This window comes from bacterium Scap17 (assembly GCA_013376735.1).
In the GTDB taxonomy this organism is placed as follows: Bacteria; Pseudomonadota; Gammaproteobacteria; order Pseudomonadales; family Halomonadaceae; genus Cobetia.
On sequence record VINJ01000001.1, the window covers coordinates 1,781,580 to 1,838,282 of the forward strand.

A 56,703-nucleotide genomic window follows, 5' to 3' on the forward strand; every position below is an offset into this window, starting at 1 on the left:
TGCGGTGCTACCGGCCTACGCGCAGACGCCTGCGATCAAGGCGCTGCATGAACCGCTCAAAACCGCCGCTTCCGCGACTGACCGCGAGGGCATCGCCTTTCTGGTGCTTTCCGGGCGCTATCTCGGCTATCTGCCCACCCACTATGCCGAGCGCTGGGTGCGCGATGGCCAGATGCAGGCGCTCAGTCCGGTGGCCAATTCCTATGTCACTTATTACAGCGCCATCACGCGCAAGAGCCGCCCACCCAATCTGGTGCTGGAACGTTATCTGACGGAGCTGGATGCCCTGCGCCAGGCGAAACCAGCCCGAAGAGTGTAGTCGGCGAGGGAGAGTAAGCTACGAACAATTCCAAGCGTGTCGGGGTCAGAGAAGTCGCCCAGCTGGCGGGTGGAAGCAGCTATACGCTCTTAAGGAGACGGTGGCTAGTGTAGGATGCCGGGTGATGAAAGCCCCCCGCAGCCTTTGGTTGCGGGGGGCTTTTGCGTTTCTGGCTATTGCGGATGCGACAGTGATTCGCTGAAGGTCTCGACCAGATGCTGGGCAAACGCCTGCACACGACGCGGTTGGGCGCGCGCCGGCGGAAACAGTAGCTGCAGCGGTGAGGGCGGTGCGGCATGTTCCGGCAGAAGTTCGATCAGGCGACCCGCGTGGAGATCCTCCTTCACATCGACTTCCGATTTCAGGGCGATGCCCAATCCTTCCAGGCACCACTGGCGTACCAGTTCGCCGTCATTGGCGATCCGGTTGCCACTGACGGTGACGATCTGCGGCACCTTGTGACTACCGAAGCGCCATTCGTTGTCGAGGCTCTTGCCGAAGCGCATTACCAGGCAGTTGTGGTGCTTGAGGTCCACCGGCGTCAGCGGAGCAGGATGCTGCGCCAGATAGGCGGGGGAGGCGCATAGCAGGCGGCGTTTCTGGCCCAGATGCCGCACGCGCAGCGTACTGTCCATGATGGTGCCGAAGCGCAGGGCAAGATCGATCCCCTGGCCGACGATATCCACGTAGCTGTCCGACAGAAGCAGTTCTATCTCGATGTTAGGGTGCTGTCGCTGGAATTCGGTGATGGCGCGAGACAGGGCATTGCGGCCCAGGTCGCTCGGTGCACTGACACGAATGCGCCCGGTGAGGGTCTGGGCGCCCAGGCGGATGCGGGTCTCGAGTTCTGACACGCTATCAAGCAGGCCGCGAGCTTCTTCCATCAGTGTCCGGCCTTCTTCGGTCAGGCTGATGGCGCGCGTGGTGCGGTTTAGAAGTACGACCCCATAATGAGCTTCCAGCGCGGCGAGGCGTTCGGACACGGTGGTGGGCGACAGGCCCGTCTCGCGTCCTGCAGCGGTCAGGCTGCCTTTCTCGATGATGGTCAGAAACAGGGCAATATTATCCAACAACATTGTACGGGTTTTCCGAATTATATTTGCGCAAGTTGTACGTTTATACGGTTGAGGCTTGTGGCTAGGATGATCACATTGCTTGCGCAACTCAAGTTTCCCGATCACGCCACGGAGTCCCTTTCATGACTCAGCTGACCATCATCGCCAATATCCATGCCAAGCCGGACCAGATCGAGCAGGTCAAGGCAGCACTTCTGGCATTGGTACCCATCACTCGTGCCGAAAAAGGCTGCCTTGGATACACCCTGCACCAGAACAACGACAACCCGGCGCATTTCACCTTTTATGAGAATTGGGCCTCGCGGGAACTCTGGCAGCAGCACATGCAGGCGCCGCACCTGGAAGACTACATGGCAGCGACGGAAGGCGCGGTCAGCGAATTCACCCTGCATGAAATGACCGCCTTTGACTGAGGGCGGGCCTGGGTCCTGGATATGGGCTCTGGCTTTCCTGGGCGGCCATGCAGGCCTGCTCGCTTTCTTTCTTCTTCAATGACCCACTCGAGGCAGTCATGACAGACCCCATCCGTATCGGCCATATCGCGTTGTCCTTCCATGAGGCCAGCGCTCTGGAAGTGGCACGTGTGCTGGAGAGCCACGGCCATGAGGTGACCTTCGCTTCTGCTCCCCATGAAGAGGCCTTCGCGATGCTGGGGCGAGGGGAGGTCGACATTCTGGCCTCCGCCTGGTTGCCCTCGAGTCATGAGGCCTACCTGGCCCCCATGCTGGATGACGTCGACAAGATCGCCGTCATCTATGAGCCGTATTGCATCTGGGGAGTGCCGGATTACGTGCCACAAAGTGCGGTGGCAAGCGTCACGGACCTGCTGCGGGAACCGGCGCTCAGCAAGATGGAGCCCATCATTCAGGGCATCAATCCGGGGGCCGGCATCAGTCGCTTCTCGGCCGAGATGATCAAGCAATATGGTCTGGATGCCGCCGGGTATGTCTTCCGCACCGGCAGCGAAGCGGACTGCTTCGATCGTTACGAAGCGGCGGTGGCGCAGGGGCGTTGGGTCGTGGTGCCGCTGTGGCATCCGCAGTTCCTGCATCACCGCTACCGAATTCGCGCCCTCAAGGAACCCAAGGGGCTTCTAGGTACCCAGGATGAGGCCACGCTGGTGGTGCGCAAGGAGGCTCGCCAGCACATCGGCGCCGCGGCCCTCAAGGACCTCTCTCAGCTCTACATCGGCAATCCTCGCTTGAGCGAACTGGAAGACGACCTGCGTCGTCGCGCCTGATGCGTCGCACCTGATTTATCTCGCCTGAATCTCGACAAATCCCGGGCGATGGCCACGCCACCGCCCAGTCTCTTCATCTCATCATCATCGACCCTGCCGGTGCAGCGCATAGCGCCAACCGGCGGGCAAGGAGTCCCCATGCCATTTTCTCGCCTCAAGACTGCCATCCTCATCGCCTCGCTGGGCGTTGCCACCGTCGCCGGCGCCACTCAGGCGGCCGCTGACAGCACGGCCGTGAACCCCCAGAATGCGCAAGCCGCCTCCCTGCGCGACGGCACGCTGACCACCGTCGCCGAATATTCGGACACCCGCCCCGGCAACATCACCTTCACGCCGGATGGCCGCTTGATCATGTCCCAGCAGCCACTTGATGCACCGGCGCTGCGCGTGGTCGAGATCACCCAGGACGGCAAGCGTGTGCCGTTCCCGACCCTGGACTGGGCCGATGGCCCGGAAAAGGGCGAGGTCGGCATCGCCTCGATCATCGGCGTGCACTCCGACAGTCAGGGCGTGGTGTGGATGCTTGACATGGGCAGCCAGGACAGTGCGCCCAAGCTGGTGGGCTGGGATACCCGCAGTGATTCGCTCAAGAAGGTGATTTCGCTTGCCGGTGACAGCGTGCTGCCGATCTCCTTCCTGCAGGATTTCGTCATTGATGAGCAGCGCGGCAAGATCTATATCGCTGACATGACCTTTACCGCGCCGGCCTCCAGCATGAAACCGGCTTTCGTGGTGGTGGATATCGCCAGCGGCAAGACGCGTCGCGTGCTGCAGAGCGATGAAAGGCTGATGCCGGTGGAACACGACATGGTCATCAATGGCCATCTGATGGCGGCCAAGGGCGACAAGAATGGTGAGCCAAAGCCCTGGTACCTGGGCTTGAATGCCATCGCCTTCGATCCGGCGGATGACGTCGTCTATTTCGGTGGCGTGAACGGCAGTGAGATCTATCGCTTGCCGGCGGCTGAGCTGGCCGATGATACTGCCACGGCGGCGGAACTGGCTCGCGCCATCACGCCTTACGCCTCCAAGCGTCCCAATGATGGCTTCATCTTCGATACCAAGCGCGGTGGCATCATCGCCGGTGACGCGGAGCACAACGCACTGACCTTCTCATCGCCGGAAGGTATGTCGGTGATCGCCCAGGATGACGAGCGTCTGCGCTGGCCGGATGGCTTCGCCTTCGCGCCGGATGGCAGCCTCTACCTGACCACCAACCAGCTGAACGCCCATCCGGCACTCAACCAGGGCGTGGATGGCAGTGACAAGCATTACTACCTGCTCAAGCTGACACCCGCCAACTGACCCTTGCTCTCTTGGGCCTTGGGCAACACATTGCCTTGGCGCCATGGCTTTCTCGTTAGCCTGTGATCTGCGCAGGACGTGTCTCACGACCGTCCTGCGTTGTCGTTTTTGTGTCTGGCCGGCGTATCTCGCGTCGCAAGCTGATCATCCGTCGGCGTCTCCTTGCACGCAACACGCAAACTCGTCATACATTATCCGCTTTATCCGGATTAACTTTGCGGTCATGGGTTGTTTTTACGCCAAGTCCAGAGAGTTAACATGCTGTCATCGCGTCACGGCAAGGCCCTCAGCGCTGCCGTGACTGACCTGATCTTTAGGAGAAACTCTGATGAAAGCCATTGGTTACTACGCTGCCGGTTCCATTGATCGTGACGACGCCCTGGTCGATATCGAACTCGAGACACCGGTCGCCACCGGTCACGACCTGCTGGTCAAGGTTGCTGCGGTTTCTGTGAATCCGGTGGATTACAAGATTCGTGAGAGCCGCGAGCCGGCCGCCGGCGAAGCTGCCGTCATCGGCTGGGACGCCGTGGGCGAGGTCATCGCCATCGGTGACCAGGTCACGGCCTTCGCCCCGGGCGACAAGGTCTGGTATGCCGGTGATATCACCCGCGCTGGCACCAACAGCGAACTCCATCTGGTGGATGAACGTATCGTCGGCCAAGCGCCCAAGTCCGTGCCGGTTCATGAGGCGGCTGCGCTGCCGCTGACCACGCTGACCGGCTTCGAGATGCTGTTCGATCGCCTGCGTGTCACCGAGCCGGTGCCGGGTGCTGCACGTGCCATTCTGATCATCGGTGGGGCCGGTGGCGTGGGCTCCATCACCATCCAGCTGCTGCGTGAGCTGACCGATCTGACCATCATCGCCACGGCGTCACGCCCCCAGACTCGCGAGTGGGTGAAGTCACTGGGCGCGCATCACGTCATCGACCACAGCCAGCCGCTGCCGGCCCAGATCGAGGCGCTGGGCATTGGTGCCCCGGCCTTCGTGTTCTCGACCAACTTCTCCGAGCACTACGCGCCGCAGGTCGCCGAATTGATCGCGCCGCAGGGTCGTTTCGGCATGATCGATGACCCACAGACCCTCGATGTGGTGCCGTTCAAGCCCAAGGCCGTTTCCATCCATTGGGAGCTGATGTTCACTCGTTCACTGTTCACCACCGCCGATATCACGCGTCAGGGTGAGATCCTAACCAAGGTGGCGGGTCTGCTGGATACTGGCAGAATCACCTCCACCGCGACGGAAACCTTCGGCACCATCAACGCCGAAAACCTCAAGCGCGCGCATGCCTTGCTGGAAAGCGGCAAGGCCAAGGGCAAGATCGTCCTCGAAGGCTTCTGATCGAAGCCACTGTTGAGGCGGTGACATGAAAGGAGTGCGGCCGGGTAACCGGTCGCACTCCTTTTCGTAAAGACACTCTCACTGCCACCCAGCCCTCGCAAGCTGCTTTGTCTGCTGGTGTGTGCCGGGTGGCTGATACAATGATGGAACCCTGTCATGGGCATACAGCGTCTTGATCATGTAAACCTGCGAACCGGACAGCTGAGTGCCATGCTCCAGTGGTATGGCGATGTACTGGGGCTGCACAGCGGGCCGCGACCCGATTTCTCCTTTGCCGGTGCCTGGCTTTACGCCGGGGAGGTGGCGGTCATCCATCTCATCGACATCGGTTGCCTGCCAGCGATCAGCAGTGATGCCAGTCTCCGGCTTGAGCATTTCTCGCTTGCCGCCACGGATATCGAGGCATTCGAGGCGCGCCTGGCGGCTTCCCGTACGCACTATCAGCGGATCGCGCTCGCGGGTGGCGGGCTCGTGCAACTGCACACGCGAGACCCGGACGGCAATCATCTGCATCTCGATTTTGCCACCGCAACCTGCCGCGCCGTGGCCTGAAATGGCTCTAGGAGGTCATATCTGGCGTCAAGTGGCTGCCAGACTTGAGGAAAGCGTGTAGATCGCGCGTTATCCAACCGCAAATTGCGCCGCTGACGCGATAAGCTGATGGTAGGGAATGGCGATCTGGAACGCAGAGTGTCCAGCCGTCAGCAAGATGGCCTGAGCTGGACTCAGCACATCGCACGCATACGCAATCAGCCGAGGAGGCCAACATGGCGAAGCGGTCATTTGCGGTACTGACCCTGATGGTGTCGTTGCTGGGTGCTGGCCTCGTGCAGGCTGACTCCGCGGGTGAGGGCAATGATGACAAGGACGAGGAGCGTCTGCGCCAGAAGCATCATGATCTGGAAGGTCAGGTAAAGGCGCAGCGCGTTCAGGCGCAACAGATGCGGGAATTGAAGAAGATCCAGCACCAGGAAAAGCTGGCTGAGAAGAAAGCGGTGGCAGAGGCTTCGCCGGCACATGTCTGGAAGCGGGGCGGCAAGGTGCCAGACACTGTCGCCCGGGATGATGGTCTTCGGGTCGAGAATTGGCAGCAGCACAAGCTCTCGGAACCGGGCGCCAACCAGCGCTGGCTGCAGCTCAAGAATGCCTTCGTGCTGATGAATACCGAAAACCAAGTCATCGATGAGATCGTGCTCGAGCAGTGATACCGCGGGTAGCGATGATATTACCTATCACCGATGCAAGCTGTCCTCATCTGGCGACGCTCTGATGGGGCACCCACCCCCTTGCGACCATGCAATGCGCAGGTACCAATGCTTGCCACGCGCCATGGCGTGCCATATCAGTCATTACGAATATCTGCTTCTCGATGTCGTCATTGCGCAACAAGGATGCGTCAACTGGCGACAAGTCGTTGCGAATTGTGCGCAAAAGTGGAGGTTGGCGCGCTGGCTTGCCGTGGCGAACACGAGGCGATAGTGTTCTCTCATACCGTTTATTAACACTGTTTCATAACTCTGTCTCATGACTCCGTTTCATGACCCTGATTCACAGCCTCGGCATTCCTTGTTGCCGAGTACGACGAGGAGGCCAGACATGCGCAATCGCACCCTGACCGTAATGATGATGATCTTCACCCTGATGACCGCGTCGCTGGCGCAGGCATCGCCCAACGACCGCGATGATCGTGGCGGTCAACACCACAGCCAAGGCAACCAGCACAACAGCCACGGCAATGGCCATCAGAAGAAAAAGCAGCAGACGCGTCACGACCAGTCTCAGCGTCATCATCAGCAAAAGCATCAGGCGCAGGCCAGGCATCAAGGTCAGAAGTCACACAACTGGCGTCGCGGTGACCATGTGCCGCGCAGCTACTACGCCAACAAGCGTTACTGGGTGAGTGACTGGCGTGCTCACAAGCTGTCTGCGCCGCCGCAGGGGCATCGCTGGTTGAACATCGATGGTCGCTATGTGCTGGCGGCCGTGGCGGGCGGTGCCATTACCGCGATCATTCTCAATCATTGAGGACAGTCAGACTGTCCGCGTCATGAAAAAGGGGCCTCCATCTGGAGGCCCCTTTTGCGTTTTGTGCTCGGCCGCTGCTGAGCTAAGCCGTTGCTGTGGCAGCCATTGCTGCGGTCAGTCGTTGCTGCGCTAAGCCGGCACAGCACTATTGCGCGAGCAGTGTCTCCAGCGCCTGGGCGACGCGCAGCAGCGCCACATCCTGCCCCTGAGGGCGCGACAGCATCAGGCCCAGCGGTTCCTCGTTCTGTGGTGCCGGCGCCGGAATCGAGATCGAGCTGGCATCCAGGTAGTTGAAGACGCTGGTGTTGCGCAGCGCGCGCTTGTTGAGCTGGGCGAAGAGCGCGCCATCCTGCTCCAGCAGGTCACGACGTGGGGCACGCATGGCAACGGTCGGCATCAGCACCGCATCGACATCCTGCACCTGCTGAGCAAAGCGTTGCTGGATGGCAGTGCGCGGCCACAGGCGCGCCAGATATTCGCTGGAGGTGATGTCGCGCCCACCATTCAGGCGTTCGGCGATCAGCGGATCATACTGGGCTTCGTGGGCGGCCAGCAGTTCGTGATGCACGGCGGCCGCTTCCGGAATGACCAGGCCGCCGCGCTGGTTGATGGCGTAAGCGGCCTCGATGGCCTCGATCGGCGCACGCTGGAGGCGAACTCCCAGCCCTTCGAGCCGTTCCAGCAGGGCGGCGAAGTCGGCGGCCACATCGGCGTCCACTTCACTGACCAGCTCGCTCTCCGGCACCAGCAGCGTCAGCGGGCGAGTGAGCGGCGTCGGGTCAGCGACCTCACCGCTCAGGACTTCCCACAGGAGGCGACAGCAGGCGACGCTGGGCGCGATGGGGCCGATGCAGTCCAGGCTGGGTGACAGCGGGAAGGCGCCATCTCCCGGCACGCTGGCCTGTGACGGCTTGAAGCCCGTCAGGCCACAGAAGGCCGCCGGAATCCGCAGCGAGCCGCCGGTATCGCTGCCCAGGGTCGCAGCTGCCAGCCCGAAGGCGACGGAGGCGGCGCCGCCGGAGGTCGAGCCGCCGGTGATGCGCTCGCCATCGAAGGGGTTGGGCGGCGTGCCGACATGCGGGTTCAGGCCCAGGCCAGAGAACGCGAACTCGCTCATGCTGGTGCGGCCGGCATGCAGGATACCGGCGGCTTTCAGGCGGCTCAGCGCCACAGCGTCCTGATCGGCTGGTTGGCTTGCTGCCAGTGCCCGCGAGCCTGCCAGCGTCGTCATGTCGGTCTCGTCGAAGAGGTCCTTGATCGAGACCGGAACACCCCCCAGCGGCAACGACGTCGCCGCCGCCTTGAGTTGCTGCTGAGCGGCGGCCTGCACACTCATGCCAGCATCATCGCGGCTGATGATGCTGTGGCTGGCGCTCTCGCCCAGGGCCTGATGGCGCTCGGCAAGCACCGTGGCGGTCTGCTCGGGGCCGAAACTGCCTGTCTGATAGGCGGCCAGCAACTGCGTCAACGTGCGCTGGCGGGGCGAGCGCGCCCAGAATTCACGCGCCTGCTCAAGGCGCTTGTGCTCATCACTCATGCCACCACCTCAAGTTCTTCCACCTCATAACGGTGCTCGATGCGACGACCGGTCTGCGGGTCGATCAGGCGCATGGTAAAGCTCGGGCTGGGGCGGATGCCACCGATCGCCGGCACGGTGCCGCACAGCAGCACGCTGTTGGGGGCCAGGCTGCCGTCCTTGGCGATACCGGCCGGCAGGCGCTCCATCAGGGTGGCGACCGGCAGCAGCTCAGCGAGAGTGCCCTGCTGATAGCGCACGGTCTTGCCGGCGTCTTCGATCTCGCTTTCGATCTCGAGGCTGTCCCAGTGGTCGATGACCTCACTGAGCTTCCAGGCGTGGCGGGCAATCGGCTTGGCGCACAGCTGCTTGGATTCGGCGACGCCGACGGCTTCGAGCTTGCGGTCGGTGTGGTCCGAGGCGATCGTCACCCACAGGGTGCCCTCGGCGTCGCTGACCAGACAGGTCTCGACCTCACCGGAGCCTTCGCCGCCGAGCATCGCGACCTGTGAGGCCTGGGTCAGGGTCTCGCGGGTCACGCGGTAGAACAGCGGGGTCTGGGAGGGCGGCGCCACGCCCAGCAGCTTGAGCTCGTCGATATGGTGCTGCACGCCCGCCTGGTCGCGTCCGGCCCAGCCGGCAATCGCGACGCGCTGGACATCAAGGGTGAATTCGCCGTTGTCATGGGTAAAGGTCAGCATGGGAATCGCTCCGTTATCGGGGGTTGTCGTTGTTCTGTGCAGGAAGTCTTGAGTGAACGGTGTTGCGCCAATGACACCTGCCGGCTTGCCAGCAGGTGCCTCGCAAAAGTGGATTTACAGCGCCGAAGGCAGCCACAGCGCGATCTGCGGGAAGGCCACCAGCAGCGCGGCCATCACCAGCATCGCGCCCAGATACGGCAGGGTGCCGATGATGACGTCGGCGAAGGCTTCGCCACGCCGTGAGGCCTGCACGATGTAGAGGTTCAGGCCGACTGGCGGGGTGATCAGTGCCAGCTCGACGAACAGGATCATCACGATGCCGAACCACACTTTGTCGTAACCGGCCGCCGCGATCAGCGGAGTGACGATGGGGATGGTGATGACCATCAGCGACAGGGTCTCGATGAAGAAACCGAGCACGATGAACAGTGCGATCACCGCCATCAGCAGCGCGAAGGGCCCCAGGTCATAGGCCTCGAGCAGGCCGGTGACCTGCTGGACCATGCCGGAGGAGGCCAGCGCGAAGTTGAGGAAGGAGGCCGCCATGATGATGAACAGGATCATCGAGGTGGTCTTGACGGTGCCATCCAGCGCGCGGCTGATCATCGACAGATTCAGCGAGCGGTTGATGGCGGCGAGGCCCAGCGAGGCCAGCACGCCGATGGCGGCGGCTTCGGTCGGCGTCGCCCAGCCCAGATAGATGGAGCCGACGATGACGATGAACAGCACCAGCAACGGCAGCAGGAATGACAGGCTCTTGATGCGTGTGCTCCAGCTGGCGCTCTGACGCGGGCCGCCCAGTGACGGCTTCCAGACACATAGCAGCAGCGAGGCCAGCATGAACAGCGCCGCCAGGCCGAGGCCCGGCACCAGGCCGGCCATGAACAGCTTCGGGATGGAGGTCTCGGTCAGGAAGCCATAGACGATCAGGTTGATCGACGGCGGAATCAGGATGCCCAGGGTGCCGCCCGCGGCGATGCTGCCGCAGAACAGCTTGGCGTCATAACCGAGCTTCTTGCCCTGGGGAAGTGCCACGGTCGAGACCGTGGCCGCCGTGGCCACCGAGGAGCCGGAGGTCGCCGAGAACAGCGCCGAGGTGGTGATGTTGGCGTGCAGCAGGCCGCCTGGCAGCCACGACAGCCAGTGGTCCATGGCGCGGTAGGCCTTCTCGGCGATGCCGGCGCGCACGATGATCTCGCCCATCAGCACGAACAGCGGAATCGCGATCAGCAGGAAGGAGTCCGCGGCAGACCACAGGTTCTGGCCCAGCGCCTTGGTCAGCGGGAAGAAGGAATAGAACTGGTCGATCCCGAAGGCGAGCAGAAAGAGAGTGACCGCAACCGGAATGCCGGCCAGCAGCAGGGTGAGGATACCCACCGAAAGAAAGCCCAACATCAGCGTGTCTCCTTGGTCGTGGAGGCCGCCTGGGCCAGAGCCCCTTCGCTTTCTCCGTGATCGGGGCCGGCCAGTGTCTCCAGCGTGGTGGTATCACGCAGACAGGCGGCAACGAGAACGCGCAGTCCCAGCACGCTGGTGGTGATCGCGAACCAGGCATAACCGGACAACCACAGCAGCTGCGGAATCCACAGCGGCGTCGCCAGCGGGGTGTTGGCGGTGGAACCGTTGCTCAGCGACTTGCCGAGCACCGGCCAGGCATTGATCAGAATCACCCAGGCCACCAGGTTCAGCGCCAGCATCGCGAGGATGTCCAGGGTGTGACGCGAGAAGGCCGGCAGCTTGCCGTGCACGACATCGATACGGATGTGGGCGCGCTCCATCAGGGTATGTGACAGACCCCACGCCGAGAGCATCGCCAGCACATAGCCGGCATATTCATGCACGCCGGGCAGCGGATGATTGAACAGTTGGCGCATGAGGATTTCCGCGCCGATGAAGACCACGACGGCCAGTAACAACAGGCCCATCAGGCGTGCGGCGTGGCGCGATATCGCGCGTGTCAGGGACACGAGGACATCGAGTGCGTGAAGGAAGGAATTCATGAGTCGGGTCCTGCTGGGGCGCTGAACGACGCTGATCCGTGCCAATCAGGCGAGGTGCAGGCGTTCAGCGCCGTGTCTCTGGGGAGCATGTCTGCCGTATCCGGGCAGGGCGGGGCTATCGGCACCTGCTCGCGAACAGGCTTCGGTGAGCAGGTGCCGCTGGATCACTCCGCGCTAGCGGTCAGGCCGACGACCTTGCCGACGCTCTCGTTCCAGGTCTTGCGCGTCTCGGCATCGACACGCGTCGCCCAGGCAGGCAGGACGGTGTCTTCGAGCGCCGCACGTGCGCGCTTGGCGTCGTCATCGCTGAAGTCGACCAGCGTCATGTCGGCGCTCTTGCCCAGCGGGCAATCGCCTTCGCCGGTCAGGCAGGCCACGCCACGTGCGGTCTCGCCACGCGCGTTTTCCCACACCGGCGCGGTGAACTCGCTATCCACCTGTTGCTGGATCAGGGTCTGGGTCTCGGCACCCAGGCCCTGCCACTTGTCCTGATTGATGGCGGTGATCACGTAATCCCAGCCACCCAGCGGCAGTGGCATCAGGTGGCTGGACACTTCATGCCAGCCGGCGCTGTAGCCGGAGAGCGAACCGGTGACGGCGCAGTCGATGACGCCACGCTCTAGGGAGCCGGGCACCTCGTTGAAGGCGATGTTGAGGCTCTGTGCGCCCAGCGCCTCGATGAACTCACCGGTGGAGCGGCCGCTGGCACGCACCTTCTTGTCCTGCAGGTCATCGAGCCCTTCGATCGGGGTATTGCAGAACAGCACCTGGGCCGGATACGGCACGATCGCCAGCACGTGGCTGTTGAAGCGCTTGTTCATGGTGGACTCCGCCAGGGGGCGGAAGGCCTCGGCGACCTTCTGCGCTTTCTCGGCAGTGGGGGCCATCATCGGCAGGTCCAGCCCCTCGAGTTCCGGCGCATCGGACACGGTGTAGTCGGCCACGGTCATGCCGACATCGAAGACACCATCGCCCAGATAGCGATAGACGTCAGAGCCGGGGATGCCCATCTGATCGAAGGTGGTCACCTGGGTGCTGAGTTCACCGCTGCTGGCGGCCGGGAGGGTCTCGCTCCAGAACGGCTTCTCGAACTGACGGTTGAGCTCCAGGCTGCTCCAGCTGCCTACCACGTTGAGGGTATCGGCAGCATTGGCGCTACCGGCGGCGGCGAGTGCGAGACCAAGGGCGGAGAGGGCAAAACGTGTCTTCATGGGAATCACCATTGTTGTTGTGCATCTGGTGTTATCGAAAGAATCTGGCGGTCTTGTCTGTTGCGGAGCAGGTCCGTGGCTCCCACAAGCGGTCATCCGTATTTGAGGCGATGATTGGGGATATCGGTAATCAGCATGTGGCCCGGGCTATGCGCGATCGCCAATGGCAGTCGGGCATTCTCCAGCGCCAGTTGTGGCGTGACGCCACAGGCCCAGAACACCGGCATGTCACCTGTCTCAAGCGTAGGCGCATCGCCGAAGTCGGGACTTTCGATATCGGAAATACCGATCAAGGCGGGGTCGCCCAGATGGACGGGGGCACCGTGCACACGAGGCATGTCGGTGGTGATCTGGATCGCGCGAATGGCGTGCGCCGCCGACATCGGGCGCAGGGATACCACCAGGTTGCCGTGGAAGCGCCCGGCACTGATCAGCGGGATATTGGTGCGATACATCGGCACGTTGCGCTTGAGGCGCGTATGGCGAACCTCGACACCCTCGTTGAGCAGCGCCTCTTCGAACGAGAACGAGCAGCCGATGGAAAACGCCACGAAATCGTTCTGCCACAGGGCGGCGATATCCTCGCGCGTTTCCTCAAGCTTGCCGTGACGGTAGATGTGATAGGCCGGCAGGTCGTGGCGCAGGTCGATGTTATCACCGAGCCCTGTCGGGGCGGGAGAACCGATGGCCGTGACATCCAGCAACGGGCAGGCCTTGGGGTTGGCTTGGCAGAATTGCAGAAATTCGCCGGCAGCCTCGGCTGGCAGGATGATCAGGTTGGTCTGAGCGTAGCCGGCAGCGATACCGCTGGTGTGGCTGGCCCAATGACCGCTGCGGATCTGCTCGCGCGCCTCGCGGGGGGACGACGCGGCACTGAGAAGTGTCTGGAGCATCGTGGGGGCTTCTTGTGAAGTTGTTGTTGTCTGTCTTCACCATAAGAAGCGCACCCGGATAAATCCAATCGATTTTTGTCGAGTCAAGGCATCGGAAATTCCTTTCATGTGGTGTGTGAAATGGCCCGTCGCAGGCCCGCGAGACGTGAGCGAGACAGGAAAAGTGGGAGCAGGAACATGGGGAATGCGAGAGCGTCGTTGGCAGATAGCGAAGCTCAGGACAGACGTGAATGCGCCTCCTGATCCTGGCGGGCTATCTCGATGGCAAGCTCGCAGACCCCTTCGGCGAGGGCGCTTTCCATATGGGTCGGCCAGGAGGCGGTGAAGGTCAGTTCTGGCAGGTCGCAGGGCAGGCTGAGCAGGGTGCCCTGGCGGATTTCCTCGGCGACGATGCGCGGCGGGATGGCGCCGACGCCGAGGCCATCCAGCGTCATGCGCACGATGGTCCATAGCGAGCTTGAACAATGCAGCTTCACGTCATCGAGTCCCATCTGGTGCAGCATGGAGCCAAGTTCATGGTGGGGTCGACTGTTGCGGGCAAACGAGATCAGCGGCAGAGAATTCAGGCGCCGCAACGAGAAGTTGTCTTCGGTGAAGCCCAGCGCGGGACTGATCACGAAGCCCATCGTGTAGTTGCAGAGAAAACGATTGAGCACGCTCTCTGCCGTCACCGGCCCCATCAGAAAGGCGAGGTCGATATCGCCGGCGGTGAGCATGGCGGCAAGCCCCGGGGAGCTGTCGACCTCGAGTTCCAGCGTGAGGTCCGGATAGCGGCGCGCCAGTTCGGCCAGAAACCCGGGCAGCCAGCTATGCGCGACGGTCTCGACGACGCCCAGTCGCAGCACGCCCTGGAAGGGCGTATTCAACTCCATCATGGACAGCGCTTTCTGGCGCGCCTCCAGCAACGCCTCGGCGTGGCGATAGAATTCGCGCCCCTTGAGCGTCGGCTGTACCGGTCGGCGAGTGCGCTCCAGCAGGCGGGTCTCCAGCGTGGTTTCCAGCTTGTTGATGCGTTCGGAAATCGAGGGCTGGGTTAGATGCAGGTGCTGAGCGGCCAGCCGGAACGACCCCAGGCGCGTGATCCACACGAAGGCTTCCACTTCCTTGAAATCGAACATGGCCAGATCCTGTCTCAATGGATGATGCAACCCTGGGCCTACACTACCATTCGTTGAGAAATTGCGTTCCCTGCTGCTTGTGTTCCGGTACGATGTGAGGCATCAAGAGATGGTTGATTTTCATGAAAAAGGAATGATGATGAAGTCTAGCGTGCGAGTTGTCAGCCTGGTGATGCTGAGTGCCCTTTTCGTGGCAGGGTGCAGTTATACACCGGCGCGGATCGATGCCGAGCCAATCATCGAGATCGGTGATGGACACCATGACCACAAGCGGGGAGGCGGTGACTTCTGCCCGCCGGGGCAGGCCAAGAAAGGTAACTGCTGATCACGTTGAACCAGAAGGAGCCGCTCATGCGGCTCCTTTTTCGTTGTCGATCGCTTCCCGATATGGGCCTCTGGAGTCGCTCGGTCTGCAAGGATATCCTGCGTGATCCGAGTCTTGCCTCTTCCTCCACTGCTGCTGGCGGGTACTGTCTCCATGCTCAATCCCAAGGCGCTGACGGCGCTGAATGAAATCATCCGCCGGGGCTCACTGCGGCGCGCGGCGAGGCATCTGAATCTTGACCCTTCGGCGGTGAGCCGCCAGATCAAGCAGCTGGAAGAAGAGGTAGGTGTCGCGTTGTGCGAGCGCAGCGAGACGGGCATGCGCGCCACCCAGGCCGGGGTGTTGTTGCTTGATCACTTTCATCGCCAGCAGGCGGCGGAGGCGGCAGCGCTCTCGCAGCTGAGCGCCTTGCAGGGCCTGCGCAGTGGTGAGGTGAGAATCGCGGTGGGCGAAGGCTTCATTGCCGATCTGATCTCGCTGCCGTTGCAGAGCTTCATGGCACGTCATCCCGGCATCGAGGTCGTGGTGCGCATGGCGGGGGTGAATGAGGCGACTGAGCTGTTGCGCGACTTCGAGGTGGATATCGCGCTGCTCTACGCCCCGCCTGTCGATCCGATTCTTTGCTGTCATGTGGAGACCTGCCAGCCGTTGGATCTGATCGTGCCGGCGGAGCATCCGCTACTCGAGATCGCAGAGCCGTTGACGCTTTCGCAGGTGGCGCAATGGCCGCTGGCGCTGATCGATGAATGTACCGGCATGCGTCAGATGGTCAATCAGGCGGCGCAGCAGGAGCGGGTCTCGCTGCGCGCGCAGTTGCGCACCAATTCTGTGTCGGTGCTCAAGAATTTCGTGCGTTCGGGGATCGGCGTGACCTTCATGCCGGAGTTGAGCGTGGTGGAGGAGCTGCGGCGCGGCGATATCTGCCTGCTGCCGATGCAGCACCCCGCGCTGGCGACGACCCGTGCGCAGATGTGTACGCGGCGTGGGCGCGAGATGACCGTCGCCGTCGAGGCCTGCATCACCCATCTTCAGCAGGGCCTGCGATTCTTTACCGCGGATGCGCCACGCCTGCTGGGCAAGTGACGTTCGACAAGTGCCATTCGCCACGTGACATTCAAGCAGCATCGCTCTACGCACAGGCCAGGGTATCGGTGCTGACGGGTGCTTGTTCAGCTCTATCTCCTCACACAACTATCCCATTGCACAGGCCATTCTCTCGCTCAGTGCAGCATGTCACAGAACGTCCCGACTGCCCCGTACAGCCCATGTTGGCGGGGCAGTTGTCGTCAGGCAGCGCACTATTCAGGCGCTTTTTCAGGTGTGGACGAAAAAACAACACACTGGCGATTGATTAGTCTACAGCGGCAACGCTACTTTCGATGTGTGAAGGCGAAAGTCCCTCACCTTGACTGGCCGCAGGGCCACACTGACAAAGGCGGCGTCACTCCCGCCGCATACAACGAATATTTACAACAACAAAAGGGAATCCACATGTCCTTGTCCAAGACATCTCTGCTGCGCAAGACGCTCACCGGTTCCACTCTGGCGCTCAGCCTGCTGGCGGCCAGCGTGCAGGCCCAGACCATCAACCTCAGCTACAACGGTGCGCCGGATGCCGACAAGAATGCGGTGCATGTCTTCGCCAGCAATCTGAAGACCCTGGTGGAAGAGAAGACCGACGGCGAGCTGGAACTCAAGCTCTATCCCAACAGCATGCTGGGCGAGGAGCAGGAGCGCATGGAGCAGGTGATCAGCGCCCCGAACCTGAACATCGCCTCCTTCGCGGGCATGGCCCCCATCGTGCCAGAAGTCTATGTCAGCGCGACGCCGTTCATGTTCGACGGCTTTGATGAGGCGCGCCGTTTCTTCGATGAGGGGCAGTACTGGCAGCAGGTGCAGCAACTGTTCAGCGAGCGCACCAATGGCGCCGAGATTCTGGCCGTCGTCGAGGAAGGGGGCTTTCTGGCCTTCACCAACGACAAGCGCCCGATCACCAGCCCTGATGATTTCGAAGGCCTGCGTTTTCGCGCGATGGACCCAAGCCAGGTAGCGCTCTACGAGGCCTTCGGTGCCTCGGGCACGCCGATTCCGTGGACGGAGGTCTACATGGCGCTGCGCACGGGGGTGGCGGATGGCCAGATGAACCCGCCGATGTACATCCTGCTTGGCAGTCTGCAGGAAGTGCAGAAGTACCTGACACTGGCCAACATCCAGTATTCCGATCAGTTCCTGGTGGCCAATGGTCAGCTGCTCGAGAGCCTGTCGGACGAGGAGCGCACGGCACTTCTCGAGGCGGTTCAGGAAGCCAATGCCCAGGCCCGTCAGGACAACCAGAACCAGGTCGAGTCACGTATCGCCTCGCTGGAAGAGCAGGGCATGCAAGTGATCCGTCCCAGTGAGGCTGATCTCGAGGCATTTCGCAGCAAGGGCCAGCCGGCCTACCTCGAATGGCTCAAGAGCCAGGACATCGCGCCAGAGCTGATCGACACCGCCATGAAGGATGCTGGCCTGTCCTCGTGATGGCCTGTCGCGATGGTCTTTCGAGATGGCTTGTTGCGATGGTCTGTTGCGATGACCTGACACGCTGACACGCTGACACGCTGACACGCTGACTCGGTGAAAGGCGAGTGACGCTCAAGCATCAGCGAGCATCCCGCTGCGGTACCCGGTGCCCGGGCAGTGACAGTCCGGGCATCGAGGCTCTGAATTTCCCTCCTTGCTGGTGGATTGCGGTAAATGACTTCCATGACTCCTTCACGACAGCTTTCCCTGCGGGAAGGCCTGCTGCTTGCCTGTGGCCGCGTGACACTGGCGATAGCGGCAGTACTGCTGGCTTCCACGGTGCTGATCATGCTTTACGGCGTGGTGATGCGCTATGTATTGGGCGGCGCCCCCATCTGGGTCGATGAGCTGACCCGCTATCTCATCATCGCCAGTGTCATGCTGGCGATCGGCGTCGTCTGGGCAGAAGGGGCGCATATGCGTGTGGCGCTGCTGGAGCGGCGTCTGCCTACGCGCATGGCCAAGGTACTGATCCATTACCAATGGTGGCTGACGCTGGTGCTGATGGCCGGCGCGACCTGGATGACCTTGCACTACGCCATGTCGGCAAGCATGTTCCGCACCATGGGGCTGGGTATCAGTCGCAGCGTGCCGATGCTCTCGATGCCGATCGGCTTCGCGTTGATCACGCTGCAGGTTCTGCTGCATGGCCCACGGCCGCTGAGATCCCAGACACTGGAGATCGCACCGGACGAGGAGGCTGCCGGCCTCTCGGCGCATGATGACAAGACAGGAGGACCGCGCACATGATCTGGGCAATGCTGGCCATCTTCGTCGTGCATGTCCTGCTGGGCCTGCCGCTGTTTCTCTCCTTGCTCGCTACCGCCGTGACCGGCTTCCTGTTCATCGACCTCTCGATGCTGGAGCGCCTCGGGCCACAACAGTTCTTCGGTGGCATCAATGCCTTCTCGCTGATGGCGATTCCGCTGTTCATCCTCGCTGGCAACCTGATGAACATCAGTGGCCTGACCGAACGCCTCATGCGCCTGGCACGCCTGATGGTCGGGCATCTGCGCGGTGGCATGGGCCATGTCAACGTCGTCTCCAGCGTGTTCTTCGCCGGTGTGAATGGTTCGGCGGTCGCCGATACCTCCGCGCTGGGCTCGCTGCTGGTGCCGGCCATGCGCAAGGAGGGCTATTCGACGTCCTTTGCCGCGGGTCTGACGGCGGGCAGCTCCTTGATCGGGCCGATCATCCCGCCCAGCATCTTCATGATCCTCTACGCCTCGCTGACCAATACCTCCGTGGGCAGCCTGTTCCTGGCCGGTGTCGTACCGGGCCTGGTACTGGCGGTGGCGTTCATGGCGATGAATGCCTGGTATGCCCGACGTCATGGCCTGCAGGCACGCGGTCAGGCACCGGCACGCAGTGAAGTGATTGCAGCGATCATCGGGGCGCTGCCGGCATTGGTGGCACCGGTGATCATCGTCTCCGGTATCGTGATGGGCATCGTGACCCCGACCGAGTCCGGCGCCTTGATCGTGGCGTACGTGCTGCTCTGCGGGCTGTGCCAGGGGCCGCTCAAGCTGGTCGAGGTGTGGGGGGCCATCAAGGATACGGCGCGGCTTACCAGCGCCATCTTCGTGATCATGGCGGTGTCATCCATCGTCAGCTGGCTGCTGTCCTATGCCCAGGTGCCCAATCAGTTCGTGGCATTGCTGACGCCCTATATCGACAGCCCGATCCTGATCCTGCTGCTGCTCAGCGCCATCACCTTCGTCACTGGCATGTTCATGGAGGAAGTCTCGGCCTTGATGTTGCTGACGCCGATCTTCGTGCCCGTGGCCATGGCCGCCGGCATCGACCCCGTGCACCTGGGGGTCATCATCACGCTCAATATCACCATCGCGTTGATCACGCCGCCGATGGGCGCCTGCGTGTTCGTGGCCGCCGCGGTCAGCAAGCTCGAGATCACCTCACTGTTTCGTACCATCTGGCCGTTCGTGCTGGTGGCGGTCGCGGTGCTGCTGATGCTGATCATCTTCCCGCCTCTTACCCTGTGGTTGCCGACCCTGTCTGGATAACACCTCATGACGTCAACATTGAATCGCCCAATTCCCCCCATCCCGAGTCATGACGAGCCGGATTGGACGCAGGTCACCCGAATCCCCGTCAAGGGCTGTGACAGTACTCTGGTCCCGACCAGCCTCGGGCCGTCATGTCTGAAGGTCTATCCCGCCTATGCGCGCCTCGGTATCCCCGGGGCAGTCAATGAATGTCTGGTACGGCGCGCGGTGTATCAGCGCCTGTTGCAGGCCGCGCGCGCATTGCCGCAAGGGCTGTCGTTGGTGGTGATGGATGGATGGCGCCCCTGGCGGGTGCAGCAGTACCTGTTCGAGACGCTGTATCAGTCGCTCAAGACGCATGACCGCTCGCTTGGTGAGGCCCAGCTACTGGCGCGCACGCGGGAATTCGTCTCCTTGCCCAGTCGTGATCCTGACGCGCCGAGCCCGCATCTCACTGGCGGCGCCGTCGATGTCACCCTATGTGACGCCGATGGCTTGCTGCTCGAGATGGGGACGCTGTTTGACGAGGCGACCCCCGAGTCCCACACCGATCATTTCGAGCGTCATCCGCCTGCCAGCGATACGCCCCAGGCTGCGGCACGCGACAATCGGCGTCTGCTCTATCACGTCATGACCGAGGCCGGTTTCACCAATCTGCCCAGCGAATGGTGGCACTTCGATTTCGGTGATCAGCTCTGGGCCTGGTACCGCGGCGAACCCGAGGCGTTGTTCGGTCCGGCGGAGATGGACAGCATCGAGAGTCTCTGGAAACGCTCACTGGCGTGAAGGTGTCTGAGAATGCCTGACAGCCGCTGGCCTGCAAGACACGAAAGCCCCGCTCGATGGCGACTCGAGCGGGGCTTTCGTTTCAGCGGCTTATGCGATCAGCGTTCAGCGAGCCGTACCTGATGCTCAGCTGACGATCTCGGCCTGATCGAGCATGGCGTGGAAGAGCACGTTGCAGCCGGCGTGCAGGTCCTTGGGCGCGGCGTTCTCGATCTCGTTGTGGCTGATGCCGCCTTCGCAGGGCACGAAGATCATGCCGGCGGGGGCGATACGGCCCATGAAGATGGCGTCGTGACCGGCGCCGCTGACGATGTCGAGATGCGAGTAGCCGAGCTGGCTGGCGGCATTGCGCACCGCGTTCACGCAGTTGTCGGCGAAGTGTTCCGGCACGAAGTCGGCGGTGGGGGTGAGCTCGTAGGTCAGGCGATGCCGCTGACTGACGGCTTCGACGACTTCTTTCAGCTCCGCGACCATCGCGGTAAGGGAATCGGGTTCCAGCGAGCGCAGATCGATGGTCATGTTGACCTGCCCGGGGATGACGTTGCGTGAGCCGGGGTGGACCTGCATCACGCCCACGGTACCGCGGCCATGCGGTGCGTGATCGATGGCGATGCGATTGACGGCGACGGTGATCTCGGCCGCGCCAAGCATGGCGTCCCGGCGCAGTGACATGGGCGTGGGGCCCGCGTGCGCCTCCTGACCGGTGAGAGTCAGATCGAACCAGCGCTGGCCCAGCGCGCCCATCACCACGCCGATGGTGGTCGCTTCATCTTCCAGAATCGGGCCCTGCTCGATGTGGCTCTCGAAGAAGGCGCGCACGTTCTCGCGGGGGACCTCATCACTGCCGCGATAGCCGATGGCGTCCAGTGCCTCGCCGGCGGTCACGCCGTCGCTGTCCTGCTGGGCGAGCATCTCATGCAGTGACAACTGGCCGGTATGCACGCCAGACCCCATCATGCAGGGCGCGAAGCGACAGCCTTCTTCATTGGTCCAGACCACCACTTCCACCGGGCAGCGGGTCTTGAGGTCGTGCTGGTTGAGGCTGCGCAGGACCTCAAGCCCGGCCATCACTCCGAAACAGCCATCGAACTTGCCACCGGTCGGCTGGGTGTCGATGTGGCTGCCGGTCATCACCGCCGGCGCATCCGGGTCGGTGCCGGCGCGGCGCGCGAAGATGTTGCCGATGGCATCGATACGGATCGTGCAGCCCTCGGCCTTGCACCATTGAATGAAGAGGTCGCGCGCCTGGCGGTCCAGCTCGGTCAACGCCTGTCGGTTGACGCCGCCCTTGGGCGTGGCGCCCAGCTCGGCCAGGGTCATCAATGATTGCCACAGGCGATCGCTGTCGGTGCGCAGCTCGCTCAGGGTATTCGCGGGCGATGTGTCCAACTGGGCAGTGGTCATCGGCTTCATCCTCTTGTGAATATTGTTGTTGTGCTTCCGGTTCCGCTTTTGTTTGGTCCAGGCTTCGGGTCAGGTTCTGCTGTCGGCCATCAGCTGCGCGGGGGTGACGAGCAACTGGTCGGCCATTTCCACCTCGAGTGCCGTCATGTGGTGCTCGGCATCCTGCATGTGTTCTGTCATGAGCTGTCTGACCTGCTCATGGTCCTCGTGGCGAAACGCCGTGATCAGGCCGGAGTGGTAATGCTGATTGGCCCGATCGAACTGCTTGCGCTCCGGCAGGTAGGCTTTCTTGATGACGACCAGCTCATGCAGCATGTCGTTGAGGAACTGGCACATGAAACTGAGCAGCGGGTTGGGGCAGGCGCGTGCCAGCACCTGATGGAATTCGATTTCCAGAAAGCGCTGGCGTCGCTGGTCCTCATCCTGTGGCTGGTGGCAACTGCAGTCATGGACATTGTTCTCGAGCGCCACCAGGTCCTCTTCGCTGAGCAGGCCCACCACCGAGACCGCCATCTCGACTTCCAGCAGTCGGCGTAGCTGATAGACCTGGGCGCCATTGAGTGTCTTGAAATGCAGGAAGCTTCTCAGCATGCGGCTGGCCGGTTCCATGCTCGGCGCATTGAGCACGGCGCCGCCATTGGGCCCCGTCTTCAGGGTGATCAAGCCCTCGACCTCGAGAATCTTGAGGGCTTCGCGCAGCGTGCCCTTGGCGCAGCCATACTGGGCCATCAGCGCCTTCTCATTGGGCAGCCGGTCGCCTTCGCTCAATCCCTCGCGCACGATGCTGCGCCTCAGGTCATCACTGATCAGCTCGGCCAGCTTCTGCCGTTTGGGCAGGTGAGTGCCAGAGGCGTTGGCACTGGTGCTGGAACATGAAGTGTCCAGAGGAGAGGGCGATGTCGGCATGCGGTGTCCTGAATGGGTGAGTCAGTCAATTTATTCGTATAAATAAGCTTTAGTCGTGGACTGGGGCGCTGTCAAACCACTGAAGTGGCTTCAAGCGTTGCCGGGTATGTCATGGGCATCACGCGTCGCGACGAGGGCCGTGTCCCGGCATGCCATTGCACAACGCTCTTGAAAAGGCTTCGAAGTGGCATAAGGTTTTCATATTCGTTCCTGCTAAAGGAGGTCGTATGGAAACGCACGATTCTCAGCGCACGCGAGACACCGATATCGTCATCATTGGCGGTGGTGCTGGCGGGCTGGAGCTGGCGGTCCGCTTGGCCAAGGCAGGCCATAAGGACGTACTGCTGATCGATCGCGAGACCAGCCATGTGTGGAAGCCGCGCCTGCACGAGATCGCGGCAGGTCTCGGGCGTCGGCAGGTCGATGAACTGGGCTATGCCGGTCTGGCCGAGCAGTGGGGGTTTCGCTACGAGTGCGGCACACTCGAAAGCGTGAACCCTGAACAGCGCCAGATCACCCTGGCCGCGATCCCGGGCAGGGAAGACCACGCGAGCGCCGAGGTGCCGGCGCGCGTCAGGGGCTATTGTCAGCTGGTGCTGGCCTTGGGCGGCGTGACGCCGGACATGGGTGTCGAGGGCGTGCTGGAGCATGCCTGCCTGCTGGACTCTCCCGACAACGCCGAGCGCATCGCTCAGCAGTTCTCGCGTGGGCTGCTGGCCAATCATGTGGCGATGGAAATATCACCGACAGGCGATGCTGGCGCGTCAGCTACCCAAGGCGACGCCCAGAATGGCACTGAGGGGGGCGCGCAAGATAGTGCCAAGGAGCCCCAATGGCGGCCCTATCAGGTGATGATCGTCGGCTCCGGTGCCACCGGTGTCGAGCTGGCTGCCTACTTGCATGAGGCGCGTGGCATGCATGACGCCCCTGCACCCAAGGGCGCGAAGGTCGAGATCACGATTCTCGAGGCCACCGAGACCTTCATGCCCGGTGTCTCACAGGAACTGCGCGAGTCGATCCATCAGCGACTCGAGGAGCAGGGCATCAAGATCGAGCTATCTCGTCAGGTCGCCAAGGTGTCCCCCGGCAGTGTCGAGATCAGTGAAGGCGACGAGTCGGTGACGCGGGACGCGGATCTGGTGGTCTGGGCGGCAGGGCGCGTCGGGCCTGCCATCGTCGAGGAGATCGACGCCCTGGAAAGCAACAAGAAGCGTCAATTCACGGTGACGCCCGGTCTGCAGTGCCTCGGGCACGACAGCATCTTCGCGCTGGGCGATTGTGCCAACATCGATGAGGCGCCGCTGCCGCCCACCGCCCAGGTGGCCAGCGAGCAGGCCGAGTTTCTCGCTGCTGAACTGCCGCGTCGCCAGCAGGGAGAGCCGGCTCAGGCCTTCGAGTTCAAGGACCGCGGTACCTTGCTGTCACTCTCCAGTGCCGGCAGCGTCGGTGAGCTCAGCGGCAAGTTGAGTGACAAGCTGGGCAATGCCCAGGGTAGCAAGGGCAATGATGATCTGCAGGTGAGAGGACGCTTCGCGCGCGCCGCCTATCAGGGACTGCAGCGTCAGCACCAGTTCCTGCTGCTGGGGCCGCTGAAGGGCTCCGCCGAGGTGGTCAGCGACGTGCTGCGCCGAAGCATGGGGCCGCGTCTCAAGGTGCATTGAGTCTTGAGCGGATCTTGAGTGTGCCTTGAGCGGGTATTGAGAGGCTCTTGAGTGATTCTAGAGAGGCGCTTGAGTGAGCCTCGAGAGAGTCGCCTGCCAGTGATGACAGGCCGACATGCGCCGTGGTGGATCCCACTGGTGCATGTCGGCCTTGTGCTTTTCAGGGCGTTATTGCTGTGCCGTCGTGTTCAGGATGTCGCGCCCAGCGCGTCATGGGGTTCCTGGCGTCGTGATGCTCGCGCTGCTTCTCTCTGCGAGCTGGCCACCGGATAGGTGCCGGGCCTGAGAATCCGGGTGTCCACGTCGTGGATATCACGATGTCCGCACAGGGCCAGCGTGGTGTCGAGTTCCTTGTGGATGATCTCCAGGGACTTGGTCACGCCTTGTTCGCCCATGGCGCCGAGCCCATAGAGGAAGGCGCGACCCAGATAGACGCCCTTGGCACCCATTGCCACCGCCTTGAGCACATCCTGTCCGGAGCGGATGCCGCCGTCCATGTGGACCTCTGTCCTGTCGCCGACAGCGGCGAGAATGTCCGGCAGGGCGGAGATGGAGGAGGCGGCACCATCCAGCTGACGTCCGCCGTGATTGGAAACGATCACCGCGTCGGCACCTGCCTGCACGGCCAGCTCGGCATCTTCTGGCTCCATGATGCCCTTGATGATCAGCTTGCCGCCCCATCGATCCTTGATCCACTTGATGTCGTCCCAGCTCAGGCTCGGATCGAACTGGCTGGCGGTCCACTTCGAGAGGGAACTTAGATTCTCGGCATCCTTCACGTGGCCGGCGATGTTGCCGAAGGTGTGGCGCCGGGTCTTGAGCATGCCAGCGCACCAGCGCCACTTGGTGGCCAAGTCGAGCACGGTCGCCACGGTGGGGCGAGGGGGCACGCTCAGGCCATTGATCAGGTCCTTGTGGCGCTGGCCGATGATCTGCAGGTCAGCGGTGAGTACCAGCGCGGAACACTCCGCGGCCTTGGCGCGATCGATCAGTCGTCCGATGTAATCCTTGTCGCGCATCACGTAAAGCTGGAACCAGAACGGCCGTGAGCTGACGGACGCGACGTCCTCGATGGAACAGATGCTCATGGTCGAGAGCGTGAAGGGGATACCGAAGTCACTCGCCGCGCGTGCGGCCAGCATCTCGCCATCGGCATGCTGCATGCCGGTCAGGCCAGTCGGTGCGATCGCCACCGGCATGGCCACCTCCTCGCCGAGCATCTTCGTGCGCAGCGTGCGATTGTCCATGTCGACCATCACCCGTTGGCGCAGCCCGATCGCGGCGAAATCGGCCTCGTTGGCCCGATAGGTGGATTCCGTCCACGAGCCGGAATCGGCATAGTCGTAGAACATCTTCGGCACGCGGCGTTTCGCCAGCCGTTGCAGGTCATTGATACAGGTGATGGTCATGCGGGTCTCCATCCGTGGTGGGTCGCGCAGGGGCTGGCAGGGTCGCTTGCGCTACTGTCACCGAATCCGGTCTTGTCCAGCTATAGGCGATACGTCTAGGGGGAAGCGTTCGGGTGGTGGAATTCAATGAAAAAACTGCGCTCCAGCCCGGCCGAGCACCCACAAGACAGTCGATTCCTCCAGTGCGTGTCATGGATTGTCATCTTTGGGTGGAATACTGTGGCATTGGGATGATTTCCGAGTGGATGGAGAGATGGCATGGATCAGGCCTGGCCTGAAAGCACGCGCGACAACCTTCGATTTCTGTGTTCGGAAGTGGATAGCCAATATGGCTGGCTGCAGGCCTTCGTGTCCGCGCCGACGGCGGCCATGGCGCGCAAGCTGCTGGAGCGCCAGGGGTACGCCGAGAATCTCTGCCAGCGTATCGAACAGGCATGCCCTGAAGCCCGAAACCACAAGCGCTCGCACGCGCGGGCCCGCTTCCAGCAGAGCCTGGTCGAGGTCGCCAGTGGTCTGGCACGGCTCAGTGAGCTGGCGCGCAGTTGTCTGGAGCAGTTGATTCGCGTCGATGATGTCCAGCTGGTCGATGATGTCGTGCTGGTCAAGTCGCTGCGCCGTGTGCGTCGCGGTATTCTGCGCAGCGAGATGTCGCTGGAGAACGGCTCCCTGTCTCTTGCCCTGAAGCTCGCGCGCAGTCGTGAGAAGCTGAAGCGGGACAGTGAAGGCCGCATCCGGGCACTCACCGGCCAGCTCAAGAAGAAGCGCGCTCCCGCCGAAGACCTGACACATCTGCTGTTCGTGGCCCGTGAAATCAGCCAGATGGGCGAGGTGCTGGGGCGGTTGGGTGAGGCGGTCATCTCGGCAACCCTCGGTCAGTCACTCAACTTCGAGCGCTATGCCTCGCTGACGCACCTGGTCAATGAACTCGGCGATGGCCATCAGACGGCGGGCGAGATGCGCGTCGACACCCTGGCCGAGACACGTTCCGGCAGCCGGATCTCTGGGATTGCCAGTGAGAAGGGCAGTGACAAGGGCGATGCGAAGAGCAAGCCGGCCAACCACAAGCAAAAGCGCAGCAAGCAAAGCGGCAGCAAGACAAAGGCGAGCAAGGCCAAGGACAGCAAATCAACCGGCGATCTGCCGCTGACCTCGCCGGAGTATCTGGCCATCTTCAAGGATGGCCTGGGTCGCAAGGTCGAGGAGGAGCGGCAGGGCGTCGAGCGCTGGCACGATATCTACCCCGGCATCGCTCCCCGCATCCTCTCGCATCATCAGCAGGGCGATAGCGCGGCACTCTTGATCGAGCACCTGCCGGGCATGACCCTCGAGCATCTGTTGATAAACGAATCGTCACGCCTCAATCGCACCGCTCAGCAGGCACTGGTCTCGACGCTACACTCGGTGTGGACCACCACCCGTCGCGACAAGCCGGTCACTGCAGGGCACATGCGTCAGTTGCTCAAGCGGCTGAGTGATGTCTATCAGATCCATCCGGAATTTCGCCACTGCGGCGCCTCGCTGTGTGGGCGCGAGATGCCCTCGCTTGAAGCATTGATCGATCAGGCCGCAGAGCTGGAACGTTCGCTCGAGGCCCCCTTCGCCGTCTATATCCACGGCGACTTCAATGTTGACAACATCCTCTTCGATCCGGCGAAGCAGAGCATCCGCTTCATCGATCTTCACCGCTCGGCCTATCAGGACTATGTGCAGGATGTCTCCGTGCACATGGTGTCCCATTATCGTCTGCAATTGACGGATGCGGCGCTGCGGGCCCGTATTCTGGCGCTGGCACTGAGTTTCGGTCAGCAGATGCGTCGCTTTGCCCACGAGCAGAGCGATACCACCTTTGAATGGCGTCTGGCACTTGGTCTGGCGCGCTCCTTTGCCACCTCGACACGTTTCATTCTCGATGCCGGGTTGGCAGGGCGCATGTTCAACCGCGCACGCTTTATACTCGAGCATGTGCTAGGCGCCGACCCTGAACGGCCGGCCGGTTACCGTATTCCTCTGGAGGAGTTGTTCGTTGACTGATTTCAAGATTGGCGTCGTGGGTATTCCCGGCAAGTGGTCGACCGAAGTGCTGGCGGATGCCATCGAAGCACGGACGGGCTTTCGTCTCGTGATCGACATGGCGGCCGTCTCGCTGGATCTGACCCGCAACTGCCTCGAATTCCGTGATTCTGCCGGGGTGTGTCATGACCTGACCGAGCTGGATGCCCTGATCGTCAAGAAGATCAGCGCGGAATATTCCCCGGGTAGCCTGGACCGCCTGGAGCTGCTGCGTGTCGCCGAAGCCGCGGGCGTGCGTGTCTTCAGCAGCGCGGAGAGCATGATTCGCCTGATCGACCGCCTGAGCTGCACCGTCACACTGGCCAATGCCGACATCCCGATGCCGGCCACGCTGGTCACCGAAGACGTGGCGGCGGCCTGCGAGGCCGTCAAGCGCTTCAAGGCCGCCGTCTTCAAGCCGCTTTTCTCCACCAAGGCGCGGGGCATGTGCATCATCGAGGACACCGGCGATGATGCCGCACTGGAAACTGCCGTGCGTGAGTTCGCCGCCGAGCACCCGATGATGTATCTGCAGCAGCGCCTCGATCTGCCGGGGCAGGATTACGGCATGGTCTTCGTTGGAGGGCGTTATCTGTGCAGCTACGCCCGGGTCAGTGGGGGCGATGCCTGGAATACCACCATCCACGCCGGTGGCAAGTACGCGCCCTTCGAACCCTCCGAGGAGCTGATCGCGCTGGCGCAGCGTGCCCAGGCGCCGTTCATGCTTGACTTCACCACCGTCGATGTCGCGCTGACCGACGATGGCCCGATCATTTTCGAAGTTTCGGCCTTCGGCGGCTTCCGAGGGGCGCTGGAAGGTGCCGGTGTCGATGCGGCCACCGCCTATCTCGATCACGTGATGGAGTGTCTGGCATGAATGCGACGACTTGTGACAGCCCAGCCAGCCTTGCCACGCTGCCCTTTGCAGAGTGGAGGGCCGCCGTCTGCTTTACGGCACTGACGCCGTCACGCCAGTGCCTGAGCGAGGCGCTGCTGTTCGAGGTGGATGACTTCCGCCTGTGCGTGATGACGGATATGCCACGGCTGCTGCAACGTCTGGCGACATATTTCCGCCATTGCGCGCGTATCGTGGCGCTCGACACGGTCCCGGTAGAAGTCAAGCTCGTGCATGTGCTCGAGGCGCCGGCACTCAAGGACATGCCATCGGCAGCGAGCCTCGGCCTCTTGCCCGAAGCTTTCGTTGATTGGATACCGGAGCCCGGCAAGACACGCCGCAAGGACGCCATCATCGATTTGGCCGATGGCCGCCTGATCCACAAGGTGCGCACGGGCATGGCCTTTCTGCGCAGCAACAACCACAACTTGGCGTTCGGGCCCTGTGAAGACAACGAAAGCCAGGTGATCAACTTCCTGCTCAATCTGCACATGTCGCATCTGCAGCAGAATGACGGCTTGATCTGTCACGCCTCGGCGCTATCGAAGGGCGATCGCGCGGTGGCCATCGCCGCCTTCTCGGGCGGCGGCAAGTCCACCACCATGGTGAAGGCGCTCGACAATCCCGAGTTCGACTTCATCAGCAATGACCGGCTGTTCCTGGACTGCCCGGGGCCTGATGGAACGCTGCGTGCCCGCGGCGTCGCCAAGTTGCCACGCATCAATCCCGGTACCATGCTCAACAATCCGCGTCTGCGCCCGCTGCTGGACCCCGCACGTATCGCAGGCTATGAAGCGATGCCGCAAGAAGCGCTGTGGGATCTCGAAGAGAAGCACGATCTGATCATCGAGGATGTCTACGGGCCCGGGCGTATCCGCGCCAGCGGCGAGCTTGCAGCCATGGTGATACTCAACTGGACGCGTGGCAGCGAGGCGCCGCTCGAGGTGCGCGAGGTAGAGGTCAGCCGCAGCGAAGCGCTGATACGCGCGGTGATGAAGACACCGGGGCCCTTCCATCAGCAGCGGGATGGCTGTTTCGTGCCCAATGGCGCGAGCCTTGATTCCGCGCCGTATCTGGAGCGCCTGGCGGCAACCCGCGTGCTCGAGGTGACCGGGCGCGTGGACTTCTCCGCGCTAGTCGAGAACCACCTGACCCCCTTGCTGGAGGCTTGAACATGCGTCGTGAACTGCTGTTGATGCGTCACGGAAAGTCGGACTGGTCAGTGGCAGCTGACGACTTCCATCGCCCCCTCAAGGAGCGCGGCAAGCGGGGCGCCCAGCGCATGGGAGCCTGGCTTGCCCAGGAGGCGCTGGTGCCGGATGCCATCCTGAGCTCGCCAGCCCTTCGCGCGCGCGCCACGGCGGAAAAGTGCGTGAAGTCGATGGGCCTCGGCGTCGACATGATCGAGCTCAAGCCTGCGCTTTACTGCGAGGACGAGGCGCCGCTGCTCAAGACAGTGCGCGCCTGCCCGGACAGCGTGCAGCGACTGATGATCATCGGCCATAACCCGGCATTGGAAGATGCGCTGGTCTGGCTGACCGGCAAGCGTCCGCGCCCGCCCAAGGAGACCAAGCTGCTGCCGACGGCGGCGGTGGTCAAGCTGACCTTCGAGGGGCGTTGGGAAGACCTGCGCTCCGGCCAGATGAGTCTGGAGCTGATTCAGCGCGTGCGTGCCTTGCCGGATGGCTTCCCCTGGCCATTCCCGGCCGGTGAGGAGCGTCGCGAACGTCCCGCCTATTACTACCGTCAATCGGCCGTCCTGCCCTGTCGTCTGCAGGGGGAGGGCGACGATGCCCAGTGGGAGGTGCTGCTGATCGGTTCTTCCTCCAATCGTCACTGGAGCCTGCCCAAAGGAATCGTCGAGCCGGGGCTGAGTCCGCTTGAGTCCGCGCTCAAGGAAGCCCGCGAGGAAGCGGGCATCGAGGCGGAGGCGCTGGACCACGCAGCGCTGGAATTCAGTTACGAGAAGTGGGGTGCTCCTGTCGCGGCCAGTCTGCACGCTGTGAGAGTCGTGCATGAGCAGGAGGAGAGCGAGCGGGAGGAGCCGCATCGCAGTCGGCGCTGGGTGGCGGCGGAGGTCGTGCCGAGCCTGTTGAAGAACCACGAGATGGGGCACGCCGTCATGACGCTGCTGGTACGGCTTGAGCAGTCGCGCCAGGCGACCTGAGCGCGGGAGTCTGGCGCCACTAGCTCCATCGGCGCCATTAGCACCGTACGAGGCGACGCAAGGCGAGGACCGCCAGCATGAATCAATACTGAGTGAAGACGGGAAGAGCGACGGCCGATGACTGATGAACCGACAATCCGACGTGTGGCATTGATTCGTCATGCCGACTATCACCAACAGATTGATACCCCGAGCGCGCTGCAGCCGTTTCCCTTGACCCGTCGCGGAGAGCGTCAGGCGCGTGAGGGAGCAGAGGAAGTGCTGACGCTGTGTCAGACACATGGCTGGCAACCGGCCAGTACGGTACATGCCTCCAGTCTGTTACGTGCCTGGCAGACGGCGCAGGTGATGAACGAGGTCATGGGTGACAGGACAGAGCGTGAGTTCTCGCTCATGGCACATGATGCACTGTGGGAGCGCAGTCTGGGCAGCGCCGCCAATCTGACCACGGCACAGATCGCCGAAGCGGTGCGTCATGACCCGCGGGTGGATTTCCTGCCAGCCGACTGGAAATCCAACAGCCACTTTCGCCTGCCGCTGCCGGGGGCTGAATCCCTGATGCAGGCTGGCCAGCGGGTGGCCGATTTCATTGCTTCGTTGCCGGCTTCCCCATCAGCTCCTACCTCGGCTCCCACATCAACCTCCACATCAACCTCCATATCACCCCCCACATCGGGCGCCACGCTGACGCTGATCGTCGGCCATGGCGCGGCGCTGCGCCATGCGGCGCATCTGCTGGGCGTGCTGGACTTCGACCAGATTGCCGGGCTGAGCATGCACCATGCGCGGCCGGTGGTCATAGAGGAAACTCCGCCTGGGTCATGGCGGCATGTGGCTGGCGAGTGGAAGGTGCGTCAGCGTCACGAGCCCGCGCAGGACTGAGTTGGCGGCCAGCCGGCGGGGTGCTGAAGAGCCGGGCAAGGGCGGGGGTGCTGGAGAGCAGAGAAGCAGACCAGCGCATCAGGATGATACGAGTCTGTCATCTTTCTGTGATCAAACGGTCATAAGCTTGTCGCCCTGTGCTCGCGAGCTCACCCACATTCCTCATCCCCGGATGGGCCCCAAGGGGCGGCAAGGCGCTTGCTTGCCACAAGCCGGTAGTTCAACGAGGCAAGCAGATGCCACAAGGAGATAGCCCAATGACCCTCAGTCCCCCCATGAGCGACGCCGTACCGCGTTACCGAGGCCCGACGCGTTATCTGAAGGCGTTGCCCAGTCACGCGGCTCAGTGGCCCGAGACACATCAGCACCTGCGCGCCGGTGACAAGGTGTCCCGCGCCGCTCGCAAGCTGGGCAGCAAGGACTGGCCACGCCGCGATGTCATCTTCATCTCCGATGCGCATGCCGACGCGGAAGCCTTCATCGCGTCTCTGGTGGCCAGTGGCGGTGTGCGCCTGACCTCACGGGACAACCTGGTGTTGACGTCGCGGGGCAAGCGCAGTGTCTTCGTCATCGGCGGTGACTGCCTCGACAAGGGTCCCAGCAATCTGGAACTGCTGGAAGCCTTGCGCACCTTGATGCGCAGCGGGGCGCGTCTCAAGTTGCTGGCGGGCAATCATGACATGCGGCTGATGCTGGCGCTGATGCGGCTGAGTCATGATGATTCGGCGCGGACCGATCATCTGTTCGTGCGCATGGGCGCCAAGGGCCTGGCGCTGCTCAAGGAAGTCTTCGATCACTACCTGGCGGACAGGCCACGGGCGATGAAGAGCATTCCCTCGCGAAGTGAATGCCGCCGGCGCCTGTACCCGGGGCCGGACTGGGCGGAGCAGTTTCGCCTCTCGGCAAGCCATGTACTTAAGGGGGAGGCGCTGGAGAAGGAGATCACTCGCCTGAGTGCCAAGGCCGATGGCTTCGAGCATGCCTGTGTGAAACATGGCCTCTCGCTGCGCCAGACCTATGCCGCCGCACTCAAGGCCCACGAGCTGTTTCTCAAGCCCGGCGGACGCTTTGCCTGGTTCTTCGACGAGATGCGACTTGCCTATCGCAGTGGCGCCTTCCTGCATGTTCACGCAGGCGTGGATGATGCCTTTGCCAGACGACTCAGCCGCCAGAAGGTCTCGCAGGTCAATCAGGAATTCCGGCGCATCCTGCGCGAAGACCCGTTCACCTTCTATTACGGTGAGCTGGCCAATGTACTGCGCACCAAATATCGCAAGAGCGACATGGTGCTGAGCGCCGCGGGCGTCAAGCGCCTGCACAAGGTCGGCATTCGTGCCGTGATGCATGGTCACGTCAATCATCAGGCGGGCCAGCAACTGGGCTGGCGCCACGGGCTTCTGCATATCGAGGGCGACGTCACCCTGGATCGCAATTCACGCCGCAAGGAAGGGCTGGATGGCGTGGGCATGGGGGCGACGCTGATAGAAGCCTGTGGACGCATCGTCGGCATCAGCAATGACCATCCTGAAATCAAGGTCTACGCGCCCTGAAACACGCACAGGAGAGGCAGGTGAAAGACGACAAGCAGGACAAGTCGCTGTTCCGACATGAATCGTTGCAATCCATCGATGGCGTTCAGGACATTCTCAAGGCCATCATCAAGGGGCTGGGCAAGGGGCTTTTGTCATTTCGTGATGAGGACGGCGAGATACGGCTGGCACCGCGCGGCCTGATGACCCTCAAGGTCACTGCGCGGCGAGAAGATGATCATCATCGCCTCGATATTCGCCTGTCATGGCATGCCAAGCCCGGTGCCAAGCGCAACAAGACGCTCAAGGTTCTCGATGAGTGACGGCAGCGTGCGCTGGCATTGATCCAGATCAAGTCTCTCCCAGATCGCGGCCCGCGGTGAGATGTCCGACATGTCCGCGCTTACGCGACTATGGTATATTTAGCATGCTGCATATTGGGTCCTGTCTTGCGACACGGCCGCTCCCCATGATCAGGACATGTCATTGATGCCTTCATCCCCTCAGCGCCTGTGTGGTGCCGATCACTGCTCGTCTCCATTGCGCTCTTCCAGCCTTGCGGTAAAGCTTGCTGTCAGGCCTTCAAGGTGCTGGCAACAGTGGCTGACCGGCGTCGCGTTTGCCTGTCTACCGCTGGGCGCTCAGGGCGCAGACGATGCGTTGGCCACTGACAATTCGCTCTCAACGTCAGCCATGCAAGCTATCGAATCAGAAGTTGGCGCGCGAATCGGTGTCACCGTTCTGGATACCGCCGATGGCACCCGTTTCAGCTGGCGTGGGGAAGAGCGCTTCCCCATGAGTAGCACCTTCAAGGTGCTGGCCTGCGGTCATCTGCTCTCGCGGGTGGACGAAGGCCAGGAATCGTTGTCACGCAAGGTGGAGATTCGCCCGGCGGAGCTCGTGACCTATTCCCCCATCACCGAGCATCACACCCGGGATGGAGGCCTGACGCTTGAGGCGTTATGCCATGCCACCATCACGACCAGCGACAATACCGCGGGTAACCTGATTCTCGACGCTCTGGGCGGCCCTGCCGCACTGACGGCCTATCTGCGGCGTCTGGACGATGACAGCACGCGGTTGGACAGGCGTGAAACGGCGCTCAATGAGGCCACTCCCGGTGATCCGCGCGATACCACCACGCCGCACGCGATGGCGGCCACCCTGCAGCGACTGCTGGTGGGGGATGCGCTGAGCGAGCCATCGCGTCTGGCCCTGCAGGGCTGGATGCTGCCCAACACTACCGGCGATGACAAGCTGCGGGCGGCCTTGCCCGATGACTGGCAGATCGCGGACAAGACCGGTGGTGGGGGATATGGCACCAATAATGACGTTGCCATCCTGTGGCCACCGCTGCGTGCCCCGTTGATCGTGGCGGTCTATCTGACCGAAAGCGAGGCCGACCTGGCAGCGCGCAATGCCGCGATTGCCGATGTCGGGCGTCTGCTGGTCAAGGAAGTGCTGGAGGGCTAGGCGAGTCGTTGATGGTGAGGCGCTGGCAGGGGGTGCGTGAAGCATGGGCAACTCAGCGTTGCCGTCATCACGGCCAACTTGCGCTTGTGGCGCCTCCCCATTGCCCGCATTGTGCTTGCACTGCATCGGCTTTGGCAGCACGGATCATCTCGCCATGTTCGCGCCTGCGCCTTGCCGAACCCGCCCTGTCTGCCTCCAGAGGAACTCCATGTCCACACTGTTTTCATCGCTCACCCTCGGCCCGCTCACGCTGGACAATCGCATCATCATCGCACCGATGTGTCAGTACTCCGCCGAGGAGGGCCGGATGCAGGCCTGGCATGATCAGCATCTTGGCAATCTCGCCCAGTCCGGAGCTGGGCTTCTGATCTTCGAAGCCAGCGCCGTTGCCCCGGAAGGGCGCATCACCCACGGCGATGTCGGGCTCTACGATGAGGCTTGCCAGCAAGCCATGCAGGGGGTTGTCGAGCGTATCCGCCGCTATTCGCCGATGCCGTTGGCGGTGCAGATCGGTCATGCGGGGCGCAAGGCGTCCTGCCAGAAGCCTTGGGACGGCGGTGCTGCCATCGCGCCAGGCAACGACAATGGCTGGCAGGTGCTGGCGCCCAGCGCGATTCCGTTCAGCGAGGGCGGGCCGCTCCCCGAGGCGATGAGTGGCGAGCAGATCCGCCGCACCATCGCGGACTTCGTGGCGGCGGCGCAGCGCGCCGTCGACATCGGCCTGGATGGTATCGAGCTGCATGCGGCGCATGGTTATCTGCTGCACGAGTTCCTGTCGCCGCTCAGCAATCAGCGCGACGATGACTATGGTGGCTCGCTCGAGAACCGCATGCGTCTGACGCTGGAAGTCTTTGACGCCGTACGGGCTGCCATCCCGGAGCATGTGATGCTGGGCATTCGTATCAGCGCCACGGACTGGGTCGAGGGCGGCTGGGACCTCGAGCAGAGCATTGAGCTTGCCAAGGCGCTGGACCGTCGTGGCTGCCACTATCTGCATGTCTCCAGTGGCGGGCTCAGCGCGCAGCAGCAGATTCCGGTAGCGCCCAACTATCAGGTGCCGCACGCCGAGGCCCTGAAGGCGCAGGTGAAGATGCCGGTGATTGCCGTTGGCCTGATCACCGAGCCGCAGCAGGCCGAAGATCTGCTGGCGAACGAGCGTGCCGATGCCATCGCGCTGGCGCGTGGCATTCTTTACGACCCGCGCTGGCCGTGGCATGCGGCCGCTGCGCTGGGTGACACCGTCAAGGCCGCGCCCCAGTACCTGCGTTGCCAGCCGCATGGCCTGAAGTCGCTGCTGGAGAACCAGCAGGACTGAGCCGTGTGAAGCGCCAAGGATGAGGTGAAAAGCCATTGAGGGCTGACGCCCGCGTTCACGAGCTCCCGCTCGCTGATCGCGGGCGTCTTGCTGTGCGAGGCCTGACTTGAAGTTCGGGCTTTCCTTGACGTTCAGATTCGAGCGCCCCGGACGCCTGACGCCATATCTTTCGTCTAACAAGCGCGCTGCCAGCGCATCACTCGAGTGCCGGATAGCGTGGCCTTGCGCCATCATGGGGGTTTCTGAAACGCCTCTTTGCGGCAATCGCGCCTGTTTCACCTCACGCGCAGAGTGCAAGACTTGATGGCGTGATGGTGGGACGATGCCACCGATGATCAAGCGGACCCGCTGCCTGCCGTGGGGTGATGTTGCAGCGCGATACGCGCTTGATTCTGGCCGCCAGGCCCTCTGGTGAATGTGACTTGAAAGATCAAGGTGGCGTGAGTGGACAATATGCGTAGCAGTATTTTCATGGTCATCGCGATGGCAGCATTCGCGGTGGAGGATCTGTTGTTCAAGTTGGCGGCGGGGCATACCTCGACCGGTATCACCCTGATGTTGTTCGGTCTCGGCGGCATGCTGGTCTTCATGCTGTTGACCTGCCTGCGCGGCGAGTCCCTCATGCCTGCGGTGATCTTCTCGCGCCCGATTCTAGTGCGTGTCATCTGTGAAATCATCGCCCGCAGCAGCTTCGCCCTCGCCATCACCCTGATGCCGCTTAGCACTGCCTCCACCATCCTGCAGGCGACGCCGCTGGTCGTGGTGGCCGGGGCGGCACTGTTCTTCGGGGAGCGCGTCAGCCGCAAGCGCTGGCTGGCAATCGGTGTCGGCTTCATTGGTGTATTGCTGATCGTGCGCCCCGGCCTCGACAGCTTCAACATGACCTCACTGTTTGCGGTGATCAGCACGATCGGCTTCGCCGGACGGGATCTGGCGACGCGCGGCGCGCCGGCATCGTTGTCCAACGTCCAGCTCGGCATCTATGGCTTTCTCGCCCTGATTCCAGCGGGGGGGTTGATCGCTCTCTACCAGCAGACCCCGCTTTCGTATGCGCCCGAGGCGACCTGGCTGATCGTAGGTGCCGTGATACTCGGGGTCGTCGCCTACAACGCCTTGACGATTGCCATGCGCAAGGGCGAGGTTTCGGTGGTCACGCCATTTCGTTATACCCGCGCCCTGTTTGCCTTGGCGCTCGGGGTCATGGTGCTGGGAGAAAGCCTCGATGCCATGACCTTGCTGGGCGCCGCCATCGTGGTCGCAAGCGGTATCTACATCGTCACCCAGGGCAAGCAGCGCCCGCCAGTGGCGAAGGTGGCCTCGTTGTGACTTCCCTTGCTGCCATCAGGCTGGCAGCGGCAGGCTGTCATCACCGCTGACGCCAGCTTGCACCATCGACCAGATGACACATGAAAAAGGAGAGGCGCTTGCGCCTCTCCTTTTGTCGTTGTGGCGCGCATGTTTCATCCAGAACAGTGCGGTGACGGCAACACCCCGTCGATCAAGGCATTGGCAAGGCGATGAGGGAGCAGGGGAGCACGTGACGGTTGGCAGTAGTTATACGAGTGTGTAATAGTGAGGGTAAATCCATGGCAATCCACTCGCTGCCAGTCGTGTCACAAGGAGAGCCAATGCCAAGCCAAGCCCCGATTCTGGGTGTCTATCTGAGTGAATCTCTGGATCTGGACAGCGTCTACGGTGAAGCACTGCGCCAGCTGGGCGACGATGTCGTGCTGCGTCACCCGCATGAGATCGAGAACCCGAGCGAGGTGCGCTTCGCCATCTGCTGGCTGCCCCAGGAAGCTGCCTTCGCCCCGTATCCGAATCTCACGCTTGCCATGTCGATCGGGGCAGGGGTGGATGCCCTGCTGAGTCATCCGGGGCTCTCGGCCGAGGTTCAGGTCGCACGGGTGCGCGACCCACATCAGGCGTATCTGATGGCCGGTTTCGCCGCCCACGAGGTACTGCATCGCGAGCGCGAGTTTGCCGTCATGGCCGACCATGCCACGCGTGGCGAATGGCAGCCGTTGGCAATGCGTGCGCCAGAGAAGGCACAGGTGGCCGTGCTGGGCCACGGCAGCATGGGGCGCGCCGTGGTCAGCTCGCTGGCGACTCTGGGGTTCTCGGTGACGGTCGCCTGTCGCAGCGAACCGGCCGCGCCGGTGCCGGGTGTGCGCTATCTGACCGGTGATGCCGCCGTCATGGCGGCGGCCGACGGTGCCGATTATCTGATCAATATCCTGCCGCTGACCCCGGTGACCGAGAACGTGCTGAATGCTGCCTTGTTCGCCAGGCTGCGCCGTGGTGCCTGGCTGGTGCAGATCGGCCGCGGTGAGCACCTGGTGGAAGCGGACCTTGAAGCCGCGCTCGATTCCGGGCAACTGGCGGGGGCAACACTGGATGTCTTCCGCGAGGAGCCGCTGCCGCCCACTCATCGCTGGTGGCATGACGCGCGCCTGCGCATCACGCCGCACGTGGCCAGTGATTCGCTCCCCGAGGTGGTGGCCGAGCAAGTGGTGGCCACGGCGCGTGAGTTGCGCGATGGCCTGCCGCTCACGCTGGGCGTGGATCGCCAGCGCGGCTATTGAGGGCCGTAGCGATCGAGGCCCACGGCGCTTGAGCCCCGAAGGTGAACGCTTCAATGCTTTTGAGGGCTCAGTCTAGCCTTTCTCGACCCCAGACAGCGACATTGTGATCACAGGAGACAGCAACATGCCGGCATCGACCATGAGTGACGCGGAGTGGCAAGCACGCCTGGATCTGGCGGCCTGCTACCGATTGGCAGCGTACTATCGCATGACCGATCTGATCTACACCCACATCACGGCGCGGGTGCCGGATGAGGAAGGGCATTTTCTGATCAATCCCTACGGCTGGCGCTGGGAGGAGATCACGGCGTCCTCGCTGGTCAAGATCGACGTCAACGGCAAGAAGGTCGATGACAGCACCGCGCGGGTCAATCCGGCCGGTTTCACCATTCACTCGGCGATTCATGCGGCAAGTCACTCCGCGAGCTGGATCATGCATACCCATACGCGCGCCGGCGTGGCGGTGTCGAGTCTGGAAGAAGGGCTCTTGCCCCTGAATCAGATCGCCCTGCAGTTCCATGGTCGCGTCTCCTATCACGATTACGAGGGCATCGCGCTGGATCTGGATGAGCGCGAACGCATCGTGGCAAGCCTTGGCGACAATCCGGCACTGATCCTGCGCAATCATGGCCTGCTGACTACCGGTGCCTCTGCCGCCGAGATGTTCAACAACATGTTCTATCTCGAGCGCAGCTGCGAGATTCAGGTCGCGACCCTATCCATGGGTCAGCCGGTGCGCCGCCTGTCACCCGAGATCTGTGAGCATGTGGTCGGTCAGTACGACATGGCCATTCACGAGGAGGGTGATCTGGCACTGGAATGGGACGCTCATCTGCGACTGCTGGAGAGTCTTGGCTGTGATTATCGTTGTTGAGTATTGCCAATTTGCTGCGCGCATCAGTGACACACAACAGGAGTTGCTGACATGAGTCGCAAGGCATTTCAGCGGCTTTCCCAGGATCAGCGTCGTCGCGATCTGCTGGAGGCCACCCTGAGCTGTGTCGCGCAGCACGGTCTGGCTGGCACCAGCGTGCGCCGCGTAGCAGAGGCAGCCGGCGTCTCGCCCGGGCTGATTCGTCACCACTTCGGTACCAAGGACGACATGGTACGGGCAGCCTATGCCTACATGATGGGCCAGCTGACCTCCGATATCGCCGATGCCAGCCCAGCCAGCGATGACTCCCCGGCGTGTCGTCTGGCGCGCTTCATCGCGGCGAGTCTGACGCAGCCCAACCTGGCTGCCCACAAGATCTCCCTGTGGGCGACCTTCATCGGTCGGGTGCGCCACGATGCCAGCTATTCGGCGGTGCACCAGGAAACCTATCGCGAGTTTCTCGATCTGCTCGCACAGCTGGTCCAGCCGGTACTGAATGCCCACGCGCTGCCCGCCACCGAGAGCGAATGTCAGGAGCAGGCGATCGCCCTCAATGGCTTGATCGATGGCCTGTGGCTGGAAGGTGGGCTGGAACACGGCCTCTATCCGGTCGAGCGGCTGCCGGTGATCGCCATACGGGCGGCAGAGGGCATTCTGCGACTGCCCCAGGGCACCTTGCTTGAGCACGTCGTCATCGCGACCCCACCCCCATCCCCATCCCACAGGAGTTGAGCATGCGCTACGCCACCATTACCGAACGACTGAGTGATCTGGGCGGTGACAAATGGGCCGTTCACAGCGCCGCCCGCCAGCGTATCCAGGCCGGCGAGCCGGTCATCGAGCTGACCATCGGCGAGCCGGATATCGCCACGCATCCGGCCCTGGTCGAGCACTGTGTCGAGGCGCTGCGCGCCGGTCGTACCCGCTATTCCGATGGCCGTGGTGAACCGGGGCTGGTCGCGGCACTGGCCGAGCGCTACGCCGCGCGCATGCCCGATATCAGCGCAGACAACGTGCTGTGTTTCCCTGGTACGCAGACGGCACTGTTCGCGGTAATGCTGGCATTGGTGGAAGAGGGGGCCGGCGTGCTGACCGGCGACCCCTACTACGCCACCTATGAAGGCGTGATACGTGGCGCCGGCGGTAACCTGCAGCCGGTACCGCTGCGCATGGAGCATGGCTTCGTGTTGCAGCCACGGGATCTGGCCGTGGCCATCACGCCGCAGAGCCGTGTGTTGCTGCTCAATACCCCACACAACCCGACCGGGGCGGTGATGGACCGTGCGACTCTCGAGCAGCTCGGTGAGCTGTGTCGCGAGCATGATCTGTGGATCGTCTGCGATGAGGTCTATGAAGCGCTGATCTTCACGGGCGAATTCGTCTCGCCGCTGGAAATAGAGGCACTGCGTGAGCGCACCGTGGTGGTGTCCTCCATTTCCAAGAGCCATGCCGCTACAGGCTTTCGCAGTGGCTGGGCCATCGGCTCGGCGGAATTCTGTCGTCGATTGTTGCCTGTTTCGGAAACCATGCTGTTCGGCAACCAGCCTTTTATCGCCGACATGACCGAAGCCGCACTGCGCGGGGATTTCGATACTACCGAGCGTCTGCGTGATTCTCTCGGGCGCCGCGCGCGTCTGGTGCATGAGGCGCTGGCGGCCATCCCGCAGCTGTCCTCCAGTCTGCCACAGGGGGGCATGTTCCTGATGGTCGATGTCTCCCGCACCGGCCTTGACGGTGAGCAATTCGCCTGGCGGCTACTGGAACAGCAGCAGGTGGCGGTGATGCCCGGCAGTGTGTTCGGTGATTGCGGTACCCCCCTGGTGCGTGTCGCCCTGACCGTACCGGATGACACCCTGCTGGAAGCGGTGCAGCGCATGGCCATGCTGTGTGACCAGCTGGAAGCCGAGGTCGTGGCCTGAGATCGTGGTCTGGGATCATGGGTAGATCCGTCGCCTGAACGCAGAAACGCCGCCCTCGGGCGGCGTTTCTGCGTTCAACGGTGCTCATGCCGGGCCATCATTTCCAGCCCATCTGCCAGACGTCATCTGCCTTGAGCTCGCGCCAGGCGAGAGTGTAATCCTTGCGGGTCAGTACCGCTTGCAACACGACCTCGACCACATGCTCGTCCTGCTCATCACGAATCAGGCGCGTGACGATGAAATGTCGCTCACGATTCTTGGGAGACACGGCAGTCCATTTGCTCTGCAACAGCTTGTCGGGGTTGATTCGATTCATGCTGGTTCCTCAAGAAACGGTTGGCAGCTGCGTGCTGGACCTGTCAGTGCCAGCCCAGCCAGTTCTGGTCCAGTCAGTGCTCGGCAGACAGGTGAGCGCCAGGTGGGCTTACACCGAGGGTGGGCTCTCGTTGAGCAGTTGCCACAGCGACTCGGTCGCCGCGCTGTGCTTGCCACGGCGGCAATAGCAGGCCACCTCGAGGGTCGGGCCGCCCAGATCATCCAATAGCGAGACCAGTCTGCCGCTCTCCAGATCATCCTCGATCAGGCCGTGGGGCAGCCAACCGACTCCCAATCCGGCCATCACCAGTTCACGAATGCCCAGCGTGAAGGACGTCTCGCAGATGATGTCGATGTCCTGGGCGCGCTGCAGGTCCATCAGGTAGGGCGAGGCCAGAATCTGGCCCAGAAAACTCTCCGGATCATAGGCGATCAAGGGCAGACGCTGGTCACTGCGCGGCAGGTGCAGGGGGCGCCCCTGGGCGTCCGGGGCGCACACCGGCAGCAGCCGCTCCAGCCCCAGCGAGATGCGCTGGGTGTCGCCGTTGTCATCGAAGATCGGTGCCCCCTGCAGTTCGGAGCACAGCAGCAGGTCTGCCTGGTCATGCTCGAACAGTTGCAGGCATTCGCTGCGATCCAGTGATTTTACCTGCAGTCCGGCTTCGGGAGAGTTGTGCCGGAAATAGCGCAGCAATCGCGGCAGGTAGCTGACGGTGAGGGTGTGCTGGGTGGTGATGATCGCCTTCGGTCCCTGGCGGGCCTCGCTGCGCAAGCGGCTGCGCAACGTGTAGAGCCGCGCCAGCCATTCCCGCATTTCCTGCTCATATTCCAGCGCGTGCTCGGTGAGGATCATACGCTGCGACTGACGATAGACCAGCTCGACGCCCAGCCACTCTTCCAATTGCCGTATCCGGCGCGAGAAGGCGGGTTGCGTCACGTTGCGTCGCTCGGCTGCCAGCGAGAAGGTTCCGGCCTCGATCAATGCGAGAAAGTCTTCGATCCATTCGATCTTCATGCGTCGCCTGAGGAGATGTCGGTTGTTGTTGGAGGTCGGCCATCATGCACCGAGTGCTTGTTGGGGTGAAGCCCGCACGCACACCCCCGGAGCATGGACCATCCATGGTTCGTCTATGGTGGGGCAGCGCCGAAGGGCCAGGGGTGACAGGCAATGGATATGACTGCCAGACGGCGTTGCGGGCATGGCGATCTTCTGGATGCCTGAGTCGGACCAGAGCAAAGATCTGGTCATGCAGAAAAGTAACAAACTTTGAGAAACATGGCATTGGGACTGGCGAGAATCGCGGTTTACTGTTGAGAAGACCGCTCGGCGGCGTGCCGGAGTGATGTCACACATTCGACGAACGTCGTTATGAGAGTAACCCCCTATGACAACAATGACTCGCCTGGAGGCTCGTATGCATCTGTCCCGTTTTCCCCGTGTTCGTCTTGGTCACCTCTCGACTCCGCTGGAGCCGATGGACAACCTGAGCAAGCTGTTGGGTGGGCCGCGTCTCTGGATCAAACGTGATGACTGCACCGGGCTTTCCACCGGTGGCAACAAGACCCGCAAGCTGGAATTCTTGATGGCGGACGCGCTGGAGCAGGGCGCCGACACCATCATCACCCAAGGCGCTACCCAGTCCAACCACGCGCGTCAGACCGCTGCCGCTGCCTGCAAGCTGGGTCTTGAGTGCCACATCTTGCTGGAAGACCGTACCGGCAGCGACGACCGCAGCTACAACTACAACGGCAACGTCTTCCTCGACCAGCTGCATGGCGCGACGGTCGCCAAGCGTGAAGGTGGGGCCGACATGGCAGCCGAGATGGAAGCGCTGGCCGACAAGCTGATCGGCAAGGGCAAGAAGCCTTACATCATCCCGGGGGGTGGTTCCAACGAGATCGGCGCGCTGGGTTACGTGAATGCCGCCCTCGAGCTGCTGTCCCAGGCCAACGACATGGGCCTCAAGATCGATCACCTCGTGCACGCCACCGGCAGCGCCGGGACCCAGGCGGGTCTGGTGACGGGCCTGACCGCCTGCAACTCCGGCATTCCGGTACTCGGCATCGGCGTGCGGGCCCCGAAGGACAAGCAGGAAGGCAATGTCTTCGCGCTGGCGCAGAAGACTGAAGCCAAGCTGGGCCTGTCTGGCGTGGTGAAGCGCGAAGATGTCGTCGCCAATTGCGATTACGTCGGTGAAGGCTACGGCATTCCGACTGAAAGCATGATCGAGGCCGTCACGCTGTTGGCTCAGCAGGAAGGTATCCTGCTGGACCCGGTCTACTCCGGCAAGGGCATGGCTGGTCTGATCGACCTGGTGCGCAAGGGACACTTCAAGGAAGGCGAGAACGTGGTCTTCCTGCACACCGGCGGCGCCGTGGCCCTGTTCGGTTACCCGGACGCCTTCAACTTCGCGGATTACCAGGCCTGATAGCGTTCGCGGCCAGTGATGCGTCCCGCCTGACGACAGCGGCGTGACTGACGCATCCCGTAACGACACGCTCCCCGGCCCTGGTGGCAGGGAGCGTGATGATCACAGCAGTTTTCGGGGAATCACAATGACAATCAGACACCTCAAGCTGGCTGAAGCTGCCGACGGCGTGGCAGAGGAAGATCAGCGCACCACGGCCATCGTCCAGGACATGCTGCAGGACATTCGCTCGCGTGGTGAAGACGCCGTGCGCATGTATGCCGAGAAGTTCGACAACTGGAGCGGCGACTTCGTCCTCAGCGAGGAAAAGCTGGCCACGCTGATCGAGAGCGTGCCGCAGAGTGTCAAGGACGATATCGATTTCGCCCATCGCCAGATCCGTCGTTTCGCCGAAGCGCAGCGCGACAGTCTGACGTCCTTCGAGATCGAGACCGAGCCGGGTGTCGTGCTGGGTCAGCGCGTGCTGCCCATCGATGCCGCGGGTTGCTACGTGCCGGGCGGACGTTACGCGCACGCCGCCTCGGCGTTGATGAGCGTCGCCACGGCCAAGGCCGCCGGCGTCAAACACATCACGGCCTGTTCGCCGCCGCGCGGTGACAGCATCAATCCGGCGGTGGCCTACGCCATGCACGTGGCGGGTGCCGACCGTATCCTGGAGATGGGCGGCGTTCATGCGGTCGCCAGCATGGCCTTCGGGCTGTTCGGCGGGCGTGAAGCCGACATCCTCGTCGGTCCGGGCAATGCCTTCGTGGCCGAAGCCAAGCGTTTGCTGTTCGGGCAGGTCGGCATCGACGTCTTCGCCGGTCCCACCGAATCGGCGGTGATCGCCGATCACACGGCAGACCCGATGACCATCGCCGTGGATCTCGTTTCCCAAGCGGAGCACGGCCCGAACTCGCCGGTCTGGCTGTTCACCACCAGTGAAGAGGTCGCGCGCCGCGTCATCGAGTTGGTGCCGCTGGTCGGCAACGACATGCCCAACGCCGAGGTCATCCACGCCGCCTGGCGCGACTACGGCGAAGTCATCCTGTGCGACACCCGCGAAGAAGTGGTCCAGGTCAGTGATCAGTACGCCTGCGAACACCTGCAGGTGCTGTGTGAGGATCTGGAGTGGTGGAAGCAGAACCTCAGCAACTACGGCTCTCTGTTCCTGGGCGAAGGCAGCACCGTCACCCACGGTGACAAGTGTTCCGGCACCAACCACATCCTGCCGACCAAGCGCGCCGGTCGCTACTCCGGCGGTCTGAATGTCCACAAGTTCATGAAGGTACTGACCACGCAACAGCTCAGTGCCGAAGCCAACCTCAAGTTCAGTGCCGTCGGTTCGCGCATCTCGCGTACCGAAGGGATGGAAGGCCATGCCCGTGCCTGTGACTGGCGCCTCACCAAATACTTCCCCGAGCAGGATTGGGGTTTCCCCGTCTATGCCCAGAAGCGGTATTGAGGAGGCCACATGCGTCGTTTTGCCAAGTCATTCACCCAGCAGGAAGCCATCTCCGATACCGCCATCGAGGCTGCTGTCGCTGTGATGCGCAGTGGTCGCCTGCATCGCTACAACCTAGCGGAAGGCGAGCAGGGCGAAACGGCGCTGCTGGAAAAGGAATTTGCAGCGAGTCTGGGCATTCCCCATGCGCTGGCCTGTGCCTCTGGCGGCTATGCCCTGCAGCTGGCACTGCGCGCCTGCGGACTCGAGGCCGGTGACAAGGTGTTGTGCAACGCCTTCACCCTGTCCCCGGTGCCCGGCAGCATCGTCGCCGCCGGTGGCGAGCCGGTGCTGGTGGACATCCTCGAGGACACCACCGTCGATCCGGAGGATCTGGCGCGTGCGGCAGATCAGAGCGGGGCCCGTTTCTTCATGCTCTCGCACATGCGCGGCCATATCGGCGACATGCACGCGATCATGCAGGTCTGCGACAGCCGCGGCATCACGGTGATCGAGGATTGCGCGCATACCATGGGCGCGAGCTACGACGGCAAGCCCAGCGGCACTTTCGGCAAGGTCGGCTGCTACAGCACCCAGACCTACAAGCACGTCAATTCCGGTGAAGGTGGCCTGCTGGCGACCGCCGATGATGAAGTGATGCGACGCGCTATCATCCTGTCGGGCTCCTACATGCTGTACGACCGCCACCTAGCGGCGCCGGCCGCGGAGAGCTTCGCCGAGACGCGCCTGCAGACACCCAACATGAGTGGTCGCATGGACAATCTGCGTGCCGCCATCCTGCGTCCGCAACTGAGAGAGCTGGCAGAGCGTCGTGAGCGCTGGAATGCCCTGTATGCCCGCATGCAGGACCGGCTCGCAGCCATGGAGGGCGTCACGCCCATCCTGCGTGGCCCGCTGGAAGGCTACGTCGGAAGCTCCATCCAGTTCACGCTGGCACAGTGCACCCACGAGCAGATCGCCGCCTTCATCGCAGGCTGTGAAGCGCGTGGGTTACCGGTGAAATGGTACGGCAAGCCGCTGCCGGAGGATTACACCAGCCGCTACGACAGCTGGGCCTATCTGGGCAGCCATCGTGCGGTGCCTAATGCCGATCGTGTACTGGCGTCACTGTGTGATCTGCGCCTTCCGCTGACCTTCGACGTCCAGGACTGTGAGGTCATCGCTGACTTGATCCAGGACGCTCTGCACAGCGCACGACCTGTCTCGACCGTCGCGTGACTATGCCCGGCGGCAGCAGGTGACGGGGATAAACCCATAACGATAACGCTTTGAAAGCCACATGATCTTCAAGCCGCATGTCCTGGTGAAAGGGCATGTGGACCCGCAACCAGTGGAGTAATAACAATGTTCAATAAAGCTCTCTTGGCAACCGCAGTGATGTTGGCGATGTCAGCGACCGCTCAGGCCAAGACCTTCAAGGTCGGCATGGGCGATCCGATGGATTCGGATCAGGGCGCGCTTGCACAGCGCTTCGAGGAACTGGTCGAGGACCTTTCCGATGGCGAGATGCAGGTGGAGTTGTTCCCGGGCGGTCAGCTGGGCTCCGAGACCGGCATGATCCAGGACACGCGCATCGGCAAGCTGGACTTCGCGCTGATCGGCGTCGGCAATCTGACGCCCTACGCGCCGCGCCTCGGCGCGCTCACCATGCCCTATGCACTGCGTAGCCATGCGGATGCCGTCAAGGCCACCACCGGCCCGCTGGCGGATGAATGGAACCAGATCGCCGAGAAACAGGCCGGCGTCCACATCGTCAGCTGGCTGTATTCCAACTTCCGTTATCTGACCAACTCCAAGCGTCCGGTGACGTCGCTGGAAGACCTTGAAGGCATGAAGATCCGTGTGCCGCAGAACAAGATCATGCTCGCCACCTATCAGGCCTGGGGCGCCAGCCCGATCAGCATGTCGTGGCCGGAAGTCTTCACCGGTCTGCAGCAGGGCGTGATCGATGGCCAGGACAACCCGGACATCGTCAACTACACGATGAAGTTCCAGGAAGTGCAGAAGTATCTGACCGAGGTCCACTACCAGTACTCCCTGCAGCCGATCGTCATGGGGGTGCGTACCTACAACAAGCTCTCTGACGAGGAGCGCGAGATCATCGATCGCGCCGGCCTGGAAGCCCAGCTCTATGCGCTTCAATTCCAGCTGACCGAGGCCTCTCAGGCGCGTGCTGCCATGGAAGCTGAAGGGGTGCAGTCCGCCCAGCTGACCGACGAGGACAAGTGGATCAGCATTGCCAAGGAAGAAGTCTGGCCGCAGTTCTATGAAGAGATCGGCGGCAAGGAATCCTTCGACGAATTGCAGAAAGCATTGGGCCACTGAGCCCGAGTGGGCGGGGTCGCTCGCGGCGTCAGCGTGAATGACGCCTGAGCGACCCCCGCTGCGTTCAATGCTATCGAGCAGGGATACCAGACAGTGCTGGTATCCCTCTCACAGTTCATCGTGAAGGAGGCTCGCATGTTGGCCAGATTGAACAATCTCGAGGATTACGCCTGCCGCTTTCTACTCGCGGTCTTCGTACTCCTGCTGTTTTCCCAAGTGGTATTGCGTGTCGTGTTCGGTATCGGCATGGCATGGATGGAAGAGCTGGCACGCTACGCCTTCGTCTGGTTCGTCTTCCTGGGGGCTGCACACGCGGCTCACCTGAGTGCCCACAATCGGCTGCAGACCCATATCAATCTGCTGCCGCGCAAGGTGGCCAACGCCATCCTGCTGTTTGTCGACCTTATCTGGGCGCTCTTCAGCCTGATCATCGCCTACAAGAGCCTGGATCTGATCGGGCTTCTCACCGAGTTTCCCTATGAGTCCCCAGCGCTCGGCTGGTCGCTCGCCTATGTCTATTACATCTTCCCCGTGGCCTTCACCTTGATGGCCTTTCGCGTATTGCAGGTGCAGTTCCTCAAGCTGGTCAGAGGCATCGAGCCCGGCAACGTGGACGACGAGGAAGTGAAGCGCATCACGGAAGGGGCCCCGGATGCCGCCGATGACACCCGCACCGCCAAGATGGGAGGCTGATGCCATGGCCGCGACTATTCTGTTCTCTCTGTTCGGTGCACTGCTGTTTCTGGGCTCACCCATCGTCGTTGCCCTTGGGGTGGCGTCCATGGCGGTCTATGTCGTCAGTGGTGATGACATCACCTCGCTGGTGGAGCTGGCGTTCTCGGCGATCAACTCCTTCCCGCTGATGGCACTGCCATCCTTCATTCTGGCGGGCGCCCTGATGGGCGACGCCGGCATCGCGCGGCGTCTGATTCGTATCGCCGAAGAGCTGGCGGGCCCGGCCGCAGGTGGCCTGGGGGCGGCAGCGGTGATGGCCTGCATGTTCTTCGGCGCCATCTCCGGCTCGGGGCCGGCGACCACGGCGGCCGTGGGCATGCTGGTGATTCCGGCGATGATCGAACGTGGCTACGGCCGCAGCTATCCGGCGGCGATTACCGCCACCGCTGGCGGACTGGGCGTCGTGATTCCGCCCAGCATGCCGTTGGTCATCTACGGGGTGACCGCCAACGAGTCGATCTCGGCGCTGTTCATGGCGGGTGTCATCCCGGGCATCATGCTGGGGGCGGCCCTGATGATCGCCAACTACATCACCGCCAAGCGCAACGGCTATCAGGCCCAGGGCGAGCCGTACGACAAGGCGCGTGTCTTCAAGGTACTCAAGGAGGGCTTCTGGTCACTGATGGCACCGGTGGTCATCCTCGGCGGCATCTACAGCGGTCTTTTCACACCGACCGAAGCCGCCGTCGTCTCGATCTTCTATGCGCTGTTCGTCGGTGTCTTCATTCACAAGGAGTCCTCGCTGCTGGGCTTGAATGAAGCCTTCCAGAACACGACTTGGCTGACCGGTCGCGTGCTGATCATCATGTTCACCGCTACCGCCTTCGGTCGCATCCTGGTGGAGCATCACATTCCGGCCATGATCGCCCAGGGCATCCTCAACATCACCGACAGCCTGTGGCTGGTGTGGGTGCTGGTGATCGCCTTCCTGCTGATCGTCGGCATGTTCATCGAGATTCTGGCCACCATCATGATCGTCACGCCGGTGTTGCTGCCGGTCATGGTGGAGCTGGGCGTCGACCCGGTGCACTTCGGGATCGTGCTGGTGGTGAGTCTCGGGATCGGCTTCTCGACCCCGCCACTGGGCGAGAACATGTTCATCAGCTCCAGCATCGCCAACGTGTCCATCGAGAAAATCTCGGTGCGGGCGCTGCCGCTGGTCGGCACCATGGTGCTGATCGCCTTGCTGCTGGCCTTCGTGCCGCAGCTGACAATGTGGCTGCCGGATATGATGGGCTTCTAGCGGCCCAGCGGAGGGCAGTGGCTCGTCATCACTGTTTTCGTCAACACAGTGGCTCGTAAACACAGCCCTTCGTGAACAGTGCCTCATGAAACAGTTTCTCGAGAGGATGCCGGCCACGTCGCCATCCTCTCGAGCCTTGATCTTCAGTGAGAGTTTTGTCGGAGAACGACCAATGAGAAGCTCGCATGACGCCTCGGGCGCAGAACATATCGTCGTGGGCGTGTTGGGCGGCATGGGGCCGGATGCCACGGTGGCCTTCATGCAGCAGGTGATCCAGGCCACACCGGCCGAGGACGACATCAATCATGTACACATGGTGGTCGACAACAATCCCAAGGTGCCGTCGCGCATCAAGGCTCTGCTGGAAGGGGGCGATGTCTCTCCGGGGCCTGCCATCGCGGAAATGGCCCAGCGACTGGAGCAGTCCGGGTGTGATTTTCTGGTCATGCCCTGCAACACGGCCCACTACTACTGGCAGGATGCGCAGGACGCCGTCTCGATTCCGGTGTGGCATATCGTCGAGCGCACCCTGGACTGGGTGGCGGCGCAGTGGCCGGGCGCACGTGTCGGCATGCTGTGTTCCCCGGCGCTGCGCAAGATTGGCCTTTACGAAGGCTTCATCGAGTCGCGTGGTCTGTCGCTGGCCTATCCCCAGGATGAGGACGCGATGCTGGAGGTGATCCGCAGCGTCAAGAAAGGCCAGGTGAGTGATGACGCCGTCGGGGGAGCCTTCCGTCAGGCCGCCGCTGACCTGGTGGCGCAGGAAGCCGATGTGCTGGTGCTGGCCTGCACCGAGCTCTCCATTATCAGCCATCTGCTCGATGACCGGCTGCCGATCGTGGATTCCGTCGAAGCGCTGGCCGTCAGCGTGGCACAGGCGGCCACTCAGTAAGCGTCGCCGTCACGCGCCGCCCATGCCACTGCCCGAGCGGCGTTGCTCGCGTTCCTGCAGGTAGCGGGCGGGTGTAGTGCCGAGCAGCTTCTTGAACATGCTGATGAAGGCGTTGACGGACTGATAGCCGACGTCTTCCGAGACGCGCTGCACGCTCATGCCTTCGGCCAGCAGGCGAATCGCCACCACCAGGTGCAGTTGCTGACGCCAGCGGCTGAAGCTCAGGCCGGTGTCACGCTGGATAAGCCGGGCGAGGGTGCGTTCGCTCATCGCCAGTTCGCTCGCCCACTCGGCCAGGGTGCGTCGGTCGTCCGGGGTCTTGATCAGGGCATCGCTGATGCGGGTCAGCCGCGGGTCTTCGGGCAAGGGCAGGTGCAGACGTTCGCTTGGCATGCAGGCCAGCTCTTCCATCAGCACGCCGACCAGCCGCGCTGTCGGCCCCTGTTCAGGATATGGCTGGGGTAGCTCCGCCAGACGCAGCACCAGCTCACGCAGCAGGGGCGAGATCGACAGCGTGCAGCTGTGGCTTGGCATCTCGAGCGCACCGGGCTCGATGAACAGGTGGCAGACGCGGCCGCCACGGGTCAGATGATTGCTGTGGGGCAGGTTGCCGGGAATCCAGACCCCGCTGTGCGGCGGCACCATCCACAGACCTTCCGGTACGCGACTGGTCACCACGCCATGCAGGGCGATCACCAGCTGTCCCTTGCGATGCTGGTGGATCGGCACTTCCATCACCTGCTGGCCGGTCTCGACATGCAGGGCGCTGGCCGGAATCTCGTAGATGTCCGGGTCGTGCTCGCAGACGCTGCTGGAGAAGGGCACCTGATCGGGGCCGCGGGTGCTGACCCCGGGCGATGGCGGTAGAACGGGTGTGGTCACTGACATAGCGGCTCGCAGATTGTCTGATTTCAGTGATCTGATGTCATGATGGCTCAATTCTGCAGTGGGCGAGGGGATTAAGCTAGCCTCACTCTGTGTGCGGACTCATCTCTTGGGTGTCGTCCCGCCATTACCCCGTTTCACGATCGCTGCGAGCGCCTCATGACTGAACTCTGCCACTCATCTCCTGTCCGGCGACTGAGCCATCCGGCCGTATTGATCGCCGGTATCCTGTTGATCGCCATGAACCTGCGTGCGCCCTTCACCAGTATCGCGCCACTGCTGGAGCGCCTGCAGGCGGCGCTGGGCTTCAATGCCACGGCGGCTGGCCTGTTGATGATTCTGCCGCTGCTGGCCTTCGTCGTCGTCTCGCCCTGGGTGCCGCGCCTCGCCAGAGGTCTCGGGCTTGAACGCAGTCTCTTCCTCGCCTTGGTGACGATCGCCGCGGGCATCGTGCTGCGGGTGCAGGGCAGCATGCTGGCCCTCTATCTGGGTATCGGCCTGATCGGGGCGGGCATTGCCGTGGGCAATGTGCTGCTGCCCAGTCTGGTCAAACGCAGCTTTGCGCAGCATGTCGCGCTGCTGACCTCCTGCTATGTGCTGACCATGGGCATCATGGCCGCCATCGCCTCGGCGCTGATGGTGCCGTTGGCACAGGGCAGCAGCGCTGGCTGGCAGTACGCGATGCTCATAGTGGTCGTTTTGCCATTGGTGACGATGGGGGTGTGGTGGCCGCAGTTGTCACGTCGCTCCCTGCCGGCGGCGGCGAAGGAAGCCGAGAAGGGTGCCGAGAAGGACGTCGAGAAGGGTGCCGCGCGGCCGGTGCGTCAGGCAGCCGTGTGGCATTCGCCACTGGCCTGGCAGGTGACGCTCTTCATGGGCATCAATTCGCTGCTGTTCTATACCGTCAACAGCTGGCTGCCGAGCATGCTGGCGGACAATGGCTTCTCAGCCGAGAAGGCGGGCTCGTTGCATGGTCTACTCCAGCTGGCTTCGGCCTTGCCGGGATTGATTCTGGTGCCCCTGATGCCGCGCCTGAAGGATCAACGCCTGATCGCCTTCGCGACGCCCTGCATGTCGCTGGCGGGATTCATCGGGCTATGGCTGATGCCAAAGTGGGCACTGGTGTGGGTGCTGTTGCTGGGCGCGGGCTCCGGGGCCAGCTTCATTCTCGCCTTGTCATTCATGGGGCTGCGGGCGCGTGATGCCATGCAGTCGGCTTCACTGTCGAGCATGGCGCAGACGCTGGGCTATCTGCTCGCGGCCATGGGGCCGCCGCTGATCGGCGCGCTCTACGATATGCAGGGCAATTGGCAGCTGGCACTGATGGTCTGCGCCGTCCTCAGTGTGCTGATGGCAGGTGTCGGCTGGCTGGCGGGCAGAGACCGCCAGTTGCCTGAGGCGTCGGCATCTGAATAATGGAGCGCTGCCCCCAAGGGGCACTGGCACATCCCCCCATGACAAGGAAGTGAGAGATGGCGAATGCTTCATCGGCTAGCGAAGATCAACGGGCGTCTGACTCGCCAGCTGTTGCGCAGCACCCCGGACGTCGGCGCAAGCCGCCTTTGCGGGCAGCCATCCTTGGCCTGGCCAGTCTCGGAGGTATCTTCATGATCGTTCAGCCAGCCAATGCCGCGACGCTGTCACTGCGCGTGATCGAGACCACCGACATCCACGCCAACGTGATGGATTACGACTATTACAAGGACCGGCCCAGCGTGCGCATCGGCCTGGTACGCGCGGCAGGTCTGATCAAGCAGGCGCGTGCCGAGGTAGCCAACAGCGTGCTGCTGGACAATGGCGACCTCATCCAGGGCAGCCCGATGGGCGATTACATGGCGGCAGAAGGTCTCGAGGAGGGTGATGTCTTCCCGGCCTACAAGGTCATGAATCAGCTGGATTACGATGTCGGCAATATCGGCAATCATGAATTCAATTACGGGCTCGAGTATCTCGAACGGGCGCTGTCCGGCGCGCAGTTCCCCTATGTGAACGCCAACCTGCTGGACGCCACGACAGGCGAGCCGTACTTCACGCCCTACCAGATCACCGCCCATGCCTTCACCGACAGTGAGGGCAACGCTCAGACATTGAAGATTGGCTATATCGGCTTCGCACCGCCGCAGGTGATGACCTGGGACCGCAAGCACCTCCAGGGCCGCCTGACGGCCGAGGACATCACCGAGAGCGCCAGGCGCTGGGTGCCCGAGATGCGCCGGGCGGGCGCGGATGTGGTGATCGCCATCCCGCACTCCGGCATCTCGACCGACCCCTACCGGGTGATGGCCGAGAATTCGGTGTATTACCTCTCGCAGGTCGAGGGCATCGATGGCATCGCCTTCGGGCATGCCCATGCCGTCTTCCCCAGCGAGGAATTCGCCGAGGTACCGGGGGCCGATATCGCCAGGGGCACCCTCAATGGCGTGCCGGCGATGATGCCGGGGCACTGGGGCAGCCATGTGGGCGTGATGGATCTCGAACTGAGCAATGCCTCGGGCCAGTGGCGGGTAGTGAGCGGCCAGACAGAAGCCCGCCCTATTCAGGTAGGGGGCGAGGCGCAAGTGGCGGAAGATGCCGAACTGGCGGCGCTGGTCGATCATGAGCACGACGCCACGCGCGAGTACGTCAATCGCAGCATCGGACGCGCCAGTGCGGCGATGAAGAGCTATCTGGCGCTGGTGCAGGACGACCCGACGATCCAGATCGTCAATCGCGCCCAGGCCGATTACGTCAAACGCTTCGTCGAAGGCGACCCGGACCTGGAAGGCTTGCCGATTCTCTCGGCAGCCGCGCCGTTCAAGGTCGGCGGCCGTCACAATGATCCGACCCAGTTCACCGAGATGGAGGCGGGCGAGCTGAGCTTCCGCAATGCCGCCGATCTCTATCTCTATCCGAATACGCTGGTGGCGCTCAAGGTCACCGGCAGGGAAGTGCGGGAATGGCTCGAGTGCAGCGCCGGCCAGTTCCATCGCATTGATCCGGATCTCGCCACGCCCCAGCCCTTGATCAACTGGGAAGGTTTCCGCAGCTACAACTTCGACGTGATCGATGGCGTCGAGTACCGGGTGGATGTCACGCAGCCGGTGCGTTACGACGGCAATTGCGCGCTGATCGACGCCGATGCCCACCGTATTCAGGGACTCGCCTACCAGGGCGAGCCGGTCAAGGACGACGAGGTCTTCCTGCTCGCGACCAACAACTATCGCGCCTACGGCGAGGACTTCCCCGGCACCGGAGAGTCGCATATCGCTTTCGCGTCACCGGATGAAAATCGCAGCATTCTGGCCCAGTACATCTCGCGCCAGACGCAGCAGCAGGGCGCGGTGGACCCCGCGGCGGATCACAACTGGCGGCTGGCCGTGATCGACACCGATACCCCGCTGGACATTCGCTTCACCACCGCCCCCGGCGAGGATGCGCAGCAGTTCATTGATGCCCAGGCGGTCTACCCGATGACGTTGGTGGATCAGGACGAGATGGGCTTTGCCCGTTATCGCGTCGGGCTGGACCGGATGGAATAGCCAAGGCAGCACATTGTCGAGCACGTCGTTCCTGGCCTGGATTCAGGTGGGAAAAAACGCCAGTCAGCAATTGCTGACTGGCGTTTTTTTGTCACTTGGCGCTACCCGCTATCTGTTTCATTATTCGCTTTTGCCTCAGGTTCTTTTGCGCAGTCCCATTGCGGGTCAGCGCCAAGGTGCGTGCAAGGCGATGCTCAGCAGCACGCGTTTGCCGCGCTCGATGCGGCTGACGCTGTGTTCGTGAAGGTCGGGGCGAAACAGCACCACGCGGTCCGCGAGGCGAAAGAGGCTGCCATCGGTCTCGAAGACACCGCCCCGGCGGGGCTTCTTGAGCACGATATTGAGCTTGTAGTAGCTGCCGCTGCCCATCGGGTCGTTGTGGCGCATCACGCTGTGGCCTTCGGGGTAGGTCACCAGGTTGATGGTCAGGCGACGAAGATCGAGCAGACTGCGGTTGATGACACGGGCCATGGGCGTTTCCCTTGAATTTGATGGGGCCATTAAAGCGTATTTTGAGCAATCAATCAAAATCGTGCTTGAGTGATTGCTCAGGAATCCGTAAGGTGGTCCCACGTTCACGGCATCACCGCGATATAGCACTGTTTCGCCAGGCCGTGATTGAGTATTCATCAAGCGAAGAGGTCAGCAATGAGCCACGACAACGTGACAATGGAAGCCCTGGAAACCCGTTATGCGATGATCGAAGGTCACCGCATTGCCTACAAGGAAATGGGTGAAGGTCAGCCGCTGTTGTTGATTCACGGTATTCCGACCAACAAGCTGATGTGGCGTGATGTGATGCCGGAATTGGCCAGGCATTATCGTGTCATCGCACCGGACATGCTCAACTATGGCGAGTCGGACATGCCGGTGGATGCTGACGTTTCCATCAATGCCCAGACACGCATCTTCATCAAGCTGATGGATTCACTGGGTGTGGCGAGTGCGGATGTCGTCTCGCATGATATCGGCGGAGGTATCGGTCAGCTGATGGCCGTCAATCATCCCGAGCGTGTTCGCCGTCAAGTACTGATCGACAGCGTATGCTTCGATTCCTGGCCGATTCCGGAGTTCAAGCAGCTGCTGGAGCCGGGCGTCGAGGAAGCGACCAGCGTCGAGGAATTCATCAGCACCATGCGCGGCTTCATGCCCAGTGGTGTGCATGATCCGGCCGTCGCGACCGAAGAGATGGTCGAGCGCTATGTGTCCCAGTGGAACAGCGAGCAAGGCAAGGCGGCTTTCTTCCGCAACATGCGTCGTCTCAACAAGGAATACACCCAGGCCATCGCCGGTGAGCTCAAGAATATCGAGATCAAGACTCTGGTGCTGTGGGGCGACAAGGACAACTTCCAAAAGCCGGATTACGCCCCGATGCTGGCAGATGCCATTCCGGGTGCCGAGCTGATCTGGGTGAAGGATGCCGG

At 62.5% G+C, this 56,703-nt stretch carries 54 protein-coding genes (2 of these 54 running past the window's edge); 39 read left to right on the plus strand and 15 right to left on the minus strand.

What is annotated here, in order from left to right:
* Positions 1–319, plus strand: the 3' end of a protein-coding gene (locus FLM52_07750) for a LysR family transcriptional regulator (protein NVN55675.1). The gene continues 644 nt to the left of window position 1, outside the view; the window shows 319 of its 963 coding nt (coding positions 645–963); its start codon lies off the left edge, out of view; the stop codon is at positions 317–319.
* Between the two features lie 173 nt (positions 320–492).
* Here FLM52_07750 and FLM52_07755 read toward each other — a convergent pair whose 3' ends face one another.
* Positions 493–1,395: a LysR family transcriptional regulator gene (locus FLM52_07755; GenBank protein ID NVN55676.1), complete on the minus strand. Its 903-nt coding sequence runs from the start codon at positions 1,393–1,395 to the stop codon at positions 493–495.
* 122 nt (positions 1,396–1,517) lie between these two features.
* On the opposite strand from FLM52_07755, the gene FLM52_07760 reads away from it, so the two are divergent.
* The 7 genes from FLM52_07760 to FLM52_07790 all read left to right on the plus strand — a co-directional run bounded on the left by FLM52_07760 (position 1,518) and on the right by FLM52_07790 (position 7,307).
* Positions 1,518–1,808: an antibiotic biosynthesis monooxygenase gene (locus FLM52_07760; GenBank protein ID NVN55677.1), complete on the plus strand. Its 291-nt coding sequence runs from the start codon at positions 1,518–1,520 to the stop codon at positions 1,806–1,808.
* Between the two features lie 98 nt (positions 1,809–1,906).
* Positions 1,907–2,635: a glycine/betaine ABC transporter substrate-binding protein gene (locus FLM52_07765; GenBank protein ID NVN55678.1), complete on the plus strand. Its 729-nt coding sequence runs from the start codon at positions 1,907–1,909 to the stop codon at positions 2,633–2,635.
* A 48-nt stretch (positions 2,636–2,683) separates the two neighbouring features.
* Entirely contained in the window at positions 2,684–3,940 is a 1,257-nt protein-coding gene (locus tag FLM52_07770) for a hypothetical protein (GenBank protein ID NVN55679.1), read from the plus strand.
* A 328-nt stretch (positions 3,941–4,268) separates the two neighbouring features.
* Positions 4,269–5,282, plus strand: a complete 1,014-nt coding sequence (locus tag FLM52_07775) for a zinc-binding alcohol dehydrogenase family protein (protein ID NVN55680.1) — start codon at positions 4,269–4,271, stop codon at positions 5,280–5,282.
* 156 nt (positions 5,283–5,438) lie between these two features.
* On the plus strand, positions 5,439–5,834 hold the full coding sequence (locus FLM52_07780) for a glyoxalase (GenBank protein ID NVN55681.1): 396 nt from the start codon (positions 5,439–5,441) through the stop codon (positions 5,832–5,834).
* Between the two features lie 215 nt (positions 5,835–6,049).
* Positions 6,050–6,487 (plus strand): hypothetical protein, encoded by a 438-nt coding sequence (locus FLM52_07785; protein ID NVN55682.1) that lies wholly within the window; start codon positions 6,050–6,052, stop codon positions 6,485–6,487.
* Between the two features lie 319 nt (positions 6,488–6,806).
* Positions 6,807–7,307 (plus strand): hypothetical protein, encoded by a 501-nt coding sequence (locus FLM52_07790; GenBank protein NVN55683.1) that lies wholly within the window; start codon positions 6,807–6,809, stop codon positions 7,305–7,307.
* A gap of 145 nt (positions 7,308–7,452) precedes the next feature.
* Here the strand turns inward: FLM52_07790 and FLM52_07795 are convergent, their stop codons facing one another.
* The 7 genes from FLM52_07795 to FLM52_07825 all read right to left on the minus strand — a co-directional run bounded on the left by FLM52_07795 (position 7,453) and on the right by FLM52_07825 (position 14,746).
* Positions 7,453–8,844, minus strand: a complete 1,392-nt coding sequence (locus FLM52_07795) for an amidase (GenBank protein ID NVN55684.1) — start codon at positions 8,842–8,844, stop codon at positions 7,453–7,455.
* Positions 8,841–9,524, minus strand: coding sequence for a DUF2848 domain-containing protein (locus FLM52_07800; GenBank protein NVN55685.1), 684 nt, complete (start codon positions 9,522–9,524; stop codon positions 8,841–8,843). Before FLM52_07800 ends, FLM52_07795 begins: the two co-directional genes overlap by 4 nt.
* Before the next feature lie 114 nt (positions 9,525–9,638).
* Positions 9,639–10,919, minus strand: a complete 1,281-nt coding sequence (locus FLM52_07805) for a TRAP transporter large permease (protein ID NVN55686.1) — start codon at positions 10,917–10,919, stop codon at positions 9,639–9,641.
* A complete protein-coding gene (locus FLM52_07810; protein ID NVN55687.1) occupies positions 10,919–11,524 on the minus strand; it encodes a TRAP transporter small permease in 606 nt (201 codons plus the stop codon). Before FLM52_07810 ends, FLM52_07805 begins: the two co-directional genes overlap by 1 nt.
* A 164-nt stretch (positions 11,525–11,688) precedes the next feature.
* On the minus strand, positions 11,689–12,735 hold the full coding sequence (locus FLM52_07815; protein NVN55688.1) for a TRAP transporter substrate-binding protein: 1,047 nt from the start codon (positions 12,733–12,735) through the stop codon (positions 11,689–11,691).
* A 92-nt stretch (positions 12,736–12,827) separates the two neighbouring features.
* Positions 12,828–13,628: a putative hydro-lyase gene (locus FLM52_07820; GenBank protein NVN55689.1), complete on the minus strand. Its 801-nt coding sequence runs from the start codon at positions 13,626–13,628 to the stop codon at positions 12,828–12,830.
* A 215-nt stretch (positions 13,629–13,843) separates the two neighbouring features.
* Positions 13,844–14,746: a LysR family transcriptional regulator gene (locus FLM52_07825; protein NVN55690.1), complete on the minus strand. Its 903-nt coding sequence runs from the start codon at positions 14,744–14,746 to the stop codon at positions 13,844–13,846.
* Between the two features lie 139 nt (positions 14,747–14,885).
* On the opposite strand from FLM52_07825, the gene FLM52_07830 reads away from it, so the two are divergent.
* The 6 genes from FLM52_07830 to FLM52_07855 all read left to right on the plus strand — a co-directional run bounded on the left by FLM52_07830 (position 14,886) and on the right by FLM52_07855 (position 20,425).
* Positions 14,886–15,071, plus strand: a complete 186-nt coding sequence (locus FLM52_07830) for a hypothetical protein (protein ID NVN55691.1) — start codon at positions 14,886–14,888, stop codon at positions 15,069–15,071.
* Positions 15,072–15,224: 153 nt separating this feature from the next.
* Positions 15,225–16,154, plus strand: a complete 930-nt coding sequence (locus tag FLM52_07835) for a LysR family transcriptional regulator (GenBank protein NVN55692.1) — start codon at positions 15,225–15,227, stop codon at positions 16,152–16,154.
* A 408-nt stretch (positions 16,155–16,562) separates the two neighbouring features.
* Positions 16,563–17,591, plus strand: coding sequence for a TRAP transporter substrate-binding protein DctP (locus tag FLM52_07840; GenBank protein ID NVN55693.1), 1,029 nt, complete (start codon positions 16,563–16,565; stop codon positions 17,589–17,591).
* Positions 17,592–17,816: 225 nt separating this feature from the next.
* On the plus strand, positions 17,817–18,383 hold the full coding sequence (locus tag FLM52_07845) for a TRAP transporter small permease (GenBank protein ID NVN55694.1): 567 nt from the start codon (positions 17,817–17,819) through the stop codon (positions 18,381–18,383).
* The gene (locus FLM52_07850) at positions 18,380–19,657 is read left to right on the plus strand and encodes a TRAP transporter large permease (protein ID NVN55695.1); all 1,278 of its coding nucleotides are present in this window, start codon (positions 18,380–18,382) and stop codon (positions 19,655–19,657) included. Before FLM52_07845 ends, FLM52_07850 begins: the two co-directional genes overlap by 4 nt.
* A 6-nt stretch (positions 19,658–19,663) precedes the next feature.
* Positions 19,664–20,425, plus strand: coding sequence for a M15 family metallopeptidase (locus FLM52_07855; GenBank protein NVN55696.1), 762 nt, complete (start codon positions 19,664–19,666; stop codon positions 20,423–20,425).
* Between the two features lie 126 nt (positions 20,426–20,551).
* On the opposite strand, the gene FLM52_07860 is transcribed toward FLM52_07855, so the two are convergent.
* Complete coding sequence (locus FLM52_07860) at positions 20,552–21,829, minus strand: Zn-dependent hydrolase (GenBank protein NVN55697.1); 1,278 nt, start codon at positions 21,827–21,829, stop codon at positions 20,552–20,554.
* A gap of 69 nt (positions 21,830–21,898) precedes the next feature.
* Positions 21,899–22,735, minus strand: coding sequence for a FadR family transcriptional regulator (locus FLM52_07865; GenBank protein NVN55698.1), 837 nt, complete (start codon positions 22,733–22,735; stop codon positions 21,899–21,901).
* Between the two features lie 149 nt (positions 22,736–22,884).
* On the opposite strand from FLM52_07865, the gene FLM52_07870 reads away from it, so the two are divergent.
* On the plus strand, positions 22,885–24,396 hold the full coding sequence (locus tag FLM52_07870; GenBank protein NVN55699.1) for an FAD-binding protein: 1,512 nt from the start codon (positions 22,885–22,887) through the stop codon (positions 24,394–24,396).
* Between the two features lie 188 nt (positions 24,397–24,584).
* Here FLM52_07870 and FLM52_07875 read toward each other — a convergent pair whose 3' ends face one another.
* Positions 24,585–25,817, minus strand: a complete 1,233-nt coding sequence (locus tag FLM52_07875; GenBank protein ID NVN55700.1) for an alpha-hydroxy-acid oxidizing protein — start codon at positions 25,815–25,817, stop codon at positions 24,585–24,587.
* 246 nt (positions 25,818–26,063) lie between these two features.
* Between FLM52_07875 and FLM52_07880 the strand changes: the two genes are divergently transcribed.
* The 14 genes from FLM52_07880 (at position 26,064) to FLM52_07945 (ending at position 41,493) form a co-directional block, all read left to right on the plus strand.
* Positions 26,064–27,836 carry an aminoglycoside phosphotransferase family protein gene (locus tag FLM52_07880; protein NVN55701.1) on the plus strand — a complete coding sequence of 591 codons (1,773 nt, stop codon included), beginning with the start codon at positions 26,064–26,066 and terminating at the stop codon, positions 27,834–27,836.
* Positions 27,829–28,731, plus strand: coding sequence for a GAK system ATP-grasp enzyme (locus FLM52_07885; GenBank protein ID NVN55702.1), 903 nt, complete (start codon positions 27,829–27,831; stop codon positions 28,729–28,731). The genes FLM52_07880 and FLM52_07885 overlap by 8 nt, the downstream gene beginning before the upstream one ends.
* Positions 28,728–29,921, plus strand: a complete 1,194-nt coding sequence (locus FLM52_07890; GenBank protein ID NVN55703.1) for an HprK-related kinase B — start codon at positions 28,728–28,730, stop codon at positions 29,919–29,921. Before FLM52_07885 ends, FLM52_07890 begins: the two co-directional genes overlap by 4 nt.
* A 2-nt stretch (positions 29,922–29,923) precedes the next feature.
* On the plus strand, positions 29,924–30,916 hold the full coding sequence (locus FLM52_07895; protein ID NVN55704.1) for an NUDIX domain-containing protein: 993 nt from the start codon (positions 29,924–29,926) through the stop codon (positions 30,914–30,916).
* Positions 30,917–31,033: 117 nt separating this feature from the next.
* Positions 31,034–31,798 carry a histidine phosphatase family protein gene (locus FLM52_07900; GenBank protein NVN55705.1) on the plus strand — a complete coding sequence of 255 codons (765 nt, stop codon included), beginning with the start codon at positions 31,034–31,036 and terminating at the stop codon, positions 31,796–31,798.
* Between the two features lie 236 nt (positions 31,799–32,034).
* A complete protein-coding gene (locus FLM52_07905) occupies positions 32,035–33,348 on the plus strand; it encodes a metallophosphoesterase (GenBank protein NVN55706.1) in 1,314 nt (437 codons plus the stop codon).
* A 20-nt stretch (positions 33,349–33,368) separates the two neighbouring features.
* Positions 33,369–33,650 carry an amphi-Trp domain-containing protein gene (locus tag FLM52_07910; GenBank protein NVN55707.1) on the plus strand — a complete coding sequence of 94 codons (282 nt, stop codon included), beginning with the start codon at positions 33,369–33,371 and terminating at the stop codon, positions 33,648–33,650.
* 166 nt (positions 33,651–33,816) lie between these two features.
* Positions 33,817–34,800, plus strand: coding sequence for a class A beta-lactamase (bla, locus tag FLM52_07915; protein ID NVN55708.1), 984 nt, complete (start codon positions 33,817–33,819; stop codon positions 34,798–34,800).
* Positions 34,801–35,008: 208 nt separating this feature from the next.
* Positions 35,009–36,115 (plus strand): NADH:flavin oxidoreductase/NADH oxidase, encoded by a 1,107-nt coding sequence (locus FLM52_07920; protein ID NVN55709.1) that lies wholly within the window; start codon positions 35,009–35,011, stop codon positions 36,113–36,115.
* Positions 36,116–36,586: 471 nt separating this feature from the next.
* Positions 36,587–37,441: a DMT family transporter gene (locus FLM52_07925; GenBank protein ID NVN55710.1), complete on the plus strand. Its 855-nt coding sequence runs from the start codon at positions 36,587–36,589 to the stop codon at positions 37,439–37,441.
* Positions 37,442–37,743: 302 nt separating this feature from the next.
* A complete protein-coding gene (locus FLM52_07930; protein NVN55711.1) occupies positions 37,744–38,700 on the plus strand; it encodes a hydroxyacid dehydrogenase in 957 nt (318 codons plus the stop codon).
* A gap of 139 nt (positions 38,701–38,839) precedes the next feature.
* Positions 38,840–39,574, plus strand: coding sequence for a class II aldolase/adducin family protein (locus FLM52_07935; GenBank protein ID NVN55712.1), 735 nt, complete (start codon positions 38,840–38,842; stop codon positions 39,572–39,574).
* A 51-nt stretch (positions 39,575–39,625) separates the two neighbouring features.
* Complete coding sequence (locus FLM52_07940; protein ID NVN55713.1) at positions 39,626–40,306, plus strand: TetR family transcriptional regulator; 681 nt, start codon at positions 39,626–39,628, stop codon at positions 40,304–40,306.
* 2 nt (positions 40,307–40,308) lie between these two features.
* Positions 40,309–41,493, plus strand: coding sequence for a pyridoxal phosphate-dependent aminotransferase (locus tag FLM52_07945; GenBank protein NVN55714.1), 1,185 nt, complete (start codon positions 40,309–40,311; stop codon positions 41,491–41,493).
* 97 nt (positions 41,494–41,590) lie between these two features.
* Here FLM52_07945 and FLM52_07950 read toward each other — a convergent pair whose 3' ends face one another.
* Both FLM52_07950 and FLM52_07955 read right to left on the minus strand, forming a co-directional pair.
* Positions 41,591–41,809: a TIGR02450 family Trp-rich protein gene (locus FLM52_07950; protein NVN55715.1), complete on the minus strand. Its 219-nt coding sequence runs from the start codon at positions 41,807–41,809 to the stop codon at positions 41,591–41,593.
* A gap of 108 nt (positions 41,810–41,917) precedes the next feature.
* Positions 41,918–42,823 (minus strand): LysR family transcriptional regulator, encoded by a 906-nt coding sequence (locus FLM52_07955; GenBank protein NVN55716.1) that lies wholly within the window; start codon positions 42,821–42,823, stop codon positions 41,918–41,920.
* Between the two features lie 400 nt (positions 42,824–43,223).
* Between FLM52_07955 and FLM52_07960 the strand changes: the two genes are divergently transcribed.
* The 7 genes from FLM52_07960 (at position 43,224) to FLM52_07990 (ending at position 50,876) form a co-directional block, all read left to right on the plus strand.
* Positions 43,224–44,237, plus strand: a complete 1,014-nt coding sequence (locus tag FLM52_07960) for a D-cysteine desulfhydrase (protein ID NVN55717.1) — start codon at positions 43,224–43,226, stop codon at positions 44,235–44,237.
* Between the two features lie 127 nt (positions 44,238–44,364).
* Positions 44,365–45,681: a histidinol dehydrogenase gene (gene hisD, locus FLM52_07965; GenBank protein ID NVN55718.1), complete on the plus strand. Its 1,317-nt coding sequence runs from the start codon at positions 44,365–44,367 to the stop codon at positions 45,679–45,681.
* 9 nt (positions 45,682–45,690) lie between these two features.
* Entirely contained in the window at positions 45,691–46,899 is a 1,209-nt protein-coding gene (locus FLM52_07970) for an aminotransferase class I/II-fold pyridoxal phosphate-dependent enzyme (protein NVN55719.1), read from the plus strand.
* Between the two features lie 126 nt (positions 46,900–47,025).
* A complete protein-coding gene (locus FLM52_07975) occupies positions 47,026–48,006 on the plus strand; it encodes a TRAP transporter substrate-binding protein (protein ID NVN55720.1) in 981 nt (326 codons plus the stop codon).
* A 135-nt stretch (positions 48,007–48,141) separates the two neighbouring features.
* Complete coding sequence (locus FLM52_07980) at positions 48,142–48,699, plus strand: TRAP transporter small permease (GenBank protein ID NVN55721.1); 558 nt, start codon at positions 48,142–48,144, stop codon at positions 48,697–48,699.
* Between the two features lie 4 nt (positions 48,700–48,703).
* On the plus strand, positions 48,704–49,984 hold the full coding sequence (locus FLM52_07985; protein ID NVN55722.1) for a TRAP transporter large permease: 1,281 nt from the start codon (positions 48,704–48,706) through the stop codon (positions 49,982–49,984).
* A 172-nt stretch (positions 49,985–50,156) separates the two neighbouring features.
* Positions 50,157–50,876 (plus strand): aspartate/glutamate racemase family protein, encoded by a 720-nt coding sequence (locus FLM52_07990; protein ID NVN55723.1) that lies wholly within the window; start codon positions 50,157–50,159, stop codon positions 50,874–50,876.
* A 9-nt stretch (positions 50,877–50,885) separates the two neighbouring features.
* Here FLM52_07990 and FLM52_07995 read toward each other — a convergent pair whose 3' ends face one another.
* Entirely contained in the window at positions 50,886–51,764 is an 879-nt protein-coding gene (locus FLM52_07995) for a helix-turn-helix transcriptional regulator (GenBank protein ID NVN55724.1), read from the minus strand.
* Between the two features lie 156 nt (positions 51,765–51,920).
* On the opposite strand from FLM52_07995, the gene FLM52_08000 reads away from it, so the two are divergent.
* Together FLM52_08000 and FLM52_08005 are read left to right on the plus strand one after the other, a co-directional pair.
* Entirely contained in the window at positions 51,921–53,177 is a 1,257-nt protein-coding gene (locus FLM52_08000; GenBank protein NVN55725.1) for a CynX/NimT family MFS transporter, read from the plus strand.
* A gap of 56 nt (positions 53,178–53,233) precedes the next feature.
* On the plus strand, positions 53,234–55,279 hold the full coding sequence (locus FLM52_08005; protein NVN55726.1) for a bifunctional 2',3'-cyclic-nucleotide 2'-phosphodiesterase/3'-nucleotidase: 2,046 nt from the start codon (positions 53,234–53,236) through the stop codon (positions 55,277–55,279).
* Between the two features lie 165 nt (positions 55,280–55,444).
* Here the strand turns inward: FLM52_08005 and FLM52_08010 are convergent, their stop codons facing one another.
* Complete coding sequence (locus FLM52_08010; GenBank protein ID NVN55727.1) at positions 55,445–55,750, minus strand: 2OG-Fe(II) oxygenase; 306 nt, start codon at positions 55,748–55,750, stop codon at positions 55,445–55,447.
* A gap of 198 nt (positions 55,751–55,948) precedes the next feature.
* Between FLM52_08010 and FLM52_08015 the strand changes: the two genes are divergently transcribed.
* On the plus strand, positions 55,949–56,703 hold the 5' portion of the coding sequence (locus FLM52_08015; protein NVN55728.1) for an alpha/beta hydrolase. It continues 67 nt past the right edge of the window; 755 of the gene's 822 nt are visible here — the first part of the coding sequence; its start codon is at positions 55,949–55,951; its stop codon lies off the right edge, out of view.

Coding starts and splice junctions, on each gene's coding strand:
- FLM52_07900 (NVN55705.1), top strand. CDS start 31,034: ATGACTGATGAACCGACAATCCGACGTGTGGCATTGATTCGTCATGCC.
- FLM52_07875 (NVN55700.1), bottom strand. CDS start 25,817: ATGGAGACCCGCATGACCATCACCTGTATCAATGACCTGCAACGGCTG.
- FLM52_07790 (NVN55683.1), top strand. CDS start 6,807: ATGACTCCGTTTCATGACCCTGATTCACAGCCTCGGCATTCCTTGTTG.
- FLM52_07950 (NVN55715.1), bottom strand. CDS start 41,809: ATGAATCGAATCAACCCCGACAAGCTGTTGCAGAGCAAATGGACTGCC.
- FLM52_07905 (NVN55706.1), top strand. CDS start 32,035: ATGCCACAAGGAGATAGCCCAATGACCCTCAGTCCCCCCATGAGCGAC.
- FLM52_07780 (NVN55681.1), top strand. CDS start 5,439: ATGGGCATACAGCGTCTTGATCATGTAAACCTGCGAACCGGACAGCTG.
- FLM52_07770 (NVN55679.1), top strand. CDS start 2,684: ATGGCCACGCCACCGCCCAGTCTCTTCATCTCATCATCATCGACCCTG.
- FLM52_07860 (NVN55697.1), bottom strand. CDS start 21,829: ATGACCACTGCCCAGTTGGACACATCGCCCGCGAATACCCTGAGCGAG.
- FLM52_07865 (NVN55698.1), bottom strand. CDS start 22,735: ATGCCGACATCGCCCTCTCCTCTGGACACTTCATGTTCCAGCACCAGT.
- FLM52_07775 (NVN55680.1), top strand. CDS start 4,269: ATGAAAGCCATTGGTTACTACGCTGCCGGTTCCATTGATCGTGACGAC.
- FLM52_07850 (NVN55695.1), top strand. CDS start 18,380: ATGATCTGGGCAATGCTGGCCATCTTCGTCGTGCATGTCCTGCTGGGC.
- FLM52_07810 (NVN55687.1), bottom strand. CDS start 11,524: ATGAATTCCTTCCTTCACGCACTCGATGTCCTCGTGTCCCTGACACGC.
- FLM52_07995 (NVN55724.1), bottom strand. CDS start 51,764: ATGTCAGTGACCACACCCGTTCTACCGCCATCGCCCGGGGTCAGCACC.
- FLM52_07840 (NVN55693.1), top strand. CDS start 16,563: ATGTCCTTGTCCAAGACATCTCTGCTGCGCAAGACGCTCACCGGTTCC.
- FLM52_07895 (NVN55704.1), top strand. CDS start 29,924: ATGCGTCGTGAACTGCTGTTGATGCGTCACGGAAAGTCGGACTGGTCA.
- bla (NVN55708.1), top strand. CDS start 33,817: ATGCCTTCATCCCCTCAGCGCCTGTGTGGTGCCGATCACTGCTCGTCT.
- FLM52_07785 (NVN55682.1), top strand. CDS start 6,050: ATGGCGAAGCGGTCATTTGCGGTACTGACCCTGATGGTGTCGTTGCTG.
- FLM52_07760 (NVN55677.1), top strand. CDS start 1,518: ATGACTCAGCTGACCATCATCGCCAATATCCATGCCAAGCCGGACCAG.
- FLM52_07985 (NVN55722.1), top strand. CDS start 48,704: ATGGCCGCGACTATTCTGTTCTCTCTGTTCGGTGCACTGCTGTTTCTG.
- FLM52_07825 (NVN55690.1), bottom strand. CDS start 14,746: ATGTTCGATTTCAAGGAAGTGGAAGCCTTCGTGTGGATCACGCGCCTG.
- FLM52_07870 (NVN55699.1), top strand. CDS start 22,885: ATGCCATTGCACAACGCTCTTGAAAAGGCTTCGAAGTGGCATAAGGTT.
- FLM52_07755 (NVN55676.1), bottom strand. CDS start 1,395: ATGTTGTTGGATAATATTGCCCTGTTTCTGACCATCATCGAGAAAGGC.
- FLM52_07835 (NVN55692.1), top strand. CDS start 15,225: ATGCTCAATCCCAAGGCGCTGACGGCGCTGAATGAAATCATCCGCCGG.
- FLM52_07815 (NVN55688.1), bottom strand. CDS start 12,735: ATGAAGACACGTTTTGCCCTCTCCGCCCTTGGTCTCGCACTCGCCGCC.
- FLM52_07935 (NVN55712.1), top strand. CDS start 38,840: ATGAGTGACGCGGAGTGGCAAGCACGCCTGGATCTGGCGGCCTGCTAC.
- FLM52_07820 (NVN55689.1), bottom strand. CDS start 13,628: ATGCTCCAGACACTTCTCAGTGCCGCGTCGTCCCCCCGCGAGGCGCGC.
- FLM52_07845 (NVN55694.1), top strand. CDS start 17,817: ATGACTCCTTCACGACAGCTTTCCCTGCGGGAAGGCCTGCTGCTTGCC.
- FLM52_08010 (NVN55727.1), bottom strand. CDS start 55,750: ATGGCCCGTGTCATCAACCGCAGTCTGCTCGATCTTCGTCGCCTGACC.
- FLM52_07970 (NVN55719.1), top strand. CDS start 45,691: ATGCGTCGTTTTGCCAAGTCATTCACCCAGCAGGAAGCCATCTCCGAT.
- FLM52_07765 (NVN55678.1), top strand. CDS start 1,907: ATGACAGACCCCATCCGTATCGGCCATATCGCGTTGTCCTTCCATGAG.
- FLM52_07955 (NVN55716.1), bottom strand. CDS start 42,823: ATGAAGATCGAATGGATCGAAGACTTTCTCGCATTGATCGAGGCCGGA.
- FLM52_07925 (NVN55710.1), top strand. CDS start 36,587: ATGGTCATCGCGATGGCAGCATTCGCGGTGGAGGATCTGTTGTTCAAG.
- FLM52_07800 (NVN55685.1), bottom strand. CDS start 9,524: ATGCTGACCTTTACCCATGACAACGGCGAATTCACCCTTGATGTCCAG.
- FLM52_07990 (NVN55723.1), top strand. CDS start 50,157: ATGAGAAGCTCGCATGACGCCTCGGGCGCAGAACATATCGTCGTGGGC.
- FLM52_07980 (NVN55721.1), top strand. CDS start 48,142: ATGTTGGCCAGATTGAACAATCTCGAGGATTACGCCTGCCGCTTTCTA.
- FLM52_07805 (NVN55686.1), bottom strand. CDS start 10,919: ATGTTGGGCTTTCTTTCGGTGGGTATCCTCACCCTGCTGCTGGCCGGC.
- FLM52_07930 (NVN55711.1), top strand. CDS start 37,744: ATGCCAAGCCAAGCCCCGATTCTGGGTGTCTATCTGAGTGAATCTCTG.
- FLM52_07795 (NVN55684.1), bottom strand. CDS start 8,844: ATGAGTGATGAGCACAAGCGCCTTGAGCAGGCGCGTGAATTCTGGGCG.
- FLM52_07945 (NVN55714.1), top strand. CDS start 40,309: ATGCGCTACGCCACCATTACCGAACGACTGAGTGATCTGGGCGGTGAC.
- FLM52_07855 (NVN55696.1), top strand. CDS start 19,664: ATGACGTCAACATTGAATCGCCCAATTCCCCCCATCCCGAGTCATGAC.
- FLM52_07920 (NVN55709.1), top strand. CDS start 35,009: ATGTCCACACTGTTTTCATCGCTCACCCTCGGCCCGCTCACGCTGGAC.
- FLM52_07940 (NVN55713.1), top strand. CDS start 39,626: ATGAGTCGCAAGGCATTTCAGCGGCTTTCCCAGGATCAGCGTCGTCGC.
- FLM52_07975 (NVN55720.1), top strand. CDS start 47,026: ATGTTCAATAAAGCTCTCTTGGCAACCGCAGTGATGTTGGCGATGTCA.
- hisD (NVN55718.1), top strand. CDS start 44,365: ATGACAATCAGACACCTCAAGCTGGCTGAAGCTGCCGACGGCGTGGCA.
- FLM52_07830 (NVN55691.1), top strand. CDS start 14,886: ATGAAGTCTAGCGTGCGAGTTGTCAGCCTGGTGATGCTGAGTGCCCTT.
- FLM52_08000 (NVN55725.1), top strand. CDS start 51,921: ATGACTGAACTCTGCCACTCATCTCCTGTCCGGCGACTGAGCCATCCG.
- FLM52_07960 (NVN55717.1), top strand. CDS start 43,224: ATGCATCTGTCCCGTTTTCCCCGTGTTCGTCTTGGTCACCTCTCGACT.
- FLM52_07890 (NVN55703.1), top strand. CDS start 28,728: ATGAATGCGACGACTTGTGACAGCCCAGCCAGCCTTGCCACGCTGCCC.
- FLM52_08005 (NVN55726.1), top strand. CDS start 53,234: ATGGCGAATGCTTCATCGGCTAGCGAAGATCAACGGGCGTCTGACTCG.
- FLM52_07880 (NVN55701.1), top strand. CDS start 26,064: ATGGATCAGGCCTGGCCTGAAAGCACGCGCGACAACCTTCGATTTCTG.